This is a genomic window from Micromonospora sp. NBC_01699, assembly GCF_036250065.1.
Classification (GTDB): Bacteria; Actinomycetota; Actinomycetes; order Mycobacteriales; family Micromonosporaceae; genus Micromonospora_G.
In genome coordinates this window covers 1,898,497-1,956,167 of record NZ_CP109199.1, presented here as the reverse complement: position 1 = coordinate 1,956,167, position 57,671 = coordinate 1,898,497, and the positions used below count along the sequence as shown (strand labels likewise).

At 67.5% G+C, this 57,671-nt stretch carries 44 protein-coding genes, 2 tRNA genes and 2 pseudogenes (2 of these 48 only partly in view); 23 read left to right on the top strand and 25 right to left on the bottom strand.

All coding sequences use genetic code 11. The features are described from left to right. The 3 genes in view from OG792_RS08825 to OG792_RS08815 are tightly spaced (at most 57 nt apart) and all read right to left on the bottom strand, a layout consistent with a single transcriptional unit that may run on beyond the window. Positions 1-749, bottom strand: partial view of an alpha/beta fold hydrolase gene (locus OG792_RS08825; protein WP_329108732.1) — the 5' portion only. The gene continues 97 nt to the left of window position 1, outside the view; the window shows 749 of its 846 coding nt (coding positions 1-749); its start codon is at positions 747-749; its stop codon lies beyond the left edge, outside the window. A 57-nt stretch (positions 750-806) separates the two neighbouring features. Beyond that, positions 807-1,454, bottom strand: a complete 648-nt coding sequence (locus tag OG792_RS08820) for a HEAT repeat domain-containing protein (protein ID WP_329111165.1) — start codon at positions 1,452-1,454, stop codon at positions 807-809. Positions 1,455-1,494: 40 nt separating this feature from the next. Further along, positions 1,495-2,490 (bottom strand): helix-turn-helix transcriptional regulator, encoded by a 996-nt coding sequence (locus OG792_RS08815; RefSeq protein WP_329108731.1) that lies wholly within the window; start codon positions 2,488-2,490, stop codon positions 1,495-1,497. A 62-nt stretch (positions 2,491-2,552) separates the two neighbouring features. On the opposite strand from OG792_RS08815, the gene OG792_RS08810 reads away from it, so the two are divergent. Then, on the top strand, positions 2,553-3,128 hold the full coding sequence (locus tag OG792_RS08810) for a DinB family protein (protein ID WP_329108730.1): 576 nt from the start codon (positions 2,553-2,555) through the stop codon (positions 3,126-3,128). Between the two features lie 110 nt (positions 3,129-3,238). Then, positions 3,239-4,345 (top strand): epoxide hydrolase family protein, encoded by a 1,107-nt coding sequence (locus tag OG792_RS08805; protein ID WP_329108729.1) that lies wholly within the window; start codon positions 3,239-3,241, stop codon positions 4,343-4,345. Positions 4,346-4,407: 62 nt separating this feature from the next. Here the strand turns inward: OG792_RS08805 and OG792_RS08800 are convergent, their stop codons facing one another. Further along, complete coding sequence (locus OG792_RS08800) at positions 4,408-6,498, bottom strand: bifunctional polysaccharide deacetylase/glycosyltransferase family 2 protein (RefSeq protein WP_329108728.1); 2,091 nt, start codon at positions 6,496-6,498, stop codon at positions 4,408-4,410. A 110-nt stretch (positions 6,499-6,608) separates the two neighbouring features. Next, positions 6,609-7,160: a hypothetical protein gene (locus OG792_RS08795; protein WP_329108727.1), complete on the bottom strand. Its 552-nt coding sequence runs from the start codon at positions 7,158-7,160 to the stop codon at positions 6,609-6,611. Between the two features lie 303 nt (positions 7,161-7,463). On the opposite strand from OG792_RS08795, the gene OG792_RS08790 reads away from it, so the two are divergent. Beyond that, a complete protein-coding gene (locus OG792_RS08790; RefSeq protein ID WP_329108726.1) occupies positions 7,464-8,330 on the top strand; it encodes a lamin tail domain-containing protein in 867 nt (288 codons plus the stop codon). 105 nt (positions 8,331-8,435) lie between these two features. Here OG792_RS08790 and OG792_RS08785 read toward each other — a convergent pair whose 3' ends face one another. Further along, a complete protein-coding gene (locus OG792_RS08785) occupies positions 8,436-8,882 on the bottom strand; it encodes a MarR family winged helix-turn-helix transcriptional regulator (protein WP_329108725.1) in 447 nt (148 codons plus the stop codon). Positions 8,883-8,965: 83 nt separating this feature from the next. Here OG792_RS08785 and OG792_RS08780 point away from each other — a divergent pair, with 83 nt between their 5' ends. After that, complete coding sequence (locus OG792_RS08780; RefSeq protein ID WP_329108724.1) at positions 8,966-10,759, top strand: ABC transporter ATP-binding protein; 1,794 nt, start codon at positions 8,966-8,968, stop codon at positions 10,757-10,759. A gap of 107 nt (positions 10,760-10,866) precedes the next feature. Here the strand turns inward: OG792_RS08780 and OG792_RS08775 are convergent, their stop codons facing one another. Next, positions 10,867-11,340 (bottom strand): hypothetical protein, encoded by a 474-nt coding sequence (locus tag OG792_RS08775; protein ID WP_329108723.1) that lies wholly within the window; start codon positions 11,338-11,340, stop codon positions 10,867-10,869. 77 nt (positions 11,341-11,417) lie between these two features. Here OG792_RS08775 and OG792_RS08770 point away from each other — a divergent pair, with 77 nt between their 5' ends. Continuing rightward, complete coding sequence (locus tag OG792_RS08770) at positions 11,418-11,717, top strand: GNAT family N-acetyltransferase (protein WP_329108722.1); 300 nt, start codon at positions 11,418-11,420, stop codon at positions 11,715-11,717. 163 nt (positions 11,718-11,880) lie between these two features. Here the strand turns inward: OG792_RS08770 and OG792_RS08765 are convergent, their stop codons facing one another. Together OG792_RS08765 and OG792_RS08760 are read right to left on the bottom strand one after the other, a co-directional pair. Beyond that, a complete protein-coding gene (locus tag OG792_RS08765) occupies positions 11,881-12,909 on the bottom strand; it encodes an ATP-binding protein (RefSeq protein ID WP_329108721.1) in 1,029 nt (342 codons plus the stop codon). A 294-nt stretch (positions 12,910-13,203) separates the two neighbouring features. Then, on the bottom strand, positions 13,204-14,199 hold the full coding sequence (locus OG792_RS08760; protein ID WP_329108720.1) for a DUF1152 domain-containing protein: 996 nt from the start codon (positions 14,197-14,199) through the stop codon (positions 13,204-13,206). Positions 14,200-14,536: 337 nt separating this feature from the next. Here OG792_RS08760 and OG792_RS08755 point away from each other — a divergent pair, with 337 nt between their 5' ends. Beyond that, positions 14,537-15,070 (top strand): hypothetical protein, encoded by a 534-nt coding sequence (locus tag OG792_RS08755; protein WP_329108719.1) that lies wholly within the window; start codon positions 14,537-14,539, stop codon positions 15,068-15,070. Between the two features lie 144 nt (positions 15,071-15,214). Next, complete coding sequence (locus OG792_RS08750) at positions 15,215-16,414, top strand: hypothetical protein (RefSeq protein WP_329108718.1); 1,200 nt, start codon at positions 15,215-15,217, stop codon at positions 16,412-16,414. Between the two features lie 31 nt (positions 16,415-16,445). Here the strand turns inward: OG792_RS08750 and OG792_RS08745 are convergent, their stop codons facing one another. The 3 genes from OG792_RS08745 to OG792_RS08735 all read right to left on the bottom strand — a co-directional run bounded on the left by OG792_RS08745 (position 16,446) and on the right by OG792_RS08735 (position 20,418). Then, the gene (locus OG792_RS08745) at positions 16,446-17,060 is read right to left on the bottom strand and encodes a hypothetical protein (RefSeq protein WP_329108717.1); all 615 of its coding nucleotides are present in this window, start codon (positions 17,058-17,060) and stop codon (positions 16,446-16,448) included. A 277-nt stretch (positions 17,061-17,337) separates the two neighbouring features. Beyond that, positions 17,338-19,743: an MMPL family transporter gene (locus OG792_RS08740; RefSeq protein WP_329108716.1), complete on the bottom strand. Its 2,406-nt coding sequence runs from the start codon at positions 19,741-19,743 to the stop codon at positions 17,338-17,340. 42 nt (positions 19,744-19,785) lie between these two features. After that, a complete protein-coding gene (locus tag OG792_RS08735) occupies positions 19,786-20,418 on the bottom strand; it encodes a TetR/AcrR family transcriptional regulator (RefSeq protein ID WP_329108715.1) in 633 nt (210 codons plus the stop codon). A gap of 377 nt (positions 20,419-20,795) precedes the next feature. On the opposite strand from OG792_RS08735, the gene OG792_RS08730 reads away from it, so the two are divergent. Next, on the top strand, positions 20,796-21,476 hold the full coding sequence (locus tag OG792_RS08730) for an SIMPL domain-containing protein (protein WP_329108714.1): 681 nt from the start codon (positions 20,796-20,798) through the stop codon (positions 21,474-21,476). A 340-nt stretch (positions 21,477-21,816) separates the two neighbouring features. Here OG792_RS08730 and OG792_RS08725 read toward each other — a convergent pair whose 3' ends face one another. Together OG792_RS08725 and OG792_RS08720 are read right to left on the bottom strand one after the other, a co-directional pair. After that, positions 21,817-22,746 (bottom strand): DinB family protein, encoded by a 930-nt coding sequence (locus tag OG792_RS08725; protein ID WP_329108713.1) that lies wholly within the window; start codon positions 22,744-22,746, stop codon positions 21,817-21,819. A 449-nt stretch (positions 22,747-23,195) separates the two neighbouring features. Then, positions 23,196-23,606, bottom strand: coding sequence for a winged helix-turn-helix transcriptional regulator (locus OG792_RS08720; RefSeq protein ID WP_329108712.1), 411 nt, complete (start codon positions 23,604-23,606; stop codon positions 23,196-23,198). 78 nt (positions 23,607-23,684) lie between these two features. Between OG792_RS08720 and OG792_RS08715 the strand changes: the two genes are divergently transcribed. Further along, a complete protein-coding gene (locus OG792_RS08715; protein ID WP_329108711.1) occupies positions 23,685-24,575 on the top strand; it encodes a zinc-binding dehydrogenase in 891 nt (296 codons plus the stop codon). Positions 24,576-24,841: 266 nt separating this feature from the next. Here OG792_RS08715 and OG792_RS08710 read toward each other — a convergent pair whose 3' ends face one another. Continuing rightward, positions 24,842-25,339, bottom strand: a complete 498-nt coding sequence (locus tag OG792_RS08710; RefSeq protein WP_329108710.1) for a cupin domain-containing protein — start codon at positions 25,337-25,339, stop codon at positions 24,842-24,844. Between the two features lie 58 nt (positions 25,340-25,397). On the opposite strand from OG792_RS08710, the gene OG792_RS08705 reads away from it, so the two are divergent. After that, a complete protein-coding gene (locus OG792_RS08705; protein ID WP_329111163.1) occupies positions 25,398-25,862 on the top strand; it encodes a hypothetical protein in 465 nt (154 codons plus the stop codon). A gap of 96 nt (positions 25,863-25,958) precedes the next feature. Here OG792_RS08705 and OG792_RS08700 read toward each other — a convergent pair. Further along, positions 25,959-26,792: pseudogene (locus OG792_RS08700) on the bottom strand (IS5 family transposase). Positions 26,793-27,018: 226 nt separating this feature from the next. On the opposite strand from OG792_RS08700, the gene OG792_RS08695 reads away from it, so the two are divergent. Continuing rightward, entirely contained in the window at positions 27,019-28,086 is a 1,068-nt protein-coding gene (locus tag OG792_RS08695) for an integrase core domain-containing protein (RefSeq protein ID WP_329108709.1), read from the top strand. A 555-nt stretch (positions 28,087-28,641) separates the two neighbouring features. On the opposite strand, the pseudogene OG792_RS34645 reads toward OG792_RS08695, so the two are convergent. Then, positions 28,642-28,776: pseudogene (locus OG792_RS34645) on the bottom strand (IS630 family transposase); the annotation flags it as partial. An 82-nt stretch (positions 28,777-28,858) separates the two neighbouring features. Here OG792_RS34645 and OG792_RS08690 point away from each other — a divergent pair. Further along, positions 28,859-30,109 (top strand): IS4 family transposase, encoded by a 1,251-nt coding sequence (locus tag OG792_RS08690; protein WP_329106845.1) that lies wholly within the window; start codon positions 28,859-28,861, stop codon positions 30,107-30,109. Between the two features lie 562 nt (positions 30,110-30,671). Here the strand turns inward: OG792_RS08690 and OG792_RS08685 are convergent. Next, positions 30,672-31,160 carry a hypothetical protein gene (locus tag OG792_RS08685; RefSeq protein WP_329108708.1) on the bottom strand — a complete coding sequence of 163 codons (489 nt, stop codon included), beginning with the start codon at positions 31,158-31,160 and terminating at the stop codon, positions 30,672-30,674. A 529-nt stretch (positions 31,161-31,689) separates the two neighbouring features. Between OG792_RS08685 and OG792_RS08680 the strand changes: the two genes are divergently transcribed. Further along, positions 31,690-32,160, top strand: coding sequence for a hypothetical protein (locus OG792_RS08680; RefSeq protein WP_329108707.1), 471 nt, complete (start codon positions 31,690-31,692; stop codon positions 32,158-32,160). Between the two features lie 151 nt (positions 32,161-32,311). On the opposite strand, the gene OG792_RS08675 is transcribed toward OG792_RS08680, so the two are convergent. Further along, positions 32,312-33,298: a helix-turn-helix domain-containing protein gene (locus tag OG792_RS08675; RefSeq protein WP_329108706.1), complete on the bottom strand. Its 987-nt coding sequence runs from the start codon at positions 33,296-33,298 to the stop codon at positions 32,312-32,314. A gap of 66 nt (positions 33,299-33,364) precedes the next feature. Between OG792_RS08675 and OG792_RS08670 the strand changes: the two genes are divergently transcribed. The 5 genes from OG792_RS08670 (at position 33,365) to OG792_RS08650 (ending at position 37,351) form a co-directional block, all read left to right on the top strand. Further along, a complete protein-coding gene (locus OG792_RS08670; protein ID WP_329108705.1) occupies positions 33,365-34,615 on the top strand; it encodes an MFS transporter in 1,251 nt (416 codons plus the stop codon). Positions 34,616-34,833: 218 nt separating this feature from the next. Continuing rightward, entirely contained in the window at positions 34,834-35,646 is an 813-nt protein-coding gene (locus OG792_RS08665; protein ID WP_329108704.1) for an IS5 family transposase, read from the top strand. A 151-nt stretch (positions 35,647-35,797) separates the two neighbouring features. Next, positions 35,798-35,870, top strand: a tRNA-Asp gene (locus tag OG792_RS08660). Positions 35,871-35,879: 9 nt separating this feature from the next. Continuing rightward, a tRNA-Cys gene (locus OG792_RS08655) sits at positions 35,880-35,952 on the top strand. Positions 35,953-35,977: 25 nt separating this feature from the next. Beyond that, positions 35,978-37,351 carry an SDR family NAD(P)-dependent oxidoreductase gene (locus OG792_RS08650; RefSeq protein ID WP_329108703.1) on the top strand — a complete coding sequence of 458 codons (1,374 nt, stop codon included), beginning with the start codon at positions 35,978-35,980 and terminating at the stop codon, positions 37,349-37,351. Between the two features lie 123 nt (positions 37,352-37,474). On the opposite strand, the gene OG792_RS08645 is transcribed toward OG792_RS08650, so the two are convergent. The 4 genes from OG792_RS08645 to OG792_RS08630 form a co-directional block, all read right to left on the bottom strand. Continuing rightward, positions 37,475-38,338: an IS5 family transposase gene (locus tag OG792_RS08645; RefSeq protein ID WP_329108702.1), complete on the bottom strand. Its 864-nt coding sequence runs from the start codon at positions 38,336-38,338 to the stop codon at positions 37,475-37,477. Positions 38,339-38,880: 542 nt separating this feature from the next. Further along, complete coding sequence (locus tag OG792_RS08640) at positions 38,881-39,231, bottom strand: hypothetical protein (RefSeq protein ID WP_329108701.1); 351 nt, start codon at positions 39,229-39,231, stop codon at positions 38,881-38,883. A gap of 3 nt (positions 39,232-39,234) precedes the next feature. Next, positions 39,235-45,951 carry a polymorphic toxin-type HINT domain-containing protein gene (locus OG792_RS08635; RefSeq protein WP_329108700.1) on the bottom strand — a complete coding sequence of 2,239 codons (6,717 nt, stop codon included), beginning with the start codon at positions 45,949-45,951 and terminating at the stop codon, positions 39,235-39,237. 159 nt (positions 45,952-46,110) lie between these two features. Next, positions 46,111-51,471 (bottom strand): carboxypeptidase regulatory-like domain-containing protein, encoded by a 5,361-nt coding sequence (locus OG792_RS08630; RefSeq protein ID WP_329108699.1) that lies wholly within the window; start codon positions 51,469-51,471, stop codon positions 46,111-46,113. A gap of 1,587 nt (positions 51,472-53,058) precedes the next feature. On the opposite strand from OG792_RS08630, the gene OG792_RS08625 reads away from it, so the two are divergent. From OG792_RS08625 to OG792_RS34635, 4 genes are all read left to right on the top strand, one after another. After that, positions 53,059-53,370, top strand: coding sequence for a transposase (locus OG792_RS08625; protein ID WP_329108698.1), 312 nt, complete (start codon positions 53,059-53,061; stop codon positions 53,368-53,370). A gap of 67 nt (positions 53,371-53,437) precedes the next feature. After that, positions 53,438-53,884, top strand: coding sequence for an IS3 family transposase (locus tag OG792_RS08620; RefSeq protein WP_329111162.1), 447 nt, complete (start codon positions 53,438-53,440; stop codon positions 53,882-53,884). After that, on the top strand, positions 53,806-54,072 hold the full coding sequence (locus tag OG792_RS34640; protein WP_442932454.1) for a DDE-type integrase/transposase/recombinase: 267 nt from the start codon (positions 53,806-53,808) through the stop codon (positions 54,070-54,072). Before OG792_RS08620 ends, OG792_RS34640 begins: the two co-directional genes overlap by 79 nt. Before the next feature lie 64 nt (positions 54,073-54,136). After that, on the top strand, positions 54,137-54,592 hold the full coding sequence (locus OG792_RS34635) for an IS3 family transposase (protein WP_442932453.1): 456 nt from the start codon (positions 54,137-54,139) through the stop codon (positions 54,590-54,592). On the opposite strand, the gene OG792_RS08615 is transcribed toward OG792_RS34635, so the two are convergent. Further along, entirely contained in the window at positions 54,534-56,051 is a 1,518-nt protein-coding gene (locus OG792_RS08615; RefSeq protein WP_329108697.1) for a hypothetical protein, read from the bottom strand. The two genes, OG792_RS34635 and OG792_RS08615, sit on opposite strands and share 59 nt — an antisense overlap. Positions 56,052-56,949: 898 nt before the next feature. Continuing rightward, positions 56,950-57,264, bottom strand: coding sequence for a hypothetical protein (locus tag OG792_RS08610; protein WP_329108696.1), 315 nt, complete (start codon positions 57,262-57,264; stop codon positions 56,950-56,952). A 305-nt stretch (positions 57,265-57,569) separates the two neighbouring features. On the opposite strand from OG792_RS08610, the gene OG792_RS08605 reads away from it, so the two are divergent. Continuing rightward, on the top strand, positions 57,570-57,671 hold the beginning of the coding sequence (locus OG792_RS08605) for an ATP-grasp domain-containing protein (protein ID WP_329108695.1). 555 nt of this gene lie beyond the right edge of the window; 102 of the gene's 657 nt are visible here — the first part of the coding sequence; its start codon is at positions 57,570-57,572; the stop codon falls past the right edge of the window.

Below are 57,671 nucleotides of genomic sequence, written 5' to 3'. Positions count from 1 at the left end.
TTGCCGGGGGTCAGCGCGTCAGCGTCGGCGATGAACCGGTCCTGGAGCGCGATCGGGATCGACCGGTCGGCGGTGAGCCGCACATAGGTGCGCGGAATCCGACCCCAGGTCTCGGCGTCGACCCGCTCCTCGCCGACGTCCAGCGTCTCGTCCGGCTCCAGGGTGTTCAGATATCCGTGGAACTCGTCGTCGGTGCCGTCGGCCAGCGTCGCCTCCCGAAGCGTCACGAGCAGTTCGGGATCGGCCGTACGCCAGTTGAAGCGCAACGCTCCGAGTTCCGCCGGATTCGCGGCGATCAGCCCACCGAGGCCGAACAACGCACTCGACGCGTTCTCCGCCGAGGTCTGATATCCGGCCGGGGTGTCGTTGACGCAGCACCACGCCGAGATGTAGACCAACCGGTCGACCAGTTCCGGCGCGGCGTTGCCGACCCCGGTCAGGGTGAGCCCACCCCGGCTGTGACCCACCAGGACCACCGGGCCGTGCTCGCGTACCCGCTTCACCACGTCCAGTACGTGGGCCACGTTGTCCGCGTGCCCGATGCCGGCCATCGCGCTCGGCGCGGTCGCCAGACCGACGAGATCCTGCGGCGCCTGGTACGCCGCCGGAAACGTCGCGCCGAAACCGTGTCCGGGCAGGTCGACGGCGAGCGAGCGATGCCCCCGCAGGGCCAACTCCCGCTGCATGGGCGCCCAGGTGAACGAGTTACTGGCGGCACCGTGAACGAAAACGAAGGTCGGATCGGTCATGCGGGAATGATGCCATCGCCGCCACCCCGCCCCGACCCACCCCGCGAGCGGTCAAGATCAGGGGCCGAGGGCCACGACGCGCTTCGCCTCCTCGACCGCGAAGTCGAATCCCTCGTCCGGGTTGCGCAACAGCCGTTCCGTGGCGATCGCGTGCTGACGCACGCGAGGGTCGGTACCCGCGATCGCGGCGTCCAGAGTGGGCACGATCGCCTCACCGAGCCCGGTCAGCGCCCGGCTGAGGCTCAACTGCGTCTCCCGCCCGCCGCGCCCGAGCTGTGTCCCCAACACCGCGGCCAACGCGGGTTCCGCACCCTCGGGTACGAGTCCGACCGCCGCTCGCCAGGCGGCCCGCGCCACCTCGTCGTCGGCGTCGGTCAGCAGCTCACGAGTGATCGCCGGCCACGCCTGCCGATCCCCGATCTTGGACAGCGTGTGCAACGCCTGGCTTCGTGCCTGCGTACGCTCCGAGCGGAGTTCGTCAACGAGTTTCGGGACCGTGATCGATGCCGAGTGGCGGGTGAGTGCCCAGGTGAGCATCTCGCGCACGTAGAACTCGGGTTCGACAGCGCAACGTTCGATGAGCCTGTCGACGAACCGCGGGTCCGGGGTCGTGCCGACGGCCAGCGCCGACCTCAGCCGCACTGACGAACTGTCGCTCCCCAGCGCCCGGAGAGCTCGAACCGTATCCGTGTCCTGTTGTGGCATGGTCATCGGGACCACCTCCCTGGCTAGAGTCAATACCCTCTCACTGCTCCGAGTCGGGCAGCGGTGGGATCGTCGCGCCGGCCGACAGCAGCCGCTCCGCCAGGACCCGGCAGCGCGCCCTGAGCTCCGGAGGGTCGAGTACCTCGAATTCGTGCCCCAGCAGGAGCACGTGCATGAGTACGAAGTCGAGGCTGGCGGCGCCACTGAGCACCTCGCAGAGTTCACTCCCCCGCTGTCGTACGACGGCTGCCGACGCCGGAATCTGCGCGCGTACCGTGTCGGCCGACGCGTGCACGAGGAAGTGGGCCCGGTACGGGTAGACCCGATTCGCCACCCCCTCCTGCACGTACGCGGCCGCGTCGGGCGCCGGGCGCGGGCGGAAGCGCCAGGTCCGTACGGACACCTCGGTCATCCGGTCGAGGCGGAAGCTGCGCCAGTCGTCGCGATCGAGGTCGTAGGCGAGCAGGTACCAACGCCGGTCGGAGGCGACCAGCCGGTAGGGCTCGACCCGCCGCCGTCGCACCTCACTCCCGGACGGGTAGTCGAACCCGGCCTCGACCTCGTCGCGGCAGGCTCTGGCCAGCGTCATGAGCGCCTCGGGGTCGACCGGCGTGCGGCCTCCACCGAAGGACTCCACCGAGCCGGCGAGCGCGCGCACCTCGTGCCGCAGCCGGACGGGCAGCACCCGGTCGAGCTTGGTCAACGCCCGGAGCGAGGCGTCGCCGGCGCCAACGACCCCACCACCGGCGCCGGCGAGCAGCGAGACCGCGGTGGCGATCGCCTCCTCGTCGTCGAGCAGCAGCGGCGGCAGGTCCTTTCCCGGGCCGAGCTGGTAGCCGCCGCCGACGCCCTGGCTGGCCTGCACCGAGTAGCCGAGCGTGCGCAGCCGCTCGACGTCGCGCCGTACCGTGCGCGGGGTGACCCCGAGCCGTTCGGCGAGCTCGGGGCCGGTCCAGACCTGGCGCTGCTGGAGCAGCCCGAGCAGGGTGAGCACGCGCTCCGTGGTGCCCCGCTCGTCACCGCCGGCCACGTCCATGTCGCCCACCCTGCCACAGATAGCGGACCGATCCTGTCCGCCAGGGATGCCAGGGTGGCCGCATGAGCACAGAAGAACTCGGCTGGAACCGGACACTGCGTGAGCAGTTGGAGTTTCACTGGAAGCATCAGCTACGAGCCCGGCTCGACGGCCTCACCGACGAGGAGTACCTCTGGTCGCCGGTGTCGGACGCCTGGAGCGTGCGGCCGCGCGGCAGCTCGACGGCGCCCGTGCAGTTCGGCGACGGCGACTTCACGATGGACTACGCCTCGCCCCCGCCGAGCCCCGCACCCTTCACCACGATCGCCTGGCGACTCGGTCACGTCATCGTCGGCGTGCTCGCCGCGCGCAACGCGTCGCACTTCGGCGCGCCACCGGCATCACACAAGACCTGGGCGTACGCCGGCAGCGCGGCCACCGCGCTCGACCAGCTCGGCACCCAGCTCGACGTCTGGCTGGCCGGGGTGCGTGGGCTCGGCGAGGCCGGGCTCCTGGTCCCGGTCGGGGCGAAGGAGCCTTTCCCCGAGTTGACCATGGCCGATCTGGTGCTGCACATCCACCGCGAACTGATCCACCACCTGTCCGAGGTCTGCCTGCTGCGCGACCTGTACCTGCACACGAGGGCCGGCACCGTGTGACAAGGCTAACGAATCGTTGGCCGCGCCAACGAGTGCGATATCGTCCAGGCGCCAAACGTTAGTCAGCCGAACGTTCTGGCGCGCCGGACGAATCCCCTGGAGTTGAGATCATGATCAAGCCGTTCCGCATCGACATCCCCCAGGCCGACCTCGACGACCTGACCGACCGGCTCACCCGCACCCGTTGGCCCAACGAGGTCGACGACGCCGGGTGGGACTACGGCTTCCCGCTGGCGCGGCTCAGGGAACTGGCCGAATACTGGCGTACCGGCTACGACTGGCGCGCGCACGAGACCAAGCTCAACGAGCTTGCGCACTTCACCACCGAGATCGAGGGCCAGAACATCCACTTCGTCCACGTCCGGTCCCCGAAGCCGGACGCGCTCGCGCTGATCCTCACCCACGGCTGGCCCGGTTCGTTCCTGGAGTTCCTCGACGTGATCGAGCCGCTGTCGCGCGACTTCCACCTGGTGATTCCGTCCATCCCGGGCTACGGCTTCTCCGGGCCGACCCACGAGCGCGGCTGGGACATCGTCCGGGTCGCGCGGGCCTGGGCCGAGCTGATGCACCGCCTCGGGTACGAGCGCTACGGCGCGCAGGGTGGCGACTTCGGCTCGGGCATCTCGACGGCGCTCGGCGCGGTGGCACCCGAGCGGGTCGTCGGCGTACACGTCAACTATCTGCCGACCCGGCCGGTGCCGGACGCCGGCATCGAGCTGTCCGAGACGGACGAGGCTCGACTGGACAGGGTCCGGCACCTGATGGCGAATCGTCCGCCGTACCAGGCGCTTCAGGCGGCCACCCCGCAGACCATCGGCTACGCGCTGACCGACTCGCCGGTCGGGCAGCTGGCCTGGATCGCCGAGCGCTTCGCACAGTGGACGGACCCGCGCTCGCAGATCAGTGACGAGCGGATGCTCACCGACATCTCGCTGTACTGGCTGACCGCCACCGCGGCCTCCTCGGCGCGGCTGCACCGCGAGACACCGCGACGGACCGAGCCGTGCCCGGTGCCGGTCGGCGTGGCGGTGTTCGCGCACGACATAACGCAGTCGGTACGACCGCTGGCCGAGCGGCTGTACGACATCAGGCACTGGTCGGAGTTCGACCGGGGCGGCCACTTCGCCGCGATGGAGGTGCCGGAGCTGCTCGCCACGGACGTCCGGGACTTCTTCCTCACCGACCTCGGGTACGACCACCGGGTCACCACCCGCTAGGCGACACCGTTGGCCGCGAACTCCCGGTCACCCCGGAGCTTCGCGGCCAACGGGCCGCCGGCTCACCCGGTCGGGCCGGCGCCGAGTGCCTGGCCCGTACGGTGCAGCTTGTGCCAGCGCAGCCGGGCCCCGGTCAGCGCGGTGGCCAGCGACTGGATCAGCACCAGATACATCATCTGGCGGTAGACGAACTGCTGTAGCGGCAGGGCCCAGAGCGGGCCCAGCTTCTCCTTGTCGAGCCGGAACGCCACCACCGCGGTGACGAACTGGAGTACGAGCATCGCCGACCAGGCCAGCAGCGTCTCGACGCTGTTGAAGAAGAACAGCCCGTAGATCGCGAGCAGGTCGATCACCGGGGCGAGCAGGGGCAGCGCCACCCCGAACAGGGCCAGGAAGGGCAGTCCACGGCGCCCGAACCGGCCCGACGCGCCGTGTTCGGTGACCGCGTGCCGGTGCTTCCACATCGCCTGCATGGTGCCGTAGCTCCACCGGTAGCGCTGCTTCCACAGCTGGCCGAGGGTCGACGGCGCCTCGGTCCAGGCCCGCGCCTTCTCCTCGTACACGACCTTCCAGCCGGCCCGGCACAGGGCCATGGTGATGTCGGTGTCCTCGGCCAGCGTCTCGTCGGTCATGCCGCCGGCGCCCAGCAACGCGGAGCGGCGGAACGCACCGATCGCCCCGGGTACGGTCGGCATGCAGCGCAGCGTCTCGTAGAGCCGGCGGTCGAGGTTGAAGCCGATGACGTACTCGATGTGTTGCCATTTTGCGACCAGGCTGCGCCGATTGCCCACCTTGACGTTGCCGGCCACCGCGCCCACCTGAGGGTCGCCGAACGGCTGGACCAGATGCCGAATCGAGTCGGGCTCGAAAACGGTGTCGCCGTCCACCATCACGATCAGGTCGTGCCGGGCCAGGGCCACCCCCGTGTTCAACGCGCTCGGCTTGCCGCCGTTGGGCTTGCGGACCACCCGGACGTTGGGTAGCCGGAGCGCGGCGGCGATGTCCGCGGTGTTGTCGGTCGAACCGTCGTCCACCACGATGACCTCGATGCCGGGATGGTCACCGGCGGCGAGCGACCGGACGGCGGCGGCGATGCCCTCCTTCTCGTTGTAGGCCGGGACGATCACCGAGACGGGATCGGTCACGGGTGGACCCCAGGACCAGTCGGGGGACCGGCGCCGCCGGGCGTGCCGGCCGGCGAGCAGGAAGAGCAGCACCGTACGGCCGATGGCCAGCACGCCCACGATGACAAAGAGCACACCGAGTACGTCGATGGTGCCGTCGGCTATCTGGATCGCCCAGACCAGTGCCGCGCCCCGCCACCGGTCGGCGCTCGGTGCGGCGGTGTGCCCTGCCACCTGTTGCGGGGTGGCCGCCTGCGCGAGGCTCAGGTTCAGCCCCTGGCTGACGGTGGTGAACTGGTAGCCCCTGGCCTTCAGCTCCGGGATGAAGCGGTGCAGCGCGGCGATGGTCTGCTCCCGGTCGCCTCCGGCGTCGTGGAACAGGATGATGGCGCCGGTGTCGCCGGTCGGGGTGGCGTTGCGGACGATGGCGTCGACGCCGGGCCGGGCCCAGTCCACGCTGTCGGTGTCGTTCACCACCGTCAGATAGCCCAGTTCCCCGGCCTCGCGCACGAGCGGCCAGTTGCGATCGTCGATCGCGTCGGCCCGCGACGAGTACGGAAAACGGATCAGGGAGGTCTGCACCCCGGCCGCCTTGGCGATCGCCAGCTGGGTCTGGTTGTACTCCATCCGCCGACGCCAGCTCGGCAGTTCCGTCAGGTTCGGATGCGTGAAGGTGTGTACGCCCAGCTCGTGACCGCCGTCGGCGATCCGCGCGGTCAGTTCCGGGTAGCGCCCCACCTGGGAGCCGACGACGAAGAAGGTGGCCGGGACCTGGTGTTCCTGGAGCACCTGGAGGACCTTGCGGGTCCAGAACGGATCGGGGCCGTCGTCGAAGGTGAGCGCGATGGTCTTGGGCGGCAACCGGTACGACTGGACCGCGCCGTGGCCCGTGTTGATGATCGGGCCACCGGTGCGGACCGACTCCGGCACCGAACCCTGGCCCTGACGGTCGTGCGTGCCGTCCGGGGTGAACTTCGCGTTCACGTACGCCTCGACGGCGAGCAGGCTGACCATCACGACGAGCAACATGGCGGGGATGACGCGGCTCGGGCGGGGAACCAGGCGCCGCCCCGAGGCGCCCGCCGGGGCGGGCGGGGCGGCGCGATGGCTCCGCGCAGACGTGGTCGTATTCGTGGGCATCACCGCGCCGACCCGTTGACCGGGTCGGCGAGCGGATCCACGGGTGGCTCGGTGGCGATCGGCGGGGTCGGCTGGACGGGCGGGTCGTCGGGTACGGCCGGTGGGGGCTCGTCCGGCACCACCGGTGGCTGCGGGTCCGGCACGGTGTTCGCCGGCTGCGTGGCCAGCGGGCCGCCGGTCGAGGTGACGGTCCGGGCGGGATTGGCCGTGCCGGACGGGGTCGCGCTCGGCCGACCGGCCCGGTCGGTCGCGACCGGGCTGCCGTCGTCGCTCGGCTGCGCCGTCGACACCGCGTCGACCGGTGCGACGGGGACCGGGCTCGGCAGCGGCGCCTGTGGCCGCCCCACCAGATCGGCGAAGGGCAGTACGGAGTTGGGGTTCACCGGTCCGCCGGCCAGGCTGATCCCGACCAGGGCGGTGTAGGTGAGGCCCAGCAGGCCGATGCCGTACGCGAGGTAGCGCACGAATCGGCGCCGCCGTCCGGTCGCATCGACGAACACCGGAGGGGGTTCGGGTACGGCATCCAGTACGACGGTGTGGGATTCGGTCACGTTCGGCGATCCTAATCAGGACCCGACCAAGCGTGATCAATAAATCGGCTCGACCGACTGCCCGTACGGGGACGGACATCGCCGAGCGGAGTCCGTTGATGTCCACACGGATCATCTCTCTGTCGGATTAAGTGCACTGAACCGGGCTGATTCAGCGGCACGACCCGCCCGACTCCCATCGCCCGGCGGCATGATCCAGCGCAAGACATCTGTCGCGATTTGGACACCCTTCGCATGTTGTTAATATTCGTCAATATCATTGTATGTAGGAAAGTCCCACTTCATGGCGTCAATGGAGGTTCTATGAGCACCGCCGTTACGACCGGCAGTTGGTCGTCCCTGAGCGTCACCCCACCGAATCTCAACGGTCTCGGCACCGATCAGGTTCGCTGGGGCATCCCGGCCGGCTCCAGCCAGAGCGGATACGTCTTCCGGGGCGGCTCCGTCGAGGTGCAGACCGACGGCACCGAGTTCACGCTCGGCACGTACACGCACGAAAACTTTCCCATCGTGGCCATGCCGGACCCGCAGTTCGACGTGGACCTCGTCGTACGGGTGGCCTTCGAGGACGGCACGGAGGCGAACTTCAGCTTCCGCTTCCACCACAACGAGACACCGAACAACGGTCCGACCCCGGACGACGTGGTGGACCTGCCGATGTTCGTCTCGCCGGAGACCGTGACGATCGACGGGGTCGAGTACGGCGTGGCGATCAGCGGATTCAAGCGGGGCGGTCAGGTCGTACGGACGTTCACCAGCCCCGAGAACGCCGCGAACAGCGCCGACATCGTCGCGATCTTCGCCCGTGCCGGTCAGCCGGACGTGGTCATCACCACCGTACGCAACCGGGGCGAGGTGAAGCGCACCCAGGCGGACGAGTACGTCGAGGTCGTCAACCGGGGCACCGTGGCCGCGAACATCAGCGGCTGGACGCTCGGCGCCGACGACGCCGGGCAGGACTTCACGTTCCCGCCCGGTACCGTGCTGCAACCCGGGCAGCGCATCAGGATCTACACCAACCAGCACCACCCCGAATGGGGCGGATTCAACTACGGCAGCGGACGTCCGATCTGGAACGACCAGGGCGACCGCGCGGCCCTGCGCGCTCCCGACGGCGAGGTCGTCTCCGAGTACGGGTACGGCTCGAAGGTGTTGACCGCGAAGCCCTGACGCTGTCTCGGAAACGGTGGTCGCCAGCGGTATGGCGGCCACCGTTTCGGGTCTGCCACCGCCCCGGCCGCTCCCGCCTGCCGGGCCGGACCCGCCGGTGGCGGATCAGCCGCCGAGGGTACGCAGGATGCGGGCGAGTTGGTCCCGGTCGGCGTCGTCGAGGGCGGCGAAGAGTCGTTCCGCCTCGGTCTGCCGGGCGGCCCGGATGGCAGCGCCGATGCGGCTGCCCTCCCCCGTCAGCGCGACCAGCGTGGCGCGTCGGTCGCCCGGATCGGGGCGGCGTTCCACCAGGCCCCGAGCCTGGAGGTCGTCGACCACCTCGGTGGCCGAGCGCGGCGCGATGCGCAGGTGTTCGGCGAGGGCGCTGAGCCGGAGCATGCCGTGCCGGGCGAGAACGCCGAGCGCGCGGGCCTGGCTCGGGGTGATGTCCCACGGCTCCAGCGCCTCCCGGCTGCGTCGCCGCAGCCGGCGGGCCACCCCCCAGAACGCCTCCGCAAGGGTCTCGTCCTCGCCGTCCGCCTCGGTCACGGGAATGCCGTCCGCCTCGGTCACGGGGAATACGGTAGCAGGGAGTACGGTTACTACCTCATAATGAGGTAACCTCAGCAACTTTCCCGACGAACGGCAGGTACCCCTTGGAATCCACCCCCTCCGGCCGCGATCGCGGCCCCCGCACCGTCAGCAGCGCCGAGAAGACCCAGGCCCGCCAGGTGTCCCTGCGCCGCATCGCCGGGCTGTTCACCCAGCACCGGGCCGCGCTCGCCATGGTCACCGCGATCATCGTGGCCTCCTCGGTCATCGCGATGGCCTCGCCCTTCCTGCTCCGTCACGTGATCGACCAAGCCCTACCGGAGCGCGACCTGACGCTGCTCGTCTGGCTGGTCCTCGGCATGGTCGGGGTGGCCGCCGTCACCTCGGTCCTCGGCGTCGTGCAGACCTGGATCTCCACCCGGGTCGGCCAGGAGGTCCTGCACCGGCTGCGCACCGACGTCTTCCGCCACCTCCAGCGGCAGTCACTGGGCTTCTTCACCCGGACCCGTACCGGCGAGGTGCAGTCCCGGATCACCAACGACATCGGCGGCATGCAGTCGGTGGTCACCTCCACGGCCACCGGAATCGCGTCCAACCTGACCACGGTCGTCGCCACCGCGGCCGCCATGGCCGCGCTCTCCTGGCGGCTCTCCCTGGTCTCGCTGCTCGTGCTTCCCCCCGCGATCTGGCTGACCCGCCGAGTCGCCCAACTGCGCCGGGAGATCACCGCGCGACGCCAGCGTGAACTGGCCGACCTCAACGTCACCGTCGAGGAGGGGCTGTCCATCAGCGGCGTGCAGCTCGCCAAGACCCTCGGAACCGGACCGGCCCTGATCGAGCGGTTCAACACCTCCTCCGCTCGCCTGGTCGACCTGGAGCTGCGCAGCGAACTCGCCGGACGATGGCGGATGGCCTCGATGAGCATCATCTTCGCCGCCATCCCGGCGATCATCTACCTCAGCGCCGGCCTGCCCGGCACCGCCGGCACGCTGAGCATCGGCACCCTGGTCGCCTTCACCGCGTTGCAGGGCGCGCTGTTCCGCCCGCTGATGGGCCTGCTGAACGTGGGTGTCTCGCTGACCGCGTCGCTGGCGCTCTTCGCCCGGATCTTCGAGTACCTGGACCTCCCGGTCGAGGTGGCCGACCCGGCCGAGCCGGTCGGCATCGACCCCCGCCGGGTCCGCGGTCACCTGCGCCTGGACGAGGTCAGCTTCAGCTACCAGGGCAGCGACACCGCCGCGGTCGCCGGGATCACCCTGGACGTGCCCTCCGGCACCAGCCTCGCCCTGGTCGGCGAGACCGGCTCCGGCAAGAGCACCCTCGCCGCGCTGGTCAGCCGGCTACACGACCCGAGCAGCGGCCGGGTCACCGTCGACGGCGTCGACCTACGCGACCTGCGCCTCGCCGACCTGGCCGCGATCGTCGGTGTGGTCAGCCAGGAGACGTACCTGCTGCACACCACCGTGCGGGAGAACCTGCGCTACGCCCGCCCGGAGGCCACCGACGCCGAGATCGAGGCCGCCGCCCGCGCCGCGCAGATCCACGACCTCATCGCCGGCCTGCCAGACGGGTACGACACGATGGTCGGCTCGCGGGGGCATCGGTTCTCCGGCGGCGAGAAGCAGCGTCTGGCCATCGCCCGTACCCTGCTGCGCGACCCGCGCGTCCTGATCCTCGACGAGGCGACCAGCGCTCTGGACACCGAGACCGAACGGGCCGTACAGCGTGCTTTCGATGTCCTTGCCGAGGGACGCACGACGATCACCATCGCGCACCGGCTCTCCACCGTGCGCGGCGCCGACCAGATCGCGGTGCTCGACCACGGGCGGATCGTGGAGCGCGGCACCCACGACATCCTGATCGACAGCAACGGCCGGTACGCCACCCTGGCCGCGTGACGCCGCCCCGTCCTCGCGAACTGATCGTCCTCGGATTGATCATCGAGCGCCCCCGGCACGGCTACGACCTGGAGCAGGTCATCGAGCGTCGCGGGACCGCCAACGAATTAGCTACAGTGGATCGGTCCCCACCGCTCCTCGGCGAGGTTGCGGTACACCACGTAGACCAGGATGCACCGGTCGGCGGTCCCGGTGACCTGGGCGGGGCCGGCGTAGTACTGGAAGTTCCCGGAATCGCGGTCGAAGACGAGCGGTTCACAGGCGTTGCCCGAGTTGCCGGTGGGGCACTTGCCGATGAAGACCTCCATGTGCTCCGACTTGTCGCGGTTGAGATTCTTCTGCGCCCAGACGCAGTTCGTTCCCCCGTTGGCGCTGGAGTAGGAGATGAAGACGGAAATCGCGCCGCCGTACGCGTCGCGGTGTGGCGACAGCTCGGTGCCGGAACAGGATGCACCGGGGCTCAGCTTGGTGTGCGCGGACGCGGGCGAGCCGGTCACGGCGAGCGTCGCCGCCACCAGGATCGCGGCGAGGATTGCTCCGATCAGGGGACGGGTCTTGGACCACGGCATCGCGAAGACCATGAAAAATCCTTCCATCGGGGGCACATTGACCATCACTATTCCACAAGTGATCTACCCCTCGGCGATGCTGCTCCATCGTGGAGATCGCTCGCCGCCTCATCAGCCGCAGACGCGGCCCGTGGGAGATCTCCTACCAGTTCCGACCCGCGTCATGGGGCGTGGGACTGGCCTCGGAGTCGATCTCCGCCCTGGTCGACTGGTTCTTCGCCCACACCGCCGAGGACGTGCTGATCGCGGTGACCCAGGAGGCCAACGAACGCCCCGGGAGGTTGTTGGAGCGTACCGGGGCCTGCCTCGCCACGAAGTTCGAGCAGTACGGCGCCCTCCAGCGCCAGTACGAGTTCCACCGGGCCGACCGGCCCGGTCCCATCCCGTGACCCGGTCGGCGTACCGGTGCTGGGGGGCACCCACCGGGTGCTCTCCCGCGGACCTCGCGGTTCACGGCGCCCCTGGTTAGGGTGGCGCCATGCCGATCGTGCGGAGGGGGTACGCGCCCGGACGGAGCGCGCTCACCGGGACGGGCACCGATCCCGGGCCGCGTCAGGCGGATCTGCCCTCCGGTGGATTCCTGCGGCTGGTGCTCTGGCTCCTGGGCCTCCCGCTGCTGCTGATCGGCCCGTTCATGGTGTACGCGGCCGCCTTCCTCGCCACCGGCGAGCCCACCGCAAACCGCTGGATCATGGGGTCGCCGGGGTGGGGGTAACCATCTCCTGCGCCAAGCTGGCCGGGTACGAGTCGCGGCTGCGCGAACGGGCCCGGCGGGAGCTGCGCCGGCTGGAGACAATCGGCGTCGCCGCCGCCCAGGTAGAACGGGTTTCCGCCGCTGGCGGCGTGACGGCGACGCAGATCCTCCGATCCGGCGGACTCGCCGAGCAGTCGCGCCGCCTCGGCCACGGACAGCGGACCCACCTCGATCCGCCGCGCGGGCGCCGCCGGCAGCGGGCCACTGCGGGGGTCCGGGCCGGGCAGTCCGAACGGTGCCCGGGTGGACATCTGCCGGGGCCGGTACACCAGGACGACCAGCAACGGTGCGTGTACCGGGTGGCGCAGCAAGTGGCGGATGAGCCCGGTCGAGGCGTGGTCGGCCCAGTGCAGGTCGTCGAGGACGAGCACGAGCCCGTCGTACGCGGCGCGTTCCAGCAGTCGCCGCGCCACCTGGTATGTGCGGAAGCGCCGTACGTCCACCCGCTGTCGGGCGGTGTCCACCCGCAGTGGACCGGGATCCGGGTCGACGGGCGGGTCGGGCTGCTCCGGACGGGCGGGTCCGAAGACGTCACCGAGCCGTCGTCCGCCGAACGCGTGCCGGAAGACGTGGAACGGGATCAGCCGCTCGACCTCCGTACCGCTTCCGTGGGCCAGCCGAAGCCCCCGGTCGGCGCAGTCGGCCATCGCCTCGTGGACGAGCCGGGTCTTGCCGATCCCGGGCTCGCCCACGACCTCCACCACCAACTGTTCCCCGCTGCCCAGCATCGCGGCAGCATCATCGAGCAGCCGCAGTTCCGGCTCTCGCCCCACGAAGCGGCCGAGCCCACCCACCCGCGTACGGGTGGTTCCTGTCGTCAGCGTCATGACCAGCCCCGAGAGATCAGCAGGTCCGCGAACTGTTCGTCCGGCGGTCGCCGCCACTGCCGCCGCCGCCCACAGGGCCGACGGCAACAGGATGCGGATCACTGCGTCTATCGATATCAGGCCGAAGGATCCACCGAACAGGTCCACTGTCGAATCCAACAGGTCCGGTCTGAGGCCATGTCGACGAGGCACCTTCGCCCGGCTCGGCCTCGACGAGTACGTCTTGCGAGCGCGTTCGGTCCGTACGCCTCCGGCACCGGCCGAAGCTACCCCGAGCGCCTTGACGTGGCGGGTTCAGTGGGGAAACGCGCGGGGGACGCGTGCGCCGAGGAGTTCGTCGCGGAACGCCTGGATGCGCGTGATGACCTGTCGCCTGCCGACGGTGTTCTCGATGCGGTCGAGGTACAGGCATCGGGCGGCGAGTTTGTCGAGGTCGACGGTGAAGTAGATCGCCATCAGCGGGTTGACGAACAGGTCGCCGCCGCCGGTGCGCCGGGTGAACCGGACGTCTCCGAACGCGCCGCTGGTGGCGGCGGCGATCTGTCCCTGGACGATGCTCGGCCGGTCCGGGGTGGTGGCCTGGGCGTCGGCGACAGCATCGCGGTACAGCGCCGCCTCGCGGCTGGAACCGGGGATGGACAGGGCACCGAGGTAGCCGCCGTCGCGGTCGAGCGCGGCGAGGTTCTCCAGCACCTGCACGTGGTTGACGCCGTCGTAGGCGTCGATGCCGAAGCCGAGACTGGTCACCAGCTTGACCGGCACGTCCAGCGCGGCCACGGCGGCCAGGCTGGTTATGTCCTCCACCGGGGTGCCGAGCTCGCTCTCGTCGCCGCGCAGCAGGACATCGGTGCCGCCGTCGACCAGCACCACCGCATCGATGTCGAGTCGGTCAACCAGATACCGGTACGCCTCCCGTAGCGGCTGGACGCCGAGTGGCGGAAAGGCGTACACGGTCGACGGCAGGTCCCGAGCCGCCAGCCACCGGGCGAGCGTCCGTTCGGGGAAGTACCAGTCCGGGCTGGTGGTGTCCGGCCGCACCGCCGCGACGTGCTCCGCCACCCACGCGTCGCGCTCGATCAACTCGGGCTGGGAGAAGGACAGGCTGGCCAGGTGAACCTGGGCGCCGCCGTGCCAAAGGGCGAACGCCAGGGGCAGGCCGGCGTACACGTCGAACCCTCCGCCCGCTCCGGCGATGAGGATGTTCCGCGCCGGAGCCAGCGCGGCAAACAGCGGCGGAACGGTCAACGAGAACGTACCGGGGTCGATCGGCAGCGCGGCGGGGTTCGTCATCACTCAATGATCGCAGCGTGCCCGGGAAGCTGCATTGTCCAACCAGCCCAGACAATTCTGACCACTCCACGACAGGCCAATTCAACAAAACACTATTCGACCAATGCCCCTCCCACAAAGGGGTGAAGTTACGCCGGTTTGGCAACTGTCGGGGGTGTGCCGACATCCCATGACCAGCAAGGACAAGTCCGACGATCCCCGTTGAGCGAATAATGGGACAGTTTTGTCGCGTGGTAGCGCACGATGCCTATTGCGCTCCCAAAATTGCGGGCATACTCTACGCATTCAATCGCACGCCATGGGTGATCTTCCCGGGCGTTTGCTGACAGGAGATGACGTGCTCAGACGCGCTACCACACTGGGGATCGCCCTGCTGGCCAGTCTCGCGCTCACCGGCGTGGCCGCCATGCCGGCGCAGGCATGGCTCCCCGAATGCCCCATCGACTCGGAGTGCGGCGGTGGCGGCGGCGGTGAGGGCGGTGGTGGCGGCGGCACCCCGCCCGGCCCGGCCTACAACTTGCAGGGCGTCATCCAACTGGAGGACACCGGTCACGAGGGAGCCTGGCCTCTACGCCTCGGCGGCATCAAGGTCCGGGGATACTCCCGACTCGCCACCTGGGGCAACGACCGGGTGGACGCCAACTACATCAACGTCCGGTGCTCCGCCACCGTACTCAGCTACTCCACCCAGGAGTACGACTCCGAGAACAACGGCGCCCTCGTCGACGTGCACTTCTGGTCTCCGACCGTCCCGGTCACCGGTGTCCCCGCCCAGTCCCGCACGGTCACGGTCACCTGCATCCACCATGCCGAGAAGAACGGCGTCAACTACGACACCACCAGCACCGCCCAGTTCGTCATCCCCGAGTGATTCCCGGCCGGGGCGGTCCAGACCGGACCGCTCCGGCTTCTGGCGGGCAGTCTCCCATTCCTGCCGATTCGGTACGGGGTACGGGGTACGGGGTACGGGGTACGGGGCAACACAAAACCACTGTCCACTTTAGAATCACGGCCCATGCAAACTCTTCGTCGAGCCGTCACTCGTGGTTGCGCCGCGCTCCTCTGCACCGCCGGGATCGTGGCCGGTCCGGCGACCGCCCTCGCGGCGGCGCCGGCCGAGGCGGCGGATCTCTCGGTCACCGTCGTCGGTACGACGTTCGACAACTCGGTGGACTGGAAGGTCGCCACGCTGACCGTGACCAACCTCGGTCCGGGCACCGCGACCGATATTCGGCTCCGGCTCACCGGTTGGCTGGACGGCGAGGTCGTCGACCTCGGCACCGTCTCCTTCTGCCCCGGGCCCGGCCGGCCGCCGCTGCCATCCCCGCCCGTGCCGACGATCCCGCCCGGCGATCGACTCAACCCGATCGGCGAGGAGTGCGAGCTGCCGGACCTGCCCGCGGGCCGCTCGTTGAAGCTCGACGCCAAGATCGTGAAATGGGCACCCGCAGCCGGGCGGTTCGGCGAATACACCGCCACCGTCCGACACGCGAGCACCGATCCGGTCGTCGCCAACAACACCTTCAAGGGTGAACTGGCGGGAGCCGGCGTCGCCGGTCCGGACCTGTACGCGCGTGCCTGGGACGTACCGACGGACACGTCCGGGCGGGCCGGCGCCGTCGTACCCGGTCACCGGGCCGATCTGCGGTTCGAGATCGGCAACCAGGGCAGCTCGACGGCGGACGCGGTCGACGTCACCGTACGGCTGCCCGACCACGTGACGTTCCACGGCGACCAGCCCGGTTGCCGGTACGACGCCGACCGGCGGGTCGCCACCTGTGCGTACCGTGGGCTTTCGATCGTTCCGGCCGATGACGACACCAGCCCGGACGACCGGGAGTTCTCCGCACTGCGCTTCCGCTTCGCCGTCCGCGTCGCGCCGGACGCGCCCGCCCCGGCCCACCTTCAGGGCGGCTCGGTTGAGGTCAAACTCGTCACCGCCCCGGCGGCGCGAAACGTGTCCGGCCTACCGGAGGGTGTCACCGGGGCTCGGGCCAACCAGGAGGTCGACCCGAGCGACGACAGCGACCGGTTCACGGTGTTCACCGCGGCGGCCGACGGGGACGGCGGCGGGCTCCCGGTGACCGGGGCGTCGGCGGCGTTGATCGGCGGCGTGGGCGCGGGCGTCATCATCCTGGGCGTCGGCCTCTTCCACGTCTCCCGGCGGCGTCGCCTCGTCACCGTCGGCCCCGACGGCGAGAAGCTGACCCACTGAGAGCCGACCCGCTCGTACTCTTTCTCCGTAGTTATCCCCTGCCATTCTCCCCGTAGCAGCGAGCTGCGGCCCGCAGGGACGCCATGAGGGAGTAACCGGGGTAGCCGCGGCGGTCCGCGTAAGGAAATCGGTGGTAGCAGTTCCAGTAGGAAGCCATGCGTTGGCCGGTCAGGGCGAGGAAGGACGGGTTCGCCGCGAGGACCCGCCCGTAGGTGGCGTGCTGGGGCGTACCCGGGTCCTCGATCTCGCCGAGTTCTCGACGGATGTCCAGGAGGATCTCCACGACGTACTCACCGACCAACCGGACCACGAACGGAACCACCCAGGGCTCGTCCAACCCGATCACCTGGGCCAACCGCCGCTGCCGCACCCGCCCATCCTGATGACGGGTGTACAGGCAGTCGAGGATCGCCAGTTGGGTGACTGACAGCCTGTCTCCGAGCTCGGCCGGCGGCTCCTCGCTGTCGATGCGGTACGGGATGGTCACCGGCCCACCGTCGAGCTCGACGGAGAAGGTCGAGGACGACGGCCCCGTCCGTGGAGGTGGTAACAGCTCCACGACCGCCTGAACGTCTTCGCGGAGCCGGCGGGGGAACGCCGCCGCGAACCACGGCTCGGTCCGGCCGGTCAACGCCGTGCTGGTCACGGTGCGACCGTACAGCGGCTCACCAGCCGCAGCCAGGCATTACCACGAGCTCCTCGACAGCCACGACCAAACGTTCTGCGGCACCCGCGGCACCCACGGACCCGCCGATCAATCGCCAAACACACCCCGTCACAGGGGGAACGCTCGTCCGCCAGGGCGAGCGTTCCCCCTTTCACCGATCGCTGAACAAGCCGAGTGAGAATGTTCGATCCGGTAGCGAATCCGGATTTCGGTTGGACTCGTTGGTTACACCAGCCAGAAGCTACGGGTGGTCTGTCTATCGCAGGGTGAGGATGGGCTCCTGCTGCGTGTCGCCCACGGAGTCGTGCGTGATGGGATGGCTGCGTTCCAGGGCGGCGCCCTCCACATCAACATTGGGCAGGATCCGGTCCAACCAGCGCGGAATCCACCACGCAGAGCGGCCGAGCAGGTGCATGACCGCCGGGATGAGCAGCATCCGGACCAGGAACGCGTCGGCGAGCACGCCGAAGGCCAGGCCGAAGCCGAGCGATCGGATCATGGTGGTGTGCGAGAAGATGAACCCGCCGAAGACGGCGATCATGATGATCGCGGCGGCGGTGACCACCGTACGGCCGGCGTGCAGACCCCGGCGGACGGCGACCCGGGCGGACGCGCCGTGGGCGTACGCCTCTCGCATGCCCGAGACCAGGAACAGCTGGTAGTCCATGGCCAGGCCGAACAGAATGCCGATCAGGATGGTCGGCAGGAAGCTCAGCACCGGCCCCGGATCGTGTACGCCGAACACCGAGCCGAGCCAGCCCCACTGGAAGATCGCCGTAATGCCGCCGAACGTGGCGAACAGCGACAGCACGAACCCGAGGGTCGCGGTGAGCGGAACCAGGATCGAGCGGAAAACGAAGATCAGAATGATCAAGGACAGACCGAGTACCACACCGAGGTAGACGGGCAGCGCGTCGGACAGCTGCTCGGAGATGTCGATGTTGCCGCTGGCGCTGCCGGCCACACCCAGCGTGACGTCCCCGTCGAGCGGTGACAGCTCCCGCAGATCGCGTACGAGCTGCTCGGTCGTCTCGCTGTTCGGCCCCTCGGCGGGGACGACCTGGAAGGCGATCAGGGTGTTGTCGCTGGACTGGCCGATCGGGGCAACGGCGGTGACGTTGTCCTGACCGAGGATCGCGGTGCCGATGCGGGCCTGCTCGGCGAGCGTGTCGTCGTCGGTGACCGCGGCCGGCAGCCCCGCCACGACCAACAGCGGGCCGTTGACGCCGGCCCCGAACTTCTCCTCGATCAGCTGGTAGGCCTGGTACTGCGTGGAGTCCTCGGCCTCGGACGAGCCGTCCGGCAGACCCAGCCGCATGGACAGCGCCGGCAGTGCGAGCACGATCAGGACGGCCAGACCGGCAACCGCGGTGAGCAGCGCCCGTCCGGTGGTCATCGGCGTCGCCGGCACCCGGCCGGCGGGTGACTGCCCGATGCTCGCGCGGGCCTTGCGGGTGAGGATCCTCAAGCCGAGCAACGACAGCAGGGCCGGGGTCAGGGTGACCGCGATGACAACGGCCACGGCGACGCAGATCGCGCCGACGGTGCCCATCATGCCGAGGAACCCGATGCCGGTGACGTTGAGTGCCAGCAGCGCGACCAGCACGGTCGCCCCGGCGAACACCACTGCGTTGCCGGACGTACCGTTCGCCAGGGCGATGGACTCGCGCAGCTCGACGCCGTCGAGCAGCTGGCGGCGGTGCCGGTTGAGGATGAACAGGCAATAGTCGATGCCGACCGCCAAGCCGAGCATCACACCCAGCACCGGGGTGATCGACAGCATCTCGACGGCGCCGGACAGTGCCAGCGAGGCGGTGACGCCGACCCCGACCCCGACAAGGGCGGTCAGCAGCGGCAGCGCGGCGGCGATGAGCGCGCCGAGCATGACCAACAGGGTGATCGCGGCGACGACGAGACCGGCGACCTCGCCCACGCCGAGGATCTGCGGCACGCTCTGGGTGATCTCGTTGGAGAACTCGGCCTCGACCCCGGCCGGGACGCCGGCACTGACATGGTCGACCACGCCGTCCTTGGTCTCCGGCGTGACGTTCATCTGCGCCTCGTCAAAGACGACCGAGGCGAGCGCGGTGGTGTCGTCCACCGAGACCATGCGGATCTTCGAGGACATGGCAAGCAACTGCTGCGACAGCTCCAGCTTGGCGGCCTGCGCGTCGAGCTGCGCCCGCTGGGCGTCGAGCTGCTTGCGCTGCGCCTCCGGAAGCGCGTCCGCCGCATTCTGGGCCCGCTCCAGCTCCTCGCGCCCTGCGGCGATCTGCTGCTGGCCGCCCTGCACCTGCTGGGTCTGCTCGGTCAGCTGCTGCTGGGTGATGAACGGGTCGGTGGCGGAGGCCACGCCGTCGAGGTCGCCGACGCTCTTCAGCAGCGCGCCGATCGCCGTACGCTGATCGGCGGTGAACGCCGACCCGTCGGCGGTGTGGAACAGGACCGTCCCGTTGCCCCCGCTGGCGCTCGGGAACTTTTCCGCGAGCTGGTCAATGACCTGCGAGGTCGCCGTTCCCGGAATGGTCACCTGCGACGACAGCGCGCCGCCGAAGACGAAGTAGGCGGTGGTGGACAGCCCCAGGACCACCATCCAGGTGATCAGGACCGTCCAGGCGCGTCGGGCGCAGAAACGCCCGACGCGGAACAGCAACTCGGCCATGGTGGCATGCTCTTTCGGCTCGAAACGGAGGGGTGGTGAAAGTCAGTAGCCCGTGCGGATGTTCTCGATCAGCCGCTCTAGGAGCTCGTTCCACAGAGTCCTGGCCGCCTCGTCAGTGGCGGCGCCGGTCGCCGCGAGCCAGTGCTGCGCGATCACCTCGGTACCATGCATGAGCGAGCTGACCAGCAGCTCCGCTTCGAGCGGGTCGAGATCAGCGTTGCGATCCGCGAGCTCGCGCGCCAGATCGACCGTGGTACGCGAGAACGTCGCCTGGACGATCTGGTGCGGGCGGGGGTCGCCCGTGCCGAACCCGCCGAGGGCCCGCCAGAGGAATGTGATGGTGCCAGCCACGTCGGTGGCGCGCAGCGCCGCCGAGACGGTATCGAACATCGCCGTACGGCTGCCCGTTCCGGCAGGTGTCGCGGTGACCTGGGCACGGAAGTTGTCGATCACGACGGCGAGGACCTCGGTGCACACGGTCGTCACGACGTCGTCGATGGAGACGAAGTGGTTGAAGACCGTACGCCGGGAGACGTCGGCCCGCTCGGCGAGTTGGTCAACGCTGAACCGGGCCGTCCCGCCCTCGACGATCAGGGCCTTGGCCGCGTCGAGGATCGCCCGCCGGTGCCGGGCCTTCAGCGCTGCCCGCCGGTCGGGCGACACGGTAGCCGTCATCACGCCATTACACTAAATGCATCGTTGCATAAAGTGCAACTGCTTGCCGAGCCTTCTGACGTCGACATCAGCCGTGGATGTCCGGCTCGCCACCGCCCAACCAGCCGGGCAGTACAGCCGGCACCCTCTCCGGAGGCCCTCGACCGCGAGATTCGTCGCGGCAAGCGAACGGTTCTGAGCTCCTCCGGGTGACCGAGCGCCACCGAGCGCCAACCGTCAATCTCGTCCGGGGTGGCACCGAGCCGGTCGCGGCCACCGCCATGTGCGGGGTATTTGCGGTACTTCTCGGCTGTGGCGCTCGGCTTCGACAACCTCGACCGTGACGGGCTGTAGGTCCTGTTCGGTCGGGCCAGTGTTCACCAGGAGGTGCACCGCCGGTGCGACGCGGCGCGGACGATCTGGTTGGATCGACGGTCATGCAGATGGTGGAACGACCATGGGGAATCACCACGTTCGGTGCGGCGAGTGTGAAGGCCGTCCCGGATCTCGTACGGGTGCGGTTCAAGGTCGTACGTGTGGAGCAAACCCCGAACGCCGCGTTCGAAGCGGCCCGCGCCGCCGTACGGGCCGTGCGTGGCGCGCTCCGGGCGCACGCGATCAGCGACGCGGCAGTCGAGGGTTCGCGGTTGGACCTAAAGACCGCTACCGAGTACGTGGACGGCGCACGTAAGTTCGTCGGCTACCAGTGCCAAGCTGCCTTCGCGGTCGAGTCACGCGCGCTGGACGACGTTGAGCCGCTACTCGTCGATGTCGTCGCGGCCGGCGCCAACGAGATCGAGGGCGTCGACTTCGATGTCCTCGCCAAGCGCGAACTGCGGGCCGAGGCCCGGCGCAAGGCGGTCGCCGCAGCCCGCGCGAAGGCCGACCTCTACGCCGAAGCTGCCGGCGTCCGCGTCGGCGCGGTCGTCCACGTCGAGGACGTTGACCCAGAACAGCCCGGCACTGCCCGCTACCGCAGTCATGCCGAGGCTGCCGCCACCACAGCCCAGGACCTCGCCCCCGGCCACATTGTCGTGTCTGCCGCCGTGATCCTCGGATACGCGGTAGCCCGCGACTGAAACCATCGCTCGTCGAATGCGTCGCCCGCGAAAAGGCGGGACAGATCACCTGGCAACACCAGCGGCCCCGCCGCCATCCACCGGAGGCATGACTCACCGACGACTCATGACCTCCGCTGGAGATCCAGAAGGGTCAGGTGGCGCCCATGAACGCCAATCATGCCGTGTGGCGACGAGCAGATCGGGGTTCCCAGGTGTGTTGCCACACGATGTACTTGCCGGCATCCGCTTCTGCTGCTGTCCGGGCGTGCTCATCGGTGAAGCGCGGCCAAGCTCCGTAACGGGCCGCTAAATCGGCGGCATCCTGATCTGCCGGGAGTTGCGTGAGGCGACTGTCGTGTCATGCGAGGACGCCCGTTCTGAACACTGGGCCTTGGTCCTGCGAGTCGAGGTCACGCAGCGCGAAGCGGAGGTGCTCCCACTCCTCGTCGAAGATCACGTGAAGGCAGTGCAGGACCGACTCCTCGTGTTCGGGCGACCATGCGGCGGGCCGAGGCTCGGCGAGCAACTCCGGCGTGACGGTCGCGAGAAAATGCCGCACCATGGCCTGCCGCTCGGCACGCGCATGAAGTGCCTCTGTGAGAGTCGGCTGCTCCGTAACAAATATCGAAATGTCAAAGCCATCAGCCTCGTACTCGGCGTGTGGCTGGCCGAGCGGGTGGAAGGGCTGCGGCAGGCGCAGGATCGCCTTGCCCAGCCATGCGTCGGTGGCGAACGCGAGGTGGCGCAGCGTCTGCGTGAACGACCACTCGCCGTCGATCGAGACGTCCGAGGCACCCTCGGGCATGGACACGACCCGGTCGACCGCGGCCGCCCAGGCCCGCTCGATAGCCACCCACGCCGTGCGGAGGCCGTTCGGGTCCGTGGCCTGCCTCAGCTCGCGCCCGGGGAACCGCCGGTTGAGTTCCGCCTCGACGAGCGGCGCAACGTCGACACCGTTGACCAGGAGTGCACCCTCGGCCAGCCACGGTGCATCAATATCGAGCCCGCACACGTCAACGCCGCGCATCACCGCGCCGGCCAGCGTCGACCTGTCGAACCGCGCACCTCGCAGATCCCTGTCGACAAACGTTGCGACGTCGTCCTGGGCCATGGCGTCCTCCACCCCGTTGGCGATCGCGGCGATGCTAGCGCGCGGTCCTGACAACCCGAGCACGACGCGGCCCAGTCCGGAGCCAGCAAGCGCAGCTTGCATCGAGCCGCGCAGGGCGACTGACCAGGGATCAGCGGGTGCTACCACGGCGGCATAGCGGGTCGCCAGTCTGGACATGGTGCCGTCCGACGATGGCCGCAAGAGTAGGGCTTCCGGACTTGCCGATGAGCGGATGTTCCGCCATCAAATCCGGACCGGCGGTGAAGACCTAGCGGTCGGAGTGAGCCGTATGCCCCGTCCGCGTCGTGGGCCAGGTCTGTCCCGTAGCAGCAGAGATTACGCAGTTAGGGATTTTGGGGCATTCGTCGTTGGGGTCGACGACGTGCCTGATCCAATCGCCGATGGCCGCGAGCTACGCTACCTGTGCCTTCGTGAGCGGTCGATGGCAAGGCCGCAGGCATCCGCGACGTGGCCAGGCGCGCCCGTCGACGACAGTGTCCCGGCCGATATCGGTGAGGATGGGCAGGGCATAGCGGCCAGCGGATGCACCCGCGCATCGCCGGCGCCATTGGTATTCGCCTGGGGCGGCCTCGATACACCGGGCGGCTACGTCGAGAGCGCTCGAATCAACCGATGGCCGCGTCGTACGTTGCCCGGGCCGCCTCCACCTGGGGCATGTGTACCTCGGCCCACTCCTTGAGGTGACTCATCACTCCAAGAAGCGATTCGCCGAGCGAGGTCAGTTCGTAGTCGACTCGGACGGGCACCGAGGGCGTCAGCGTGCGCGTCACCAGGCCGTCGCGCTCCATCCGGCGCAGGGACTGGGTGAGCATCTTCTGGCTCACCCCGGCGATCTGCGAGGACAGCTCGGAGTAACGCAGCGGACCGCGCAGGCCGAGCGCGACTATCAGCAGGCTCACCCACTTGTCGCCGATCGTATCGAGCAGGCGCCTACTGGGGCAGCTCGCTGCGAAGGCGTTGAACTGCGGCTTCGGCTGCTGGGCGGATGCCGCCACGACGTACCTCCAGGTGCGCACCACACTCCAAAGTGCCTACTTCCCAAAAGAATGTAGGTCACCGAAGGTGGTGTGGCAAACAAACGCAGGAGGAACCGAATGCGCGCACTCATCACTCGTGCCGGGGCTGACACGCCGGTACTCACCGACGTCGAGCCCGCACCGCTCGGCCCTGCTGACCTGCGGATCCGCATCAGTGCGGCCGCCGTCAACCCGATCGACGTCTTCCTGGCAACCGAGCGGGGCCGGGCCGTGTTCGGCCTACGTGGCGGGACCGGCCTGGGCTCGGACCTCACCGGGACCGTCATCGAAGCAGGCGCCAAGGTCGACGGCTTCGCCGTCGGCGATCGGGTAGCTGCCCTCGATCGCGACCCCGCCGCCCCGAGCCGGGCGCACGCGGAAAGCATTGTCGTCGCGGCCGCCGATGCGGCCCGCGTGCCCGTCGATCTCGACCCGCTGACCGCGGCATCGATACCGCTCAACGCGCTCGCCGCACGCCAGGGGCTCGACCTCCTCGGCCCGCCCGAGGGGCGGACCCTGCTGGTGACCGGCGCGGCCGGTGCCGTGGGCGGATATGCCGTCGCCCTGGCTGCCCGGGCCGGCTGGCGGGTCACCGGGCTCGCCCGAACAGGTGACGTGGACTTCGTCAGCAACGCCGGCGCCGAGCAGGTCGTCAACGAACTCCCAGGGCCGGCATACGACGTCGTGCTCGACGCCGCCGCGATGGAGAACGAGGCGATCCCAGCGGTGCGCGACGGTGGCGTGTACGTCGGTTATCCCGGACAGTCGACCCAGGCCGTACGGCGGATCCAGATCAAGTCAGTCGTCACCCAGCCCGACGGTGCCGCACTGGGCAAGCTGCTCCAGCTCGCTGCCGACGGACTGCTCCAACTCCGCATAGCCGGCACCGTCTCGCTGACAGACGCGGCGGTGGCGTACGCCAAGGTCGCCAGCGGCGGCCAGCGCGGTCGCTGGCTCCTTGTCCCATAGCCCAAGACCTTCCCCGCCGAGGCGGGAGGTGAGCAGGACGGAGCCGGGGACGACCCAATCGGCAGGCGCCATACGGTCCTCGCCAAGTGCTCGGGGCCACGTTCTCAGGCAACCCCGGTCCGCGCCCCGAATCGGCGCCTCGCAACTCACTTTCATGGCCGTGAGCGCGCGTTCCGGATCCTGGCCGCCTACGTTCCACAGGAAGTTCTGACGTGTCGATGAGCGTGCGTCTGGCCGAGCCTTGGCATTGACGTGGTTTTCCCTGATCAGAGCAACGAGGCATCGTGAACGGCAGTTAGCGCGCCGCCTGCACTGCCGGTGTTCACCACGCCAGCCGGCTCGATGAGAAGCGCATGCACCTCTCCCTCGGCGACAGGGCAATGCTCGACGCCTCGGGGCACGACGAACAGCTGACCCGGATGCAGGACCACATCGCCGTCCCGCAGCTGGATGGTCAGCTCCCCGCTCACCACAAGAAACAGCTCGTCGGTGTCCTCATGCGTGTGCCAGACGAACTCCCCGCGCACCTTGACAACCTTGATCTCGTAGTCGTTCAGCCGCGCTACCACCTTTGGCGACCAGTACTGCGAGAAGCGGGATAACTTGTCAGCGATGTCAACAGCTTCATGTTCCACGCCCGCCATCCTGACATGGCGAGCTCGACCCGGGAAGATTCGTTTGCTTCTGCCTGTATCGGGATCGACGGTCGAAACGCGGAGACGAATTTCCGGATCTGCCGCGATCCGCGCGTTACGCAGCGTCATGTAAGCAGTCAGGTTGCCGTCCGGAGATGCCGATCATCGGTCATACACTTGCCGCGTGATGTCTGAGGCTGCGGACAGCGTTGTGGATCGCTTGATCGAGGCATTGGCGGCCCAGCTTGGCGCCTCGGGGCATTCCGCGCTGGCGCCTGGCGCGGTCGAGGCGCTGACCGAATTGAGCAGGGCCGAAGCTAGTCTGATCTTCAGTCATGCCGGCCACCTCGTGCACTACGACACGGACACCGAGCCGTTGGAGATCCTCATACAGATGATCTCGAATATCCAACGTGGTGAGGCTGCGGCGGGTGCCGCAATACTGCCGGGAGACGAAGTGCGACTCGCGGGCGAGTTGCCCGCCAGCCTGGCGGGCTACGATGCCGATCGGCTACGAGAGACCGTGTTCTTCGTCCGCTACGTCGGTGACGACGCGACGGTCGATGTACAACCGGACTTGACCGAGGACTACGTGATCGCGGCGGTTCCGATCGACATCGTGAAGCCAGCGCGGACGCAGGACATGCCGTAGAACCGAGCATCCGCTCACTGCGCAGACTCTTCCTGTCGGTGGTCTCGTCGGGCAGAGTGTCTGGTGGCGGCGGTATCGGATCGACAGCGCACCTGGTCACCACCGGGCCACCGCCTTGGGCGTGTCCTGTAAGTCGGTACGCAGCCACAACACGATGGCGACGATGATCTCCGACCGGCAGTAGGCCACGCGCTTCGCGTAGCGTGTGCCCAGGGCGCGCAACTGTTTGAGTCGGTTGAAGCAGCGCTCGACGACGTTACGGTCGGCGTACACCTTCGGATCGAATCGTGGTGGGCGGCCCCCGCCTGAGCCTTGCGGCGGGCGGCGGGCGATCCGGTCACTCTTCTCCGGACAGGTGAACGCGATCCCGCGCTCGCGCAGCGCCGCCCGGGTCGAGGGATGGGAGTAGCCCTTGTCGGCCAGCACCCGCTCGGGCCGTTTCCTCGGCCGGCCAGGCCCGTCGCGGCCCACCGCGATCTGGTCGAGCAACGGGAGCAGTTGCGGGTTGTCCCCGGCCTGGCCCGGAGTCAGGATCACCGACATCGGCAACCCACGCCCGTCGACCGCGAGATGAATCATGCTGGTCAGCCCGCCGCGGGACCGCCCGAGGGCGTCGCCGTCGACGGCGAGGTCCTCGACCCACCCGGTGGTACAGCCCCCTTTCCCGGGCCCCCGCACTGTGCTGGTGGGCCCGGACCGAGGTCGAGTCGACACTGAAGGACCACTCCACGTTCCCGACGGAGTCGTCCTTGACGAACACCTCGTCGAGGATGTGTTCCCAGGTACCATCGGCTGTTCAGAGGCGCAGCCGCTCATGCGCGGTCTTCCAGGGCCCGTAACGCTCGGGCTACGGCCCCGACCCGCGACCGGCGGAAGCAACGGCTCGATCCGCGCCCAAGCCCTGTCGGTCAACTCACCTTGCCCTACCACCCGAACATGATCACTGACCACAGGTCAAAACCCTCACACAGGACACGCCCTTGTCCGCTCGACCGTGAGAGGTCCGGCATAAGTTCTGCCACCGAGCACACGAACCCGACCTGGCTCGACAAGCCGCACACCTCGACGGCGCACCTACGCGACGGCTGTTCCGTGCCATAACTCGTCGCACGTGCTGTGAGCTGGGAGTTCTCGGCTCGGGCTAATGATCTCTCGTATGACCATGCGATTGCTATACCTGGGAATGATCTGCCTGTTCAGTGGACTGGGGTTGTTGATCCGCGGCGACAGAGCGTTGGTGGTCGAGGTTCTCGTGCTGCGGCACGAGGTAGCGGTGCTGCGACGGCAGGTCCCCGGTCGGCCGCAGCTGTCCTGGCCGGACCGGGCGATCCTGTCCGCCCTCGCCCGCCTGCTGCCCCTCCGGATACGGGAACATCGGATCGTTACCCCGGCCACGTTGCTGAACTGGCACCGCCGGCTGGTAAAACGCCACTGGACCTACCCAAACCGACCCGGCCGGCCACCGGTCAGCAACGAGATCCGGGACCTGGTACTACGGCTGGCCCGCGAGAACCCTCGCTGGGGACACCGCCGAATCCAAGGCGAACTACAGCGGCTCGGCTATCGGATCGGGAACGGCACGATCCGACGGACCCTGACCCGCCGCCGTGTTAGCCCGCCGCCCCGCCAGCACGACACCAGCTGGCGTACCTTCCTGCACAACCAAGCCGCTGGCCTGCTGGCCATCGACTTCTTCCACCTGGACATGGTCCTGCTGCGGCGCCTGTACCTGCTGGTCGTCATGGAAATGGCCACCCGACGGGTCCACCTCCTCGGCATCACCGCCCACCCCACCGGGCCATGGGGGACCCAGCAAACCCGCACCCTCACCATGGACCTAGGCAAGCGAGCCAACCCGTTCCGGTTCCTCATCCGCGACCGCGACGCCAAGCACACCGCCGCCTTCGACGCAGTGCTCGCCGCCGAGAGCATCACCGTGATCAAGACCCCGCCCCGCACGCCAAGAGCGAACTGCTTCATCGAACGCTGGCGCCGCAACCTCCACGGCGAATGCACCGACCACATGTTGATCTACAACGAGCGACACGCACTGACCGTGGTCAGCCAGTACATCGACCACTTCAACAACCACCGACCACACCAAGGACGACAGCAGCGCCCACCCAACCACGACCCGGCCGTCGCCACCATCCCCATGGACAAGCCCGTACGACGCCGACGACGACTCGGCGGGATGATCAACGAGTACCACCGGGCATCCTGAGCGGATCTCCAAAACACCAGGTCACCGCCGTCGAACGAGTTTAGGGACGGTACAGGGGCCTATGACCGTCCAGCCATAGACCCCGACCTTGCACGGGTACAACAACCAGCACTTTCAGCGCCAACCCCGCCCCACATCAGCAGCCCTACCACCGCTACTCGGGGACGTTAGTCTCGCTTTCCTCATCGAAGTAGGGAGGGACGACGAACAGTACGGCGAAGCCGCTACCGAGAGTAAGAATGAGTCGGATAATCCAAATCAGCCATTCCCCAGGAGCAAATTCTCGAACCAACCAGGTCGATGACCCTACGCAAATTAGCATAAACCAGCCACGCAACGTGGTCACCAGGGGCAGTAGCCTTGCACCCGCTCGACCCACCACTACCACCTGCATTTCGCCTTAAAACTCCATCTGACCGCGCCCTTGAATCCCTGCCACCGAATCGGAGTGCCCTTGATTCCACGAGACGCCCGAGATGCTTGAAAGGCTCTCGCGCCCGCCGCCAGCCTAGTGTCGCGTGATCCTGGTTTGGTTATTTGCCGTTGTTGTCGACCCGAGGAGAACGTGCCGCGGCGGATGGACTGGCGGGTGATGATGCCGAACCAGGTCTCGATCTGGTTGATCCAACTGGAGCCGACCGGGGTGAAGTGGAACCTCACGTTCGGGTTGGCCTCCAGCCAGGTCATGACCCAATGCCGTTCAGTTAGGGCGTCTGCTGAGGTCAGTGTGGTGAGCTGACGTCGGTTGTGGAGGGCGGTACGGTGGCTGGCCGTGACGTCAGCGGTGGTAGAGACAGCGCAACGGCCGTGGGGCCGGTTGACCGACCATATCGGGCTGGGTGTGGTGTCGGCCCGTTTCGGGCGTGACCTGCTGGAGGAGGTCCTCAACCGCACCGAGCGGCGGGAGAAGCGGTCGAGGCGGCTGCCCGCGCATGTGATGATCCGCTACGTCATCGCGATGGGTTTGTTCTTCGCCGAGTCCTACGACGAGGTGATGCGCCGGTTGGTGGGTAACCTGCGCGCACTCGGTTCGTGGGACGACGACTGGCAGGTCCCGACCAAGTCGGCGATCACCCAGGCCCGACAACGGCTCGGGCCAGAGCCGATGAAGGCGCTGTTCGAGCGGGCCGCGGTGCCTCTGGCGACCTCGGGCACCAAGGGCGCGTGGCTGGCCCGGCGCCGGTTGATGGCGATCGACGCGACCAGCTTCGACGTGGCCGACACCTCGGACAATGCCGAACGGTTCGGCCGGATGGGCTCCGGGCCGAAAGCGTCGGCGTATCCGAAACTGCACCTCGCCGCCATCGCCGAGTGCGGCAGCCACGCGATTGTCGGTGCCGTGCTGGGTAGCTGCCGCACCGGGGAGCGCACCCTGGCCGCCGATCTGACCAGCACGGTCGGGCCGGGCATGCTGGTGATGGCCGACGCCGGCCTGTACTCCTACGACCTGTTCAACCGGTTCGCGGGCACCGGCGCGGACCTGGCCTGGCGGATCGGCGCGTCGGTGTCGGTCGGGCACCTGAGCTGGCTTCCGGACGGCTCCTACCACGCGCTGATCTACACAGCCGGGCTGAGCGCCGCCAGCCGGGCCCGGCTGGCCGAACAGGCAAAAGCCGGCCACGATGTTCCCGCCGAGTTGGCTCGCCGGGTACGGGTGGTCGAGTACACCGTCCCGGACCGCAACCTCGATGGTGACCTGATCGTGGTGATCACCACGATCACCGACCCGCACGAGATCGGCGCCCTCACCCTGGCCGAGGCGTATCACCAACGCTGGGAAGAGGAATCCGCGCTGGACGAGATCAAGACGGACCTACGCGGACGCGGTGAAGTCCTGCGCTCGAAGACCCCGGACCTGGTCGAACAACAGATGTGGGGACTGCTACTGGCCCACTACGCCATCCGCGCCCTCCTGCTGGACGCCGCTGACCCGGCGGGCTACGACCCCGACCGCATGTCCTTCATCAAAGGCCTCCGGGTCACGCGCCGCCAGGTCACCGACCAGGCGGCCATCACCCCCTGAACACCTTTACACCGCCCTGACCGACGCGCTCGACGAGATTCGCCACCAGCCCAACCCACCCCGCCGCGACCGGACCTGCCCCCGCGTCATCAAACGCGCCCGACACAACTCCTACCGCGTCAAACGCCCCACCGACCGAACCACCCGCCACCCCAACCCGCCAACACCGCAACTGGCCTGCCCAAACATCCTTAACTGAACGGCATTGGGTCATGACCTCGGGGGTGGTGTGGGTGGACAGGTTGTCCAGCACCACGTGGACCTCCCGGTCGCCGCGCGGGACCTCTGGCCGGTACAGGTCAACTACCAACCAGCCGACGTCGGGCGCCGCCTTCCGAGCGGCGTCTGCCTCCGCCGCGTGCCGGCGACGCAGGACCGGCACCTGCGACGCCCCGCCCGTCTCCGGTCGCCATGATCTTCGGAAGTGTTGCCGTAGCCTTCACTCAGCAAGTGCCTTCCGTGGCGGGTAAACAGGACTCTCGACAAGCCCTATTTTCCCTGATCAGAAGGCCCTTCTTCGTTTCCGATCCACTCCTTGAACAGCCCATACCGAAGGCCGAGGTTAGTAGGGTTGAAAACTTGGCCTCGCCGACGGAAAGTCGTCAGGAAAGAAGGGCAACCTCAGCTGCCGTGAGTATACTTCGACAAGGAAAGCCAAAAGACCGCCATCAAAAGACAGCCATTCAGTGCGGCCTGGATGATTAACGACGAGAGTCCATACCGAGGGCACGTCACAGGGCTGCATCACCCAGCAAATAATATCGCCATCTTCCGTTTTGGTCACCGGCAGCAACTCATCCGGATCATAGGGAAGAGATCGACCGCTGACCCACTGGCTCCGGAGCCGCTCCCTATAAGCCCCCGCGAACGAGACTAGCCGAATTGCCTCGAACCGGGATTTCGGCTGCAGCAGATGCAGAAAGTCGTCGAACACACCCGGGCCATACGCCTCCACCAGCAGGCGATAGTCGACCGGGACCGCTACACCCAGACGGCGACCGAGTTCATCCCACTCACGGAATGATGCGGTCGGAGTTTCAGGCGGAGTCACGACGGCAACGAGAGACTCAAACAAACTTGTCACCAGTCTTCATCTCCGACCCCAAACATCGCCGCCGGATTGGGAATGTCAAATGGGTCAACCTTCAGCCCACCACTTCCGTAGGCACTGATACGCAAGTGGGTGGGCATCAGGGAATCCCCTACATAAATGGGCTTCACGTTATATTGCACCGCCTGACCTCCCATTACAGCATCATAGACCCGCATCACGTTAGTGCTCCGGTGCGGTGTTCGGCGCGGGTTCGTGGGATACCGGGCGGCCGTTCGGGTCGCCGTGCTGGCGTGGTGCCGGTGCGAGGTCGGGATGGCTGACATCGCGCGGTTCCGGGCAGTGCTGCGGGAGACGGATCGTCGTGGGGCGGTCGATGATCGCCTGCCGCTGCTGGCGCCGATGTAGCCGCTGTTCGGGGTCGGTTGAGGCGTGGCGCGGTGGTCGCGATCGAGGGAGAGGTCGGCCGGTCGTTGTTGGCGATGATGATGCTGGCTGGGGTGTCAGCGGCGGGGGTGGCTGGTGCGGCGTGGTTAATGTCCCTTCGTTCGGCTGCGTTGCCGCCCAGGAGTTGGATATCCGGCTGGAGGCGCTGGCGTTGGTTCCCCAGACCGGCGCGGCGTGGGCGGATGCGGTCGGGGCCCTGGTGACTGGCATGGACGCGGTGCTGGTCGCCACGTCGACGCAGGTGCCGGGTGAGTTGGCGCGCCGGCTGGCGGCGAAGGCGCGCCAGCACCGCTGCACGCTGTTCACGCTGGGGCCGGCCTGGGAAGGCAGCGATGTGCGGGTGTCGGTGCGGCGTCAGGAGTGGCTTGGTCTGGGGCAGGGTCGGGGCCGGCTGGGCAGTCGCCGGCTGACCCTGGTGGCGTCCCACCGTCCGCATGCCGAGCTGGTCCTGTGGCTTCCAACCGAGGACGGTCGTGTCCGTGTTGTTGATGATGGAGCCGCAAGGGTCAGGCTGTCCGGGGTCGGGCAGCATGCGCAGGCAGGCCGATCTTGACGACCCTCCGCGGCGGCCTGCAGGCGCCAGCCGCTTCGGTTGAGGGCTGCGGGGCCAGGGGATGTGAGGACGTACGCAGACCATCTCCAGCACCGTCGGCCTCATCAGTACGTGGCGCCGCATCCCCGATGACGGGATGGTTCGAGTCGAACTATCGGGGCTTCGGATCCAGCAAAGCCAGGCCGCGTTCAGTGGTCAAATACAGCACGCTACGCCCGGTCCGCTCGCCTACGACCAGGCCACTGTCGCGCAGGACACTGAGGTGTTGTGACACCGCGCTGGGCGACACTTTCAGCGCGCGTGCGAGGTCGGTGGTCGTCGCGGGTGACCGCAACGCCTCAAGCAGTTCAGCTCGGGGCCGCCCGAGCAGGCGAACCGCGCTCCCGCTCGCCGGGCGGGTTCCTGCCGTCCAGAGCGCGCCGACGCCCCGCGCCGGGTAGCGCACCGTCGTGTGCGTCGTCGTGTTCCCCTTGATCAGGACGTATGCGGTACCCAGCACGACGGGCAGCAGTACCAGACCGCCGGGGGCCGGGTTCATGATGCGATCGCTGCGCCAGCGTTGGAGCGTCAACCGCCCATCGTGCCAGCGCAGATCTGGATGCAGATCCGCGAACAACCTTGCCGCGCCGCCGGCGGCGAGTTGCTTTGCGCGGTACGCGATGTCGGCATCGAGGACGGCCCGAATACGTGACCAGTACGGCGCGATCAGCCGGTCGTGCGCCTCGCGCAGCTCGGTGGCGATCGCCCGAAGTTCGGCGGCGGGATGCGCGGCGAGTTCGACCGCACCGTCCGGGAGATCGTCGCCGAACACCCGCTGCAGGCTGTCGCGAACCTGGCGCGCCGTGGTCCGTCGCATCGCCGCGAGGTCGTCGTCGATCGTCCTCCCCGCGCCGATCGGGGCGGGGAGAAGAAACTGTGGCCAGTGCGGCCGATCGTTGACGATCAGCGGCCAGGTGCGGGACAGCCCGAGTGGTCGGGCGGCGAGTTCGTCCGATGCCCATCGCATCCAGCGCAGGTTGGTCTCCTGCAGCCTGGGGTCCCCGAGTTGCTGCAGACCTGAGATGGTCTCGGACAGGGGCGAGATCGCAAACCGGGTACTGGCCAGGTCGGCGACGCTGAGGTCCAGAGTCAGCGGCACTCTGCGATTATGTAGCCGGCGGCTAAATGGTGTCCAGGCGACCACCGGCATCAGACGATCTCTGTCGTGACCGCGACGATTTCCGAGCCTCGACTGTCCGCTTCCTACTGGCGCCTATGGTGGGCGGCGGCCATCGACAATATCGGCGATGGTGTGTTCGCCGCGGCCATCCCGTTGCTGGCTCTGACCATCACCCACGACCCGCGGCTGGTCTCGATCCTTGCTGCCGCGACGTACCTGCCGTGGCTACTTCTATCAATTCCGGCCGGGGCGGTCGTCGACCGCTACGACCGGGTCGGTCTGATGTGGCGTTCCCAGGCGATCCAGGCGGCCCTCGTCGGCATCGTGGCGGTACTGGCTGCAGTCGGTGAATTGAGCATTCCCGTCCTGGCCGTGATGGCGTTCGGGCTCGGTTGCTGTGACGTGGTGTTCGGTATCGCGTCGCAGGCGATCCTGCCGGAGATCGTCCCGAAATCCCTGCTGCACAAGGCGAACGGCAATCTGTACACCGTCACCACCGTCGGTCAGACGTTCGTCGGCCCGCCCCTGGGCAGCATCTCGTTCGCCGTCGCCGTCGCACTGCCGTTCGGCCTGGACGCAGCCTCGTTCGCCCTGTCCGCCGCGCTGTTGGCGACCCTGCCGCGCCGTCGGCGGACACGAACCGAGCACCCGCCGTTGCGCACGGCCATCGCGGACGGCCTGCGTTGGCTTACCGGGCATCGCCTGCTGCGCACCCTCGCACTGCTGCTCGGCGTCAACACCTTCTGTTTTCATTTGGGCAACGTGACCCTCGTCCTGCTCGCAACGCAGACGCTGCACCTGAGCACGCGCAGCTACGGCCTCTTGCTCGCCGGTGCCGCGATCGGCAGCGTGCTCGGAGGCTTGGTCAACGCCCGGATCGTCGTGCGGATCGGGGCGCTGCCCGCGCTGCTCACAGCGCTCGTGGCGAACGTCTTCATTTTCGCCGGCATCGGGCTCAGTCCGGATGCGATCGCGCTCGGCGCACTGCTGGCATTGAACGGGTTCTTCACCACCCTGTGGAACATCGTGACCGTGAGCCTGCGACAGCAGCTCGTGCCATCGGAGCTCCTGGGACGGGTCAACGGCGTCTACCGGATGCTGGGTTGGGGACTGATCCCGCTCGGTGCGCTGACTGGGGGCATCGTCGCGCACGAATTCGGGGTGCGAGCGGGGTACCCGATCGCCGGTGGGCTGCGTGCCATCGCACTGCTCGTCGCGCTGCCGGTTATTGTCGCCGCGCTGGGCGCGGCAAATGCCAAGTCGGCCGCAAACAGCGCCTTAGCGGGGAGGTACTGAGCAGCGTTCGGGGTGGGCGGCCCGTACAAAGCGCATCGCGGTGGTAACGGTAATGCCGAAGATGCGGATCAGAGGGCGGTTCGGAACGCTTTGGTTGATCTATGCGTTGGGTCTGTGCGGTGATCGTTCTACGGGTTCGCGGTAGATGGTGATCATTCGATGGTATGAAAGATGAACCCCGGTCGCGACCTGGCTCGTAGCTGCGGCGTTGGCTGGTCATGGGTGATCGAAAGCCGTACCCGAGTGACGTGACCGACGAGCAGTGGGCGTTGATCGGGCCGTTCCTGGACACGTGGCGGGTCACGCGTGTCTCGGTCGCGGGTCGTCACGGCGAACAGGATTTGCGGGAGATCGTGAACGCGATCCTCTACCAGAACCGGACCGGCTGCCAGTGGGCGTACCTGCCGCATGACCTGCCGCAGAAGTCGGCGACGTACTACTACTTCGCGTTGTGGCGTGACGACGGCACCGACCAGACGATCCATGACCTGCTGCGCGGCCAGGCGCGGGAGAAGGCCGGTCGGGCGGAGGACCCGAGCGCGGTCGCGGTGGACACCCAGTCGATGCGGGCCGCGAACCACGTCCCGGCGGCCACGACCGGTAAGGATGCCGGTAAGAAGGTGCCGGGCCGTAAACGGGACCTGGCCGTGGACACCGTCGGCCTGATCATCGCCGTGGTCGTGACCGCGGCGTCGGCCACCGACAACGCGATCGGCATCAAGCTCCTGGACAAGGTCGCCGAGCACACGCCGACGGTGACCCACGCCTGGGTCGACGCCGGGTTCAAACAGGACCTGGCGGTCCACGGCGCGGTGTTGGGCATCGATGTCGAGGTCGTCAAACGATCCGACACCATGCCTGGGTTCGTGCCGGTCAAGAAGCGGTGGATCGTCGAGCAAACCTACGGCACGCTGATGCTGCACCGTCGTCTGGTGCGCGAGTACGTCAAGAAACGGTTTACGACGCTGACCAGGGACAGCACAAGCGGTCGCAGGCCGGGCGGAGACGGTCCGAGCAGCCAACTGGGTTGAACACTGTGCAGCGTGTTGGGAGCGCATTGTTGTTCCCAACAGCTCGCCGTAGGCGCCTCGTCGAGGCCATGCTCTGAACCTACGTCCGGGTGTGCTTGGCGGGGTATCCGTTGGCGGCGTTTCGGTCGTGTCGCTAACATGCCAGGCGGTGGGACCTGTAGCGCAGGGGTAGTCGCGCCGCCCGATCAAGGCGGAGGATGCCGGTTCGAGTCCGGTCGGGTCCCACCGCCGGTTGGTCGGTAGCGCAGAGGTCGACGCGCCGCACTGCAAATGCGGAGGACGCTGGTTCGAATCCGGCCCGTCCACCCGGCCGGTCGAGGGCGGGGAGGCGATGAACGGCGACGAGGTCGAGGTAGCGTTGCGGGTGCTCGGCGAAATCCGTGCGCTACCTGTCGACGACCCGGTCCGCCAACGGGTACAGCGCGCGGTCGATGGGCTGCTCAAGGATGCCCAGCGGCAGCGGCGCGCCAACCGTCGCCGGCAGACCGCGGCCGCTGACCGGGCCGTCGTCGCTGGTGCGGCCACTGGTGCGGTAGACCGGGCCGAGGGCGTACCGGTGGTCTCCACCTCGCGTGAGGTGTCGATCGATGTGGACGGTGTGGGCCGGACCCGTCGGGAGCGCCGGTGTTACGCCTGCCGGGACCGGTTCCGCACGGTCGACGTCCTCTACCATGCGCTCTGCCCTACCTGTGCCGAGCTGCACCGGTGGCACCGGGACGCCGGTACCGATCTGACCGGCCGGCGAGCGGTGGTGACTGGCGGCCGGGTCAAGATCGGCTATCACGTGGCGTTGAAGTTGCTGCGCGACGGAGCCGCCGTCACGGTGGTGACCCGGTTCCCGACGGACGCCGCCCGCCGGTACGCGCAGGAGCCGGATGCCGCCACGTGGCTGAAGTCGCTGCGGGTCATCGGTGCGGACCTGCGGGACCCACGCCAGGTGGTGGACCTGGCGGAACGGTTGACCGAGGACGGAAGCCGGCTGGACATACTGGTCAACAACGCGGCCCAGACGGTGCGGCGACCGACGTGGGCGTACCAGCCGCTGGTCGCGGCGGAACTGCTGGCCACCCAGGAAGGGGCGGTGGTCGAGTCTGTGGCCGGCTACCGGCCCGGCGCGGCGCCGCCCGAGTGGAGCGCGACCCTCGCCGCCGTCGCCGACGCACCCGGCCGAGAACTGGCGCACATCACCGACGCCACCGGTGCGCTGGTCGTCCCCGGCGACGCAAACTCCTGGACCGCCAGGATCGGCCAAGTTGACCCGGTCGAGCTGCTGGAGGTGCAACTGGTCAACGTGGTGGTACCATTCCTGCTGCTTGACAGGCTCCGCCCGGTGTTGACCACACCCGGGCCGGGCCGTCGGTACGTGGTGAACGTGACCGGCCGGGAGGGCTGGTTCGGCGAGGATGGAACCGGACCCGAACGGCACCCACACACCTCGGTCAGCAAGGCAGCGCTGAACATGCTGACGCGGGTCGGCGCGGCCGACCTTGTCCGGCACCAGGTGTACATGTGCGGCGTCGACACCGGCTGGATCACCGACGAGAACCCGACCGCGCTCAAGGCACGGCGGGCCGCCACCGGCTGGCGACCACCACTGGACGTCATCGACGCCGCCGCACGGATCTACCACCCCATCATCCGCGGCGAAGCCGGCGCACCGCTGCACGGCGTACTACTCAAGAACTACGCCATCGTCCCGTGGTAGACCCAGCACCGAGAACGCGATGCGTTCCCGGCACTCTCTCCTCCGCGCTACACCCCAGCCGCACCGGCCTCGGACCACAACCAAGCCCACCGCAACAGCCACCCGAGGCCTGACAACTCCCACTCAACTAAGAGGGTGTATGAGATTGGTGTCAGTCGGGTGGGTTGAAGGTGCGGCGTTGTTGGCGTCGGGCGGTCTTCCTCGGGTGAGTCGGCGGAGCATCTGGTTGATGGCCGCCCAGCGGATCATGGCCTCGGAGGTTTCGGGGAGGCGTTCGTAGTCGCGGGCGAGTCGGCGGTGGGCGGTTAACCAGGCCAGGGTCCGCTCGACCACCCACCGGCGCGGGTGGACGGCGAAGCCCTTCTGGTCGGCGGGTTTGCGGATGATCTCCAGGGTGGTGTTCAGGGTCGCCTTGGCCCAGTCGACGAGCTGACCGGTGAAGCCCTGGTCGGCGAACACGTACCGGATCGGGGTGGCCGCGTACGCGGCGAGGAGGGTGGCCTTGCCGCCGTCGCGGTCCTGCCACGACGCGGCCAGGACCCATACCGCGACCAGCAGACCGAGGGTGTCGGTGACGACGAACCGCTTCCTACCGTTGATCTTCTTCCCCGCGTCGTAGCCCCGAGTTTCCTGGCCAACGGTGTCGGCGCCCTTCACTGACTGGGAGTCGATGATCCCGGCCGACGGTTCGGGGTCCCGTCCCTCGGCGATCCGGACCGGTTCCCGCAGCTCGGCAAGGATCCGATCGGTCACGCCACGTTTCTCGAAGCGGTTGAAGTGCCAGTACACGGTCGACCAGGGCGGGAAGTCGACCGGCAACTGCCGCCAGGAGCAACCGGTCCGCACCACGTACAGGATCGCGTCCACGATCGCCCGGCGGGGATTCTTCTCCGGCCGACCGAGCCACTTCGGCAGCGGCAACATCGGCTCGACGATGTCCCACTGCGCGTCCGTCAGGTCCGATGGGTAACGAGGGGTGCGTTCCACACCCTGATCACCGACTCAGCCCCGCCGCCCCGACGGACACCGTCCGACATCGATCTCATACACCCTCTCAGGCCATGGACCCGAGATCGCCGAAGTCCAGTCCAGCAGCCTCGACATGGAGCACGCACTCTGCTTTTGCTGATCCCGATGGATGAAGCAGCGACCGCACCCATTCAGCAAGGGCCGAAATAAGCATCCGCGATGCGTGATTCTCAACCTCCGCTTGCGCCTCGGCGCCCGTCCCAGCGCCAGTTATCAATGGTGGAGTGGCCAAAATTATCGGAGGAGCCCCGTCGTTCCTGGAATTCCGGAGTACCTGCGCCTGCCCAACAATCGGCGTCCCCCCGTATCGGTCATGCGCAACCCTGTAGTGCACTACCGCTGCATCACAACCCGCACCCACTTCCGCAAGAGGTCCACTCCGGACGGCGACCTGCGGGAGGTCCCCCGAGTAGGAGAGATAGCTGCTCCGATTTGAATTCCGATGAGGAAGCAACGACAAATCTCACTACCCATCCTCTCCGTTTGACGGTGACGAACACCTAATCGCCTCCCTCTATCTGATCCGCCCGATTCTGCAGCTCATATGCATAAGCATCCCAATCAGGGCCGAATGACAGAAGATCCGCTGCCGCCTCCCGCAGGATAGCCACGTCGGCTGGGCACTGAAGGCAGGCCAACCTGAAAGCCAGGTTCCGCGCCCACGGCGGCATTGCCATCCAGTCTTCGGCAGCAATTTCGCGCAACACGGCTAAAATTTCATCAGCTGGGGCGAAGGTAACCCGCTCGACAAACGTCCGCATCGCATAGACTTTGTCCTTAGGATCACCCTCTTGGCTCGCTGCGGTCAGATTCCTGGCGGCTACGTTAAGGTTACCCACCGGCTTCTTCACACCTCACTCCCAGCTATGATTCCAATAGGTCGGAACATTAAATGCGCCGTCAGGCGTATTGGTCACACGATACCCGATCTTGGCACCACCCACGTCGACATATCTTTCGAGAGGTCCCCTGAAGCCCGACGTTCCTGGAACTGGAATCTGACCTCCACTCACCCTGAATGCATTCACGTCACGAGCGATCGCGGCCTCGATCTGATCTGCCGTCAGCGTTGTAGTCCGAAGATCGTTCATCCCACTAGGACCTTCATGAGCGCGATTGAACCCATGCCCGGTATTGAATCTCCAGGTTTCACCGTCGATTTCTGCGCTACGCCGAAGGTCAAGTCCTGCACCCTTCGAAACGAAGTTGATACATCCGCCCGTGTTATGCACGAGTACCGGCGTGTTGCCGGCCATCACATAGTACGTGTGGATGTCGTCAATAGTAAGGTTGAAGGCAGCACCTCGATGGGCCGTGCGCCAGTCAAGTCCAACGACCGGAAGCTCCGTACCGCGACTTGTATGGAGCATATCGCCGGTGTCAAGTTGCTGAGCTTCTTGCCACTGCCGGTCGGTTGCGTTCCAGAAAGGGTGGTCTTCAGTGGTCGTCAGGGACTTGTCGTCGTCGAGCTTAAGGTCGATCAGGTCGTCCTCGTGGGACCATACTTGCGTCACCCTTCGGGGACCTTCTTCCCCTGTTTCAGGGTCCGTGGCGAGGACGACATCGCCGACCGCGATTTCCTCGATCGGCTTGGTGCTTCCGTCCGCAAGTAGGACCCCGGTCTGCCCCGAGAAGCTACAGCCGCTTCCACCTCGACCCTTACCCGTTACCGGAGGGCGAACACCCTTTGGAGCGACCTTGAGCGGCAGGAGGGCGGCGCCAACGGTGAGCGTCTGCTCCGTGAGGATGGCCGCCGCTTCCTCTGTGTCTCCGTCTGCGACGGCTTCGATGAGCCTGACGCTGGTATCCGCCTGACCTAGGGCCATTTTGAACTGGCCAATTGGTGTCAGAGGTTCGACAACGGTCGCGGCGAACGCTAGCACTCCGGTCATTTGGCCGTGCGTGGCGGAGGCTGAGTCGTAGGCATCTCGGGCGCTCTGGAGCGTGACCGCATCGATGGTCGAATCGACGAACGATGACCATCCGGACTTGACTCCGCGCCATACGTCCCTGCCGAAGTCGCGATCCTTGTCCTTGGTCTTGGCGGTGGATTTGCCGCTGCCGTATCTTAATTCGGTGTTGACCTGTGAGTGCTTTGAGGGGGTGGGGCCTCCCCATTGGGCGTCTTCAGGACTGAGACCACTTGGGTCGCTGGACGTGATGGGGGTGTTGTTGGCGTAGGAGTAGGCGTTCCATTGTTGTGGGTCCTTCAGGTCCATGATGGGGTCGACGCTGATGAATCGGCCGAGTCCGGAGTCGTATTCGCGGGCGCCGAGATGCGTCAGGCCGGTCGGGTCTTGGGTTCCACCGACGAAGCCTCGTTGGTTCGGCCACACGAGCTGCGGGCCGCGAGGTGTGCCGTAGGGGGTTTGTCGTCGCAGAGTGAGAGCCTGAGTGTTGTCGGCGGTGACGGCGATCTGGCCCGTGCCCTGGTGGTCGCTCGTAAGCCAGGTCAGGCCGGCGGCGTTTCGGGAGGCGACAACAGCGCCGCCGTGGCTGTAGTAGCGGGTCCCGTTCGTCGACCCAGTGCCGGTATAGCGGATCTCTTGGCCGGGCAGGTAGAGGGTTTTGCCGGTGGGGTCGCGGCGGATCAGGCGGTTGCCGTCGGCGTCGTAGATGTACCGGGTTTCGCCTGCGGTGTCGGTGCTGGTTTCGAGATGTCCCTCGGGGTCCCAGGTCATGGTCTGGGTGCCGGAGGAGGAGGTCGGGCGGGTGAGGGTGTTGCCGGTGGCGTCGTAGGTGTAGGTGCCGGTCTGCGCGCCGCTGGTGGAGCTGAGGCTGTGCGGGCGTGGGCTGTCGGCGGGCGGGTAGGCGTAGTTGGTGGTGGCGTTTCCGCTGGTGCTGTGGACGACCTGGCTGAGCCGGTTGCCTACGGCGTTGAATGTCCAGGAGTGCCGGTAGGGGGCGGGGCCGCCCAGGAGGCTGGTGGACGGAGCTGCCTCGCAATTGCCGGAGGCGGGGGTCCATGCCTCGGTGAGTCGGCGCAGGTGGTCGTAGTCGAAGCACTGGGTGTCGTCGACCGGGTCGGGCGCGACGTCTGTCGCCTTGGTGATGTTGCCGGCGGGGTCGAAGCTGTAGCGGATGTCGGAGAGGATGTGCGGTGCGACGGTGTCCCGGTCGGTACGGATGCCGGTGAGTCGACCGGTTTCCAGCTCGCGCTCGAATTTCTGCCACACCCGTCCACCCGAGCCGGTGTACAGCTCGTACTGCTCGGCTTGGCCGAGGGCGTTGTAGTCCGTGCCGGCGACGTATGAACTCGCGACGTTGCCGTAGAGGGTGGTCAGGGTCGTCGGCAGGCCAAGGCTGTCGTAGCCGTAGGACAGGATCTCGTCGGGTAGGCCGGCGTTGATGGAGGGCAGGCTGGTCGAGGCGGGTGATCCGTCGATGTTCCAGGTGCTGGTGAAGTTGTAGGTGCCGCTGAGGCCGGTTTCGGTCGCGGGGATGGTGACGGCTTGACCTGTCGGGCGGTAGGCGTCGTCGTAGTCGGTCACGCTCACCGTGTAGGTGGCTGTGCCGACGATCCGGGTCGACTGGGTGAGTTGTCCCTTGTCGATGGTGTCGTAGGTCCAGCGGGCGCGGGTTGCGGGCACGGCCGGATCGAGAATCGCCGTACGTCGGTTCAGTTTGTCGTAGCTGTTGAGCAGCCTTTTGTTGCGGGCGTCGGTGGTTTCCGTCACCCTGCCGGCGTTGTCGTACTTGAGGGAGGTGGACCCCTTGTCGGGGTCGCTGACCTGGATTTGGCGGCCGCGGATGTCGTAGGTGTAGGTCCAGTCGTTGCCGGCCGGGTCGGTGACCGAGGTCAGCTGGCCCTTGCGGTTGAAGGTGTATGAGGTCGCGTCCCAACTGCCGGCGGTGTTCGGTGTCGGCGCCGTGCCGTGGTACTGCCGCAACCCCACCGTACGACCGCGGGCGTCGAAGACGGTCGACATGGCGGTACCGCCAGCCGGTGGCGTGTCATCCACCCGGTCACCGGCGTAGTAGGTGGAGCCCCGCCAGCGTTCCACGGTGTACGGCTGGAAGATCGCCGCGGTGGCTCGGCCGGCGCCGTCGTAGATGGTGCGGGTCTGGTTGGGGACGTTCGTCGGTTCGGTGGCCGTGACCAGAGTCATCCCGGGGCTGCCGTTGGCGTGGTAGGTGCCATAGGTTCGGCGCGCGCGGCCGGCGCTGTCGTAGAAGGCTTCGGTGAGCATTCGTCCACCGGATGGGGAGGGCACCTGGGTTTGCCGGGGGCGGAGTTGGCCGTCGTAGAAGGCGTGTGAGGTGATGTAGTTCCCGGCCGCGTTGAGCTGTGACGTGGTGACGGCGGTGGCCGCGTTGTTCCGGATGGTGTAGGCGAGGACCATGTTCGCCGTCTGGGTGGTCTTGTCGCGTCCGGGTAGCCAGACCGACGTGAGCCGGCCCAGTCCGTCGTAGGCGAGGTCGGTGCGCTTGTTGTTCGCGTCCGTGGTCGAGGTCGGCAGGCCCCACGCCGGTTGCAGGGTCGTGGTGGTGACGTGCAGCAGTGGATTGGTCACCGTGGTTCCGGTGACCGGTCCGCCGGTTACCGGTACGTAGTCGGTCTTCGTCAAGGAGTCCATCGCGTCCCAGGACGAGGTCACCCGGCCCTGGACGTCGTAGGCGGTCCGGGCGATGGTGGTGAAGGTGGGAGCCCCCGCGTTCCACGCCCCCATCTCCTGGCCGGTGGTGGGCAGGCCGCGCGTGGGCGCTGTTTCGAAGGGCTGGTCGTCGTACCAGGTGCGGGTTTCGCCGATGACGTCGGCCTCGGTGAGGGTGCCGGTGGTGGCGGCGCAGCCGATGGCGTAGGTCTGGGTCCGGTGGACCCGGTCCATCACCCAGGCCGTGTCGTTACGGGGAGTGAAGTCGGTCTTCGCGCAAGTCTCATCCCCAGCGACGCTTTCCTCACCGAAGTCGTCGACGCTGATCGGCATGCCGTAGCTGTCGTAGCCGGTGGTGGTCCGGGTGACCCGTTCGCCACGGCCGGCGTCACGCATGGTGTAGTCGCGCACGGTCGCGACACGGCTGTGCCGGGCGGTGACGGTGTCGCCGTTGACCGTGCGGGTGGCGGTGGCGCCCGAGGCCCACGGGTCGTTCGTCTGCCGGGACACGACGGCACCGCCGGGGCCGTTCAGGGTCTTGGTTTCGCGGGGGATCCCGGCGTACCAGTCCTCGTCGTTGATCCCGTCGATCGTGACCGGCCGGGTGCCGCCGGACGGGGACAGCTTGTCACCGTGCATGCCACGGAAATAGCGGGTTTCCGTGTACGTCTGGTCTCCTGGATCACCGACGGTGACCGCTACCCGGCCGTAGCCGCGGTAGTCGGACCAGGTCTTCCGCTTCGGGTCGACGAGCCCGTCGTCGTCGTTGTAGTGCCAGGCCACGCCGTCGAAGTACTGGTACGAGTGGACGACGCGTGGGCTTCCCTTCGGCGGCACGCCGCCGGTGTGGTCGATTTCGTAGATCGTGGTCACCACGTACTTGTGGAACCAGTCGGTGACCGGGTCCTGGTAGCCCTCCGGCTCCCAGATGACCGGGTAGCAGAGCCGGTTGTTGGTGTGCGGCGTCGGTGTCTGACCAGCTACGCAGTCCGGTTCCGAGTAGGTGACGTTGATCGTGCCGCCACTTTCGTTGCGGATCTGGGCGATCCGCATCCAGTTCATCGCCGCCGCGAAGTCAATCGTGTCGACCCGGTTGGCGAGCTGGATGTAAGTGAACTCCACATCCGGGACAGTCGTCGTACCGCCGACCAGGCCGGCGTGAGAGATCTTGTCCAGCCACAACCCGGCCCGGGTGCCGTCTCCGGGATCCGGGAATGTGTGCTTGAGCGTCCACCGCTCCACGTTGTCGTAGCCGCCGCCATTGCGGACCTGGGTGGTGATGGTGGCGAGCCGCTTGGTGGACCAGAATGTCGGCGAAAAGTTGTCCGGACACGACGTGCCCGTGCACTCGGCGTCCCACGGGGTGTCCGGCCAGTGCGCCTCGTCGTGTGTACCGCAACTGGACAGGCAGCGGTCGGCCTCGCCGAATTCCACTCGCAGCGGCGCTGGGGTGCTCAGCACCGAGTCGACGCCGCTGTTCTGGCGAGTTCCGTAGTCGATCCGGTCGAGCCAGCCGCCCCGGTCGTAGGCCGCGTCGTCGGCCGGGTCGAGATTGCGGGCGTACTTGTTGGTTTCCTTGACGTACCAGTACGACGCCGAGTTGTTGTTCAGGTCGACGACGTAGTCCAGGTTCCAGCGCCACGCCTGCACGCAGTCGGAGTCGGCGAAGGCGGTTGCGTGACACGGTTCGGCCGGGATGCTGCCGACGGCCGGGTCGTTGCCGAATACCGGCGCGGTCCAGGTGGAGTTGGTCACTGGTTGTCCGGACGCCCAGCCGGGTAGCCGGTTGCGCCCGAACCAGTACTGAGTGCCGTCGGTCGCGGTGACCACCCAGTGCTCGCCGTTGTTGTCACCGTTGCTGGCTCCGGTCCTGCGTTCGATCCGGGAACCGTCGTCGCTGCGCGGATGCCAGCGGTTCTCGGTCGAGTTGTAGATCAGCTCGCTGGAGCTCCCGTTGAGGGAGAGGATGGCATTGTCGGTTTCCCAGCACAGGTCGCCGGTTTCGTCATCGTTGTTCGCAGACCCGTCCATGTCATCGGCGCACGGCTTGTACCTGCGCTCGATGAACCCACCGACCGTCGCCTCGAAGCCCTCGCCGACCCAGGACGGCTGGTTGTTCGAGGCGGCGTGGCGACCGTCGACCGACTGCGACGAGTAGTTGAGTCCAATCTGGGGCGCCGGCCCGCCCGGAGCGGGCGGCACGCGCATCGGATAGGACCAGGTGAAGGATCCGGAGTTCCCACCAGCCGACCAGGTGGACGATGGCTGGAGCGAGGTGGCGCCGTAGTCCCCTGCCGGCCCGGAGGTGTCGGCCGATAGCGCAACCATCCTCGCCGCTGCGCTGAGCGGCAGGTCCGCCGACACCGTGCGCTTCGCGAGATCATTTCTCGACGGCAACGGTACACCGACGCATTGACGACTGTTCGGGCTGGTCAACGCGCAGTCCGGCAGACTGACAAGGCGGAGCCGGCTGGCCCAGTCAGCGCCGTACGCGGTGGCGAAGGCGGCGTAGTCGACGCTGACTCGCACCCCCGCCGTGGTGGCGAGGCCGTCGGCGCGGTGCAGGCGAAGGAGTACGCCACGTACCCCGGCGCGGGTGGTCGCGGCCCGGTCCAGCACCTCGACCCGTACCCGTTGGGGTTGGCCCGTGGTCGACCGGGCAGTGCCGCTGTCGTTGGCTGCGGCGACGCGGACTGGTAGTCCACCAACCTTCGCCGGTGCGCTGTCCTGCGCGGCGGCCAGCTCCACCACCGTGCTGGCGGCGGCTGGCCAGACGGGGGCGGGTTTCGCGCTCGCCGAAGCGGCTCCGGGGAGGGTCTGCCGCTTCGATGCCGCGAGTTGGCTTGGCATGTACGCACTCACGGGCGCCCACGCGACCTCGGTCACGGGCACCGCTGGCACCGGCGTGGCCGCTGGCGGCTGGTATGGCGGGTCGGCACTCGCCGCGGCCGGTGCCGGTGCGTGCAGCAGACTCACCGCAAGGATCGTGGCGACCCCTGTAGCGGTGGCCCGCCGTAGCGTTTCGCCGCGATGGCGTCGTCCGGACAGTGACACATTCTTGGGCAGCTTTACCTGCACCGGGGACCTCCGGGGGTGTCCGAGGGGGCCAGGGATGGCGGGGTGGGCGCTAGGGGGTCAGGGCGTGAGCGGGGTGATGCGCAAACCCGTCCCCGGCCGAAGCACAGGCTGGCGGTGGGTGTATTGGAGGGCGCGGGTGCCGTCGGCGTTCTCGATGCCGATGGTGGCGCCGCCGCCCTGTTCGAGGTAGGTGCCGTCGATGTCGGTGTAGGCGAAGGTGTAGCCGCCCGCCTCGTCCAGAACTGCTTGGAAGGTGACCCGGGTGGTGGGGTCCTCGAAGGAGTGCACGTTGCGCCACTCGACCACGTACTGCCGGTTCGGCGCGGTGCCTCGGGTTTCGGTCCGGACGCTGGCGTTGGCGTCGATGACCCAGTCGTGCCAGAACGGGTAGACGGCGGCGTTCGGTTCCTCGGGGCTGTCGACCGACGGGATGGGCCAGGCGTCGGGTGAGGGTTCACCGGGATCGACGAAGGTGAGAATGCCGTTGCTGTCCACCCACCCGGTGCTGTACGTCTGTCCGTAATGGGTGACCGGGAACGGCAGGGTGACCGGCGTGTAGGTGTCGTCGCCGGTCAGCGGTAGCGCGATGCCGGCGACCGGGGTGAATGTTCCCGGCTGCTCGGTGATGGTGTAGCCGGCGCCGGTCGGTGTTGTCGTGGCCGGGAAGGTCGCGACCGCCTGGGTATTGGTGCCGATGGTGACCTGTTGGACCTGAGAACCCCTGCAGGTGCCGCTGCCGATGGTGGCGATCACCGCGTATGTGCCGGCGGGCACGTTCTGGATCTGGTAGCTGCCGTTCGCGGCGGTGGTGGTCGTCAGGCCTGCGGCTTTCACGGTCGCCCCTGCGACCGGGGTGCCCTGGCAGGTGACGGTGCCGGAGACGGATCCCAGGCCGGGCGGGTTGGGTCTGAAGGTGATGCTCTTGCCGGAGGCAAGTTGGGTTTCGCGGTGCAGGTACTGGAATCCGATGGTGCCGGAGGCGTTCTCGATCCCGACGGTGCCGGTGCCTCCGCGTTCGATGAGGTTGGCCGGGTCGATGTCGGCGTAGGCGAGGGTGATGGTGCCGTTCTCCTCGAAAATCGCCTCGAACGTGGCCCGGACATTGGGTTGCCCGGAACGGTGCACATTGCGCCACTCGACCACCCACTGCCGGTTCGGCGCGGTACCGCTGACCTTGGTAGCGATCCGGGCTGAGGCATCAACCGCCCAGTCATCCCAAAGGGCGTACACGGCGGCGTTGGGTTCGCCCTCGGCCGGGCGGGACGGGATCGGCTTGGCCGCGTAGCCGATCCAGCCGGTGTAGGCCGGGTCGCGGAACATGATCACACCGTTGTCCCCGATCCAGGCCGTGGTGTACGACTCCCCGTAGAGCTTGATCGGAAACGGCGGGTTCTTCGCCCAGGTCACATCGTCACCGGTCCAGTCCTCGGTAATCGTGCCGGGGATGAACGCCTGCGTGCCGGTCTCGCACTTGTAGCCGAACTCGTCCCCGTCGACCATCACCGACAAGTCCACGTCCGACGTGCCACCGGCGTGGTTGACCACCTGCTTCGCGGCCTGCCCCGCACACCGGTTGTCGCCGGTCGCGGCGGTCAGTGTGTACTCCCCCACCCGGACACCGGTGAACTGGTAGCCGCCGTCGGCCCCGGTGGTGGCGGTCGCCCCGCCGGATTCCATCGTCACCGTCGCCCCGACGACCGGGGCGGAGGTGACCGCCGTGGTCAACGTGCCACTGATTGTTCCGACTGCTGCCGGGGTGTACGTGATCGACGAGTTGGGCGTCAACGCCGCCTCGTGGTACGAGAACTGTGCCGCGACCGTACCCGAACCATTCTCCAGGCCGATGGTGGCCGCACCGCCGTACTGCGACGGGGTGACCATGGACCCGTAGTGGTACGCGATCCGCCCATCCTCGTGGAAGATCACCTCGAAGGTGACCCGGTCCAGTACGGGACGGATCAGCACGTTGCGCCACTCCACGACGAACGACCGGTTCGGTACGGTGCCGTTAAGTTGGGTGCGGACGCTGGCGGACGCGTCGACCTCCAGATCGTCCCAGAACGGCGCCACCACCGCGTTCGGCGCCGCCGGATTCGGCAGGCCCGGGTTGGCCCAGGTTTCCACGCCCGGCTCCGGACCGAAGCTGACCAGCCCGTTTGTGTGCACCGTGCCCGACGAGTACGACCCGCCGTGGAACTTCACCGGGAACGGCAGGCTCAGGGTGTTCGTGTTGTCGTCACCGGTCAGCGGCACCACCGTGGACGCCGCGACGAATCCGCCGGTGCCGACCTGGCAGGCGTAACCCAGACCGCCGTAATCCGGTCCGAGTTGCAGGTTCCGGACCAGGTCCGCGTTCAGTTCCACCTGGGTACGGGCGCTGGTCAGGCACCGCGTGTCGACCACAACCGAGACGGCGTAACTGTCTGCGACCAGGTCGTCGAAAGCCCACGCTCCGCCCGCGCCGGTGGTGGTCGACAACCCGGACGGGTCCAGGGTCACAGTCGCCCCGACCACGGCCGTTCCGGCGGCGTTGACCAGCGTTCCGGACAGGTCGTGCAGCGCAAGCGGGGTGTCGGTCTCGGGGTGCTCGAACACGATCGACCGACCGCTGGCAAGCACCGCCTCGGTGGTCGAATACCGCAGCCCGTCCGCGCCAGCCGGCGCCTCAATTCCAACCGCCGCCTGCGAACCCTGCTCGACGGCACCGTCCAGACCGTCGTAGTTCGTCGTGACCGTGCCGTCCGGCGCCAGAATCACCTCGAAAGACACCCGCTGCGCCGTCGACGCCTTCCGGTGCACGTTGCGCCATTCCACCACGAACCGTTCGTTCGTACCGCTGCCCGTGGTCGCCGTCCGCACACTCGCCGAACCATCCACCACCAGGTCATCCCAAAACGGCGCCACCACCGCGTTCGGCTCCGCCGGCGTCGGCAACAACCCACCGGTGTACGGATGCGAACCACCCGGATCCGTGAACGACAACAACCCGTTGGTGTCCACCCACGCCGAACGGTACGCCTGGCCATAGAACGGGAACGCGAACGGCAAGCCGATCTCCGTTACCGCGTTGTCCCCGGACAACCCCACCACCGAGTCGTTCGCCGCCGCGAACGCGCTCGTCTGCTCAAGGCAGGTGTAGCCGGAATCGTCCGAGTACGGGAACAGGTACAGGTCCCACCACACAGCCTGCTCGACAACGGGCAACTGCATACTGCCCGACAGGCCACATCGACCGCCCTTGTTACCCGAGACCGTGTAGGTGCCCGACGCAAAACCAGAGAACGTATATCCTCCGTCGCTGCCGGTGACCACTTGGAGCCCACCCGGTTCCAACCTGACCGTGGCGCCCGCCACCGGCTCGAACGTCGTCACGTCGATCACCACACCGGACAGGCTCACGACGGGCTTCACCACAAATTTGCCCTGCGCCATGCCGCTGACCCGGTTGCCGTCATCGACCGCGACCGCGTACAGCGGCCGTTCGCCGATGATGGCACCGACCGGCACCGACACCGTCGCGGTGCCACCCGGTGCCGAAGCTGCCACCTCATTGCCCAAGAGTGTGCTGTCGGCACTCCACCGGAACTTCGTCACATTGGTGTCGCCGCCCGCGTTGAACGTCACCGACAACTGCCCGCCAGTGGTCGCGTTCGACCCGTTCAGGATAGTGATCACCGGTTGCAGAGGCACGGCCAGTTCCGCCAACTTCGCCGGCGTCTCCACGAAGTTGTAGACCCGCACCTCGTCGATCTGCCCGCTGAGAAAGCCGTCGTCGTTGCCGTTCCACTTACGCATGCCCACCGAAACGGCACCGGTGGCGTTGAACCCACCGACAAGTGTCGCGGAGGCTGCCTGCGCAACGCCGTTGACATACAGGGTCAACCGCTTCGTAGACACCTCGTACACCCCGGCGATGTGAGTCCACTTCCCCGCCGTCGGCGCAGCGTCCGACAACACCGAGAACAACGGCGGACTGTCGGCGTCGGCGCCGGCCATCGCGAACCGCCATCGGTTGTCAGGACCCGAGTAGCCCAGCGCATAGGCGAACACGCGCGACCCGCCGGCCGCCACAACGGTCCGTTGACCGGCGACGCCACTGGTCGACGTAAGCCGGACCCAGGCCGCCACCGTGAAGCTCGAATCAGTACGCATCGACGTCAACACACCGGTGTCCGGATGCGGATACTGCACAGACCCCGCCGTCACCACCGACCCGGTCGAACCATTCAACGACACAGCGGATCCCACCCCGGCCCGACCCGCCACCCGAGTCGCGCTGGCCGAAAGGGTCCCGCTGTTGCCGTGACCGGCGACGTCGGTCGCCGCGCCGCTGGCCTCGTCAAAGTTCCAGTGCGCCGCGGCACCCGCACCCGCCCGGACCGAGAAGGTGTACGTCACCGGAGACGCCGAGAACCGCCCCGCATGGTCCTTCGACCACACCCGCAACGTGTTCAACCCATCATGGCGGGGCTCGATCGTGAGCGAAGCCCCGAAATCCGTCGTACGCGCCGGCACCGTCGCCGCACCGCCCAACACACCCGAATCCAACGTCCAGGCGTACTCCTTGACCTCGTGCGGACGGACCGACGGCGGCGCGATCGCGAACACCCCGGGCAACCCGACCCCACCGGCCGGCGTGCCGTCGTTCGAATACTGGGCGGAAGATATGCCACCTGGTGTCGGCGGCGGTGTCGCGTCGACCGTGAACTCGCAGGTCCCCGACCAGTCTCCGTAATGCGTACCGTCATACGTGACCGACTGCCACACGTACGTTCCACCGTCGGCCAGCTTCCCGGTCGGGATCTGCTTCGAGACCGCCGACGGGTTACCCGACGCCTGCGACACCTTGTCGGTCTCGTTACGGGTACCGCCCAACGGCCACCAGTAGAACCAGGTCGTCAACGACTGCTGCGACGAGTCCGGATCCGACTGCTTCACCGCCAGGATCGGGGTCTGGGTCAACACGTACGGCCGAGCCGCACCGGTCGCACAGGCTTTACCATCGGACAACCGATCAGACGGCGCGTTCGGCTTGGTGTTGTACGTGATCGCCAGCTTCGGCGACGAATGGTTGAACCGCTTCCACTGGTTCAACGTCCCCTCGTCGACCGCCCGCAGTCCCACCGTCATGTGCGCCCAGTTACCGCCCGCCGCCCTCGCCACCATCGACGTCACGTTGAACTCGATGGTGCCCGGCCCCGCGCAACCGTGCACCGCACCGTTCTTCCGGTTCGCCGCGGTCTGCGCGGTGACGCTGCCGTCCCAGGTCGGCTGCCTGTTCCACGTCGTGCCCGACGAGATCGCCCCGGTCAACCACAACTTCGCGTTCGACTTCGGGCTACACGTCCACGAATGCTTCTGCTCCACCCGGAACGTCGCCGCCTGAATGAACTTGCCCCGCACCGCGGTCGTGTCCATCTGAAAAAACGACCGGACGATGTGATCCGCGCAACCGGAACAGTCCTCGGTCCGCCCCGCGCCCGCTGACCCGTTCGTCCCACCATTGGTCAACGCCGTCGAATTTCGCCAGAACGAGCTACCCGGGTGCTTACTCATCACCGATGTCCACGCATTACCCGAGATACCACCCGTCCATGACGGGTCAATGAACATCGGATACTTCGCCCTCGGATCAGTGAGCAGCTTCCGGTCCGGCACCACCGTCAACTCGTCACCGGTCACCTTTACCGGCATCACCGCCTGCCGCGCCCCCTCAGGCACGACTTCTGCCGGCAACGACGGGGTCGTCGCCGCACCACCCCGTCCCGGAGACGGCTTGACCGGCTGGTCTGGGCCGACCTCCGCCGCCCCTGGGGCCCCCTTGGGAGTCTGCTCCGGGCCGGGTGATCCGCCTGCCTCCGGCAACGGTGTCGAGTCCCACATCAACGGCGCCGGTGCCGAGAAAACCGTCTTACCGCTTCCATCCCGCGCCGCCAGACCACCGCCCTCCGCCGCCGTGACCGTCACACCCTTCGTCGACAACCCGAACCGCACCGCCGCCAGCTTCGGATGCGCCGCCGCCGCCGGCGTACGGACCACCAACACCTCGGAAAAACCCAGCGCCAACGCCGTCACACGCAGATCCACATCCGGCAACACGTTCCGGTAAACCGCCGAATCGCCCTCCACCACCGGCTCCGGCAACCGCCCCGGCCAGGACATACCCAACTCGCGATCACCATCGCGGACCCGGGCCAGGACCCCATCACCACCCGCCGAGAACACCACCGGCAACACCGTCGCCCGCGGCACCACACCCTCCCCGGTCACCTTCAGCGTCGTGTCCACCGGCACCCACGACGAACCCTTCCGCACCCGAACCGGCTCGATCCCCTTCTCCAACGTCCGCGACCCATCAAGGTTCAAGAACGTCTGCGAAAACTCGGTCCGCTCGGCCAGAATCTCGACCCGACGGCCACAGGTATCGACCATCCTCCCGGCAGCGGCCACGTCGGCCTGAACATCCACACAGGGCTCCGCCGCTGTTGAAGCCGTCTGCGCGGACGCCGGGAACAACGGCAGCGCAACCGACGTGGCCATCACCACCAACCCGACCAGCGCACGTCCGCCGGCCCGACCACTCGTACGACGGGCACGCGGGAACCAGTGACCGCGACCGAACATTGAAGCCCCCGTGTGTGTCAGACCGCTACGGCTTGATCACCATAAGCATCAGCATCGTCACCGTCAATACCAAAGGTAGCCGATTACTCACGGTCAGTATCGGACGTACCCATTGACCACAGAGCCGTGTCCGGGACTGCGTAGATTTCCGTGTTTGTCCTGGGTGTGGTCCGTTGGACAGGACGTCGATCCTGTCCGGGAAGGACGCAGCAATTGGTCGAGCGGGCGAAGGCCGACGGGGTGTCGTTGGTCGGACTCGGTGGGCTCCTCGCGGGGATCACCCGCACGGTCCTAGAGTCAGCGCTCGACGCCGAGCTGAGCCACCCCCGCTCTCATGGAGCTTCTTGATCATGGTCTGATGGCCGTGCGGAGGAAGTTTCTGTGGCAGCACCGAAGAAGTACCCCGATGAGCTACGAGCGCGTGCTGTGCGTTTGTACCGCGAGTCGGACCCGAAGCCGGTGATCCGGCGCCTGGCCGAGCAGCTTGGCGTGCATCACGAGGCGTTACGGAACTGGATCCGGCAGGCCGAAGCGGACACGGACGAGCGTCATGACCGGCCGAGCAGCGACATGCTGGCGGAGAACCGGCGGCTGTTGAAAGAGAACGCGGAGCCGCGTCGGGCGAATCAGATCCTGAAGGCGGCGAGCGCGTATTTCGCGGCGGAGCTCGACCCGACCCGGCGACGGTCATGACGTTCATCCACGAACATCGTGACCAGTTCGCGGTCGCGCTCCTGCTACGGGTGCTGAACATTGGCACATCCACCTACTACGCCTCGGTCAGGCAGGCAGAGCAGCCCTGCGAGCGGGACTTGGTCGACCTGGGGCTGCTGTCGAACATTCACGAGATCTGGGGGTCACCTCCGGGCACACCTACGGCGCGGACCGGGTGCACCGGCAGTTACGCCGTGACGGCATCCGCGTAGGCCGCAAGCGGGTCGAGCGGTTGATGGCCGACCAGGGCTGGCAGGGTGCGTTCCTGCGTCGTGGCTGGCGCGGCGGCTCGACCCGACAGGACCCGATGGCGACGCCGGCACCGGACCTGGTCAACCGCGACTTCACCGCGACCGGGCCGAACCGGCTCTGGGTCGCCGACGCCACCCGGATTCCGTGCGGTAAGGGTGTGTTCTGGCTGGCCGCGTCTGTGACGTCCTCTCCCGCCGGATCGTCGGGTGGAAGACCTCCGACCGTTGCGACACGGACCTGATCCTCGCCGCCCTCGAATACGGCATCTGGTCACGCGATGTCCGTGACGGCCAGTTGATCCATCACAGCGACAGGGGCTCGAACTACACGTCGTTCCGCTTCGCGGAACGCTTGCAAGACAACGGGATCCTGCCGTCGATGGGCTCCGTTGGCGACTCGTACGACAACGCCTTGATGGAGAATTTCTGATCCACGCTGAAGATCGAACTCGTCTACCGCACCTCGTGGCGGACCGTGACGAGGCCGAAACGCGATCTTCGCCTACATCGACGCCTGGTACAACACCCGCCGCATCCAGAAGGAGCTGGGCTACCTCAGCCCCGACGAGTACGAGACCGCCTGGCACACCCACCAGAACGACCTGTTAGAGCCAGACATCACCACACCCCTGCACCAGCCGGCAGCAGGTAACCACCGCTCCATCAAAGCGGGGGAACTCACACCGGATGAGGCACACGCTCATGCCGTGATCCAACCACCACCGCATGCAAGGTGTGTCGGCACGTATCCTCCGGTCGTTCGGAGGTCAGGGCGCGTCACCGCCGCAGGTCCGCAACGCTCCCGATCCGCAGTAGTCCTTATCCGTATCCGTATCCGGCAAGCGTTGCCACGGTCTCGCCGCCGTAGCTCCTTCGCCGCGGAGGTGATCGTCAATCCTGGTCCGGTCGGATGGAGCAGTCCAGGATCCGTCCGTCGCTGGTGCCGATGAGTAGCCGGCCCGGGCCGGCTACGGTCAGCGCGGTCGGTATGGCCGGCACAGCAGCGATGGTGAGGTGCCCGCGCCAGCGCACGGTGCCGTCATCAGGGTGGAGCGCGACGATCTCACCATCGCCGTAGGTGATGTAAACGGTCTCCGCGTCGGCGTCGAGGTCGGTGGCTGCCCGATCGGTCCGGAAGATCCAGTCCGGCTGTTCGCTGCTGACCCTGCGCCGCACCACGAATGAGCCACCGGGCTGCAACCCCTGGCCGTTGTACACGGTGCCGGTGTGGACCAGAGTGCCGTCCATGGTCTCCACACCGGGGCCGGCGAAGTGGGTCTCACCGGGCGTCCACGAGTACGGGAGCAGGCGGCGGATATCCCGTTCCGCCGGTTCACGCGGCCGTCCGGTAACTGTTGGGTTCTTCAGTTCGGCCGCGGCGAGCCAGGCTTCGCTCGGTGCGGGCGTCCACCCACGCTCACGGTCGATTTCCCGGAGATAGATCCGACTGCCACGCCGGACACGAAGCCTGCTGCGCTCCCCGGCCTCCTGGGCGGGTGCGATGGCCGGTAGACCATCGACACACCGCACCAGGGACGCCGGGGCGGACAGGGTGAGGTGATCGAGCTGTGCCCCGTCGTCCAGCGAGAGCTGAACCACAGACTGAGGAGGCTCCTCCCACTCGGGCCGCACCAGACCTACCCAGACCGACCGCTCATCGGGCGCGACGACGATGTCGCTACCGCCCTTGTCATCTGGAACAGTCCACTGCCGCTCTCCCGAGGGCAGCCAGCACTCCGCCTGGACGCGGTCGAGCGTGGCCAGGATCCGGCCGTCGGACAGTTCCTCAACCGCGCGGACGTCACGCCGCGGATCCCCATCCGTGCCCAGACCTGAGACCGTACGGCGCGCCTCCTCCCGGCCGTCCGGTCGGGGAGCGGCCACCCGCGGTCCGGTCAGTTCCTCCCAGAGGATCGACCGGGGTGGTACGACTGCCCAATCAGGCCGGCGCACCACCGCGACGTGTCCCGTACCCCAGGCGTCCTTGTCCTGCCAATCGTCGGGCGGCGCCATCAGTACGCGGAGTTCCCGGCCGGTGAGCCACTCCAGGGCCAGGACTTGACGGCCGAGCGGGTCCTCGATGAGCGAGGTGGCCACGCCCGTCTCCAAGTTCAGCAGGAGCAGTTCGCCCTCGAAGAAGTAACCGCCGTCGTAGCGGCCCGTGCCCACCACCAGCAGAGGAAGCAAGGGGTGGAAGGCCATCGCGTGCACGGGGTAGCGCGAACGCAAAAGAGCGCGGCAGGCCAGGTCACCCACGTCGTAAACACCTACCGGTGCCATGCCGAACTTGTGGGTGCCCGCCATCCCGAGCAGGCCACGACCCTCCGCGGCGACCGCGAGGGCAGGCTCACCGATCTCAGCAAAGGGTCGGTCACCGAGAATTCTGTCGATACGCAGCGGGCTGGTCACGCCAATGATCCTCTCAACGCCTGTGGACGCCCACAATTTCGTCCGGGCAGGTCGAGCTGGACACTGGCCAAGGTCCGATGCACGGATGGCAACAGTTGAGTGCGCTTTCGCGCCGAGACCAGTGGGTTGAGTTGCGGTCCCGGATCATTGGCCCGCCTTTCCCGATCGAGGTCGGTGGCACGACCACAGCCCCGCAATCTGTTCACGCCCGACCTCGACGCCGGCCCGGTCCTGACCGGGCTCGCGGACTGGTGCCATCACCAACCCCGCGACCCGGCCACGGCAAAGCTCTACCCGCCGTGCTCACCCGCCCACGCACTTCCGACCTGGGGAAGAGGTCAGGACCGGGACACGCGCCGCGCGGTGACCGCTTCCGACTTTGGGAAGAGGCCACGGTCCATATCGGCCCTGTTCAGCAGCCATACCAGGCGCCAAAGCGGAGCACCCTTCCGAAGTCGTACGGCGTCGGGGCAGGCCATGACCCCTGCTCCCAAATTTACTCCCAAGGAAACGTTCAGCAGGACGGGTACCTTACCCGTTACCGCACTCTCCCCCGCACCTGGCTCTGCCAGGAAAGATAGAGAGCTGTTGACGTCGGCTCAGCGTCGTTGCACTCTTCATGTCAAGGAACGGTCCGCATCGTTCTGAGCAGCACAAATGTCAACGCCCCAGGCACACGCTGGGACGGTCAGAGCAGCTCAACCAGGTTGAACGCCGTTCAGCGCCGTTGGGAGCGCCCTGCTGCTCCCAATCTGCTCCCAACGCCCCCCCACGGTGCCGGGGAACGGTCGGGCGAATGCGCCGTCATCCCGAGAAGCGGTTGTCCTCGGCGATGGTCCGGAATGGCCACGATGCGGTCAACGCCCGGCTGGTCGGATGCCCCGCAATCTCCTCATATTTAGCGAAGGGTACAGGCCCTGCACGCCTCGCTACTTCCTACCCGGGCGAGCGCCCAAAGGTCGCGCGAGGGCAACACCCGTTCCACGACTTGGAGGCATTCAGGTGCCGTCTTTCCCTCCCTGAGCGCGTGCGCCACCATCCGGTGACCGTCCGGCACGGTGATCGCGATGTTGCTGTAGTCATCCGCTACCGACCCTCCGTCGACCGTGGTGACTCGAACAGGATTGATGATCTCGTACCAGGTTACGAGGTCAGGCTGGTGGATCGCCCATGCGGCGATCCCGGGATCGATCTTCGAGGTGTTCAGCCGCACCTGCCACGCACCAATAATCTCACGCCGTCGGCGTACTGATCTGCCGCGTTTCGGGCGGCGGCCGGGATAACAGTTCGAGGTCGAACGGCCGCGTGGGGCAGGATGTGAGCGTGATCCTTCTGGTTCCCGCGAACCCTCTACGGCCGCGCCACCCAGACGAGCACTTCGCGACGGAGGCGCAGGCCGCCCGTGCTGCCGGGATCGATGTGGCGGTGGTCGACCACGACGCGTTGACACGGGGCGGAGATGCGCGACGGGCGGTCGCATCGGTCTCGGGCAGCGGTACCGCCGTGTACCGCGGCTGGATGCTGCGAAGCGAGCGGTACGCCGCTTTCGCCGAGTTGCTCGCCGAACGCGGTGTGGTGTTGAGGACCGCTGCTGAGCAGTACCGGCGGGCACACGAGCTG

Excerpts from the sequence above, each read along its gene's own strand:
- OG792_RS08725 (WP_329108713.1), bottom strand. The coding sequence starts at position 22,746 with ATGTCCAGACTGGCGACCCGCTATGCCGCCGTGGTAGCACCCGCTGAT.
- OG792_RS08790 (WP_329108726.1), top strand. The coding sequence starts at position 7,464 with ATGAGCACCGCCGTTACGACCGGCAGTTGGTCGTCCCTGAGCGTCACC.
- OG792_RS08710 (WP_329108710.1), bottom strand. The coding sequence starts at position 25,339 with ATGACGCTGCGTAACGCGCGGATCGCGGCAGATCCGGAAATTCGTCTC.
- OG792_RS08630 (WP_329108699.1), bottom strand. The coding sequence starts at position 51,471 with ATGGACACGACCGCGGTGCGGGGCAAGTTCATTCAGGCGGCGACGTTC.
- OG792_RS08800 (WP_329108728.1), bottom strand. The coding sequence starts at position 6,498 with ATGTTGCTCGTCGTGATGGTCAGCCTGCTCGCCGTCGAGGCGTACGTG.
- OG792_RS08765 (WP_329108721.1), bottom strand. The coding sequence starts at position 12,909 with ATGACGCTGACGACAGGAACCACCCGTACGCGGGTGGGTGGGCTCGGC.
- OG792_RS08665 (WP_329108704.1), top strand. The coding sequence starts at position 34,834 with ATGGGTGATCGAAAGCCGTACCCGAGTGACGTGACCGACGAGCAGTGG.
- OG792_RS08740 (WP_329108716.1), bottom strand. The coding sequence starts at position 19,743 with ATGGCCGAGTTGCTGTTCCGCGTCGGGCGTTTCTGCGCCCGACGCGCC.
- OG792_RS08750 (WP_329108718.1), top strand. The coding sequence starts at position 15,215 with ATGCAAACTCTTCGTCGAGCCGTCACTCGTGGTTGCGCCGCGCTCCTC.
- OG792_RS08650 (WP_329108703.1), top strand. The coding sequence starts at position 35,978 with ATGAACGGCGACGAGGTCGAGGTAGCGTTGCGGGTGCTCGGCGAAATC.
- OG792_RS08805 (WP_329108729.1), top strand. The coding sequence starts at position 3,239 with ATGATCAAGCCGTTCCGCATCGACATCCCCCAGGCCGACCTCGACGAC.
- OG792_RS08820 (WP_329111165.1), bottom strand. The coding sequence starts at position 1,454 with ATGCCACAACAGGACACGGATACGGTTCGAGCTCTCCGGGCGCTGGGG.
- OG792_RS08775 (WP_329108723.1), bottom strand. The coding sequence starts at position 11,340 with ATGGTCTTCGCGATGCCGTGGTCCAAGACCCGTCCCCTGATCGGAGCA.
- OG792_RS08705 (WP_329111163.1), top strand. The coding sequence starts at position 25,398 with ATGTCTGAGGCTGCGGACAGCGTTGTGGATCGCTTGATCGAGGCATTG.
- OG792_RS08810 (WP_329108730.1), top strand. The coding sequence starts at position 2,553 with ATGAGCACAGAAGAACTCGGCTGGAACCGGACACTGCGTGAGCAGTTG.
- OG792_RS08695 (WP_329108709.1), top strand. The coding sequence starts at position 27,019 with ATGACCATGCGATTGCTATACCTGGGAATGATCTGCCTGTTCAGTGGA.
- OG792_RS08715 (WP_329108711.1), top strand. The coding sequence starts at position 23,685 with ATGCGCGCACTCATCACTCGTGCCGGGGCTGACACGCCGGTACTCACC.
- OG792_RS08735 (WP_329108715.1), bottom strand. The coding sequence starts at position 20,418 with ATGACGGCTACCGTGTCGCCCGACCGGCGGGCAGCGCTGAAGGCCCGG.
- OG792_RS08815 (WP_329108731.1), bottom strand. The coding sequence starts at position 2,490 with ATGGACGTGGCCGGCGGTGACGAGCGGGGCACCACGGAGCGCGTGCTC.
- OG792_RS08760 (WP_329108720.1), bottom strand. The coding sequence starts at position 14,199 with ATGACGAACCCCGCCGCGCTGCCGATCGACCCCGGTACGTTCTCGTTG.